This is a genomic window from Pseudomonas sp. 3B-A001-10F, assembly GCF_056313565.1.
Window position 1 is genome coordinate 1 of the sequence record NZ_JBQYFW010000029.1, and the last position, 56,740, is coordinate 56,740.

A 56,740-nucleotide genomic window follows, 5' to 3' on the forward strand; every position below is an offset into this window, starting at 1 on the left:
GAACTCAGCAGTGAAACGATGCATCGCCGATGGTAGTGTGGGGTTTCCCCATGTGAGAGTAGGTCATCGTCAAGATTAAATTCCGAAACCCCAATTGCGAAAGCAGTTGGGGTTTTGTTTTGCCCGCGGGAAAGTTTTTTACTCGCGACAGCGAACAAATTTGCACAGTTATTTTCGAATCAGAACACTAGAATAGCCCCACCTTATTCGGAGCCAGAGCCTTTATGTCAGAGTCGGTTGACGCCCCCGGGCTGTCAGATTTACCGCTGGAAGACTTGGTGGCCTGTCACGAGTGCGACCTGCTGATGCGTAAGCCAACGCTTGCCCATGGCGAGAAAGCGCTCTGCCCACGCTGCGGTTACGAGTTGTATGCCCACCGCCATAACGTGGTGCAGCGCAGCCTCGCCCTGGTGATTGCAGCATTATTGCTGTACATCCCGGCAAACTTTTTACCGATCATGCAACTCAATATCCTCGGACAGTCTTCGCAGGATACGGTCTGGAGCGGCGTGCTCGGCCTGTTCAACACGGACATGCAGGGTGTTTCGATTGTCGTATTTCTGTGCAGCATGGCCATTCCGCTGTTGAAGTTGCTGTGCCAGTTATTCGTCTTGCTAACGATCCGCTTCGATGTCGGTCGCAGTTACGGCTTGTTGCTTTACCGTATTTATCACCACCTCAAAGACTGGGGAATGCTCGAGGTCTACCTCATGGGCGTACTGGTGGCGATCGTCAAACTGGCGGACATGGCGGCCATCACCGTCGGTCTCGGCCTGGCGTGTTTCATTAGCTTGTTATTAGTGCAGGTATGGCTGGAGGTGGTGATGTCACCGCATCAGATCTGGCAGGCGCTATCAGGGGAAGATGCTCATGCGGGCGATTGATGCGGGCATTCTGGTCTGTACCGAATGTCATGAGTTGAACAGGCAGGAAGCGGACACCGACGAGCAAACCTGCACCCGCTGTGGTGCATTGGTCCACGCTCGCAGGCCAAATAGCCTCACCCGCACCTGGGCACTGCTGATCACGGCAGCGATCATCTATATTCCGGCCAACGTCTTACCAATCATGACTGTCAGTTCTTTGGGTCAGGGTGATCCGAGCACTATCATGTCCGGCGTGATCCAGTTGGTGCAGCACGGCATGATTCCGATTGCTGCGGTGGTGTTTATCGCCAGTATTCTGGTGCCGACCTTCAAACTGGTGGGCATCGCGCTGCTGCTGTTTTCGGTGCAACGACGTCAGCCGCTGTCCGCCCGTCAGCGCATCTGGATGTACCGTTTTATCGAGTTTATTGGCCGCTGGTCGATGCTCGATATTTTTGTGATCGCCATTCTCGTGGCGGTCGTCAACTTCGGCCGGCTTGCCAGTGTCGAAGCCAATCTTGGCGCCATCGCCTTCGCCAGTGTGGTGATTCTGACGATGCTCGCCGCAGTAACTTTCGATCCCCGACTGATTTGGGATAACACGGAGTCGGACGACGACCATGACTGATTTGCCCGTAGCGAAAACCCGACCGGCCTCGAACTGGTCTGCCATTTGGGTACTGCCTCTGATCGCGTTGATCATCGGCGGCTGGCTCGGCTGGCGTGCCTACTCCGAAACCGGTATCGAGATCCAGATCCGCTTCGAGAGTGGCGAAGGTATTCAGGCCAACAAGACCGAGGTCATGTACAAAGGCATGCCGGTCGGGAAGGTCAAGGCGCTCAAGCTCGACGACGAAGGCAACTCCAAAGGCGTGATCGCCACCGTCGAGATGAACAAAGACGTCGAGCAATACCTCAAGACCAGCACGCGTTTCTGGCTGGTCAAGCCGAGCGTGACCCTGGCCGGCATCACCGGTCTGGAAACCCTGGTCTCCGGTAACTACGTGGCTATCAGCCCTGGCGAAGGCGAACCTGTGCGCAAGTTCAAGGCGCTGGCCGAAGAGCCGCCGCTGTCGGACGCCAAACCCGGCCTGCATCTGACCATCAAGGCCGATCGTCTCGGTTCGCTGAACCGTGGCAGTCCGGTGTTCTACAAACAGATCAAGGTTGGCCAGATCAAAAGCTACGTGCTTTCGGAAGATCAAAGCACCGTTGAGCTCAAAGTCTTCATTGAGCCGACCTACGCCAAACTGGTGCGTAAACACACGCGTTTCTGGAACGCCAGCGGCATCAGCATCGACGCCAACCTGTCCGGGGTGAAAGTGCGCAGCGAATCGCTGGCCAGCATTGTCGCGGGCGGTATTGCCTTCGCCACGCCGGAGAACCGCAAGGATAGCCCGCCGACCGATCCAAGCCTGCCGTTCCGTCTCTACGAAGATTTCGATGCTGCTGCGGCCGGGATCCGGGTGAAGGTCAAACTCAGCGACTTCGAAGGCCTGCAGGCTGGCCGCACGCCGGTGATGTACAAAGGCATTCAGGTCGGCAACCTGAAAGCATTGAAGGTCGACCCCGATCTGAACAGCGCCACTGCCGAGCTGACTCTTGATCCGTTGGCCGAAGACTATCTGGTCGACGGCACCCAGTTCTGGGTAGTCAAACCGTCGATTTCTCTGGCCGGTATCACCGGGCTGGAAGCGCTGGTGAAAGGTAACTACATCGCTGTGCGCCCGGGTGACAAGGGCGCTGCGCCGAAACGCGAGTTTGAGGCTCGGCCGAAGGCGCCGCCGCTGGATCTGCGTTCGCCGGGGCTGCACCTGGTGTTGTTCACCGATGTCCTTGGCTCCATCGATGTTGGCAGTCCGATTCTGTACAAGCAGGTCAAGGTCGGTTCGGTGCAGAGCTACCAGTTCTCCAAGACCCGCAAGCAACTGGTCATCGGTGTTCACATCGAGAAGGAATACGAAAACCTGGTCAATGCGTCGACGCGCTTCTGGAATGTCAGCGGCATCACGCTGACCGGCGGACTGACCGGCGGCATTCAAGTGAAGAGCGAATCGCTGCAGACCCTGATGGCCGGTGGCATCGCTTTTGAAACACCGCAGGCCAAGGCGCCGTTGCAGAAGCGTATTCCACGTTTCCGCCTGTTCGCCAACCATGATGAGGCGAATCAGAAAGGCGCGGTGGTGACGATCAAAGTCGATCGCGCTGATGGTCTGCGCAGTGGCACCCCGGTGCGCTTCAAGGGACTGGATGTCGGCAAGATCGAAAGTGTCGATCTGACCGATGATCTGCAATCGGTGATCCTCACGGCGCGGATTACCGAAGTGCCGGAGAAGATCGCGCGGGTCGGCAGCCAATTCTGGGTGGTCAAACCTGAGCTGGGCCTGATCAAGACAGAAAATCTGGAAACCCTGGTGACCGGAAAATACATAGAAGTGCAACCGGCGGCGAAGAATCTGGGGCCGCAGAAGAACTTCGTGGCCCTGGCCAATGCGCCGGAAGTGACCAAGCAAGAGGCGGGTCTGAGTCTGGTCTTGAGCGCGGCCCGTCGTGGTTCGCTGAAACCGGGTGTGCCAGTGACTTACCGTGAAATTACCGTGGGTAAAGTCACCGGTTATGAACTGGGTCAGACCGCTGATCGAGTGTTGGTGCACATTCTGATCGAGCCGAAATACGCGCCGTTGGTGCGCAGCGGGAGCCGGTTCTGGAACACCAGTGGTGTCGGGTTTGATATCGGTTTGTTCAATGGACTGACAGTGCGCACCGAGTCGCTGGAGACGGCGATTCAGGGTGGCATCGCCTTCGCCACGCCGGACGGTGAGCGCATGGGCAATCCGGCGCGCCCTGAGCAGACGTTCCCGTTGTTCGACAAGTTTGAGGATGAGTGGCTGACGTGGGCGCCGAAGATTTCCCTCGGTAAGTAACCCGAAGTTGATGTGGCGTCTATTAAGACGCCTTCGCGAGCAAGTCGAATCGTCGCACCGTCGCTCCCACATTTGGAATGCGTTTCATGTGGGAGCGAGCTTGCTCGCGAAGAGGCCCTTTAATTCAACACAAACCCCAAACCATAAAAAAGGGCCGCGATCCCAGCAGATCGCGGCCCTTTTTTTGCCTTCAGTTAATGCCGATCAAACCGCATCCAGCTCCGGTTCATCCGCTTCAACATTCAGCGTTGCCTTGACCACATCATGGCGACGGATGTACTTCCAGTCCGCCTCATCGATGTAGATGCCCGCCGGGCCGCTGCCGCCTTCCAGGTCGATCGCGACACTGGCGCAGACCTGCGGCTTCACACTCGCCAGAATCGGCACGAAACCCAGTTGCAGGCTGGTTTCCAGCAGTGCGGCCTGGTTCTTCTCGTCGATGTCCGCCGCCTCATCGAGGTAATACGGCAGACGTACGCGACCGGCCTGATCGCGGTCCATCAAGTGCAGTAACAAATACATGTTGGTCAGCGCTTTGATGGTCATGGTCGTGCCGTTGGACGCCGCGCCATCGATGTCGGTGTGGATCACTGGCTGGCCGTTGACCTTGGTGATCTCGAAGGCCAGTTCGAACAAGTCCTTGAGGCCGAGTTGGTTGTGGTTTGCCGCCACCAGCCGTGCCAGGTATTCCTTGGCCTCTTCGTTCTTGTTGTCCTGCTCGGCACTTTGGCTCAGATCGAACACCGACAGGGTTTCGCCTTCTTCGTACTGACCGGCGCTGTGGATGATCTGGTCGATGTGCTTGAGCGCTTCCTTGTTCGGCGCGAGAACGATGCGGAAGCTCTGCAGGTTGGAGACCTGACGCTTGTTGATCTCGCGGTTGAACAGCGCCAGTTGATGCTCGAGGCTGTCGTAGTCGCTGCGAATGTTGCGCAGGGTCCGGGCGATGTCGGTGACCGCCGCGCGACGGGCCTTGCCCAGGGTCAGCGCCTCATCGGTACGGTGCGCGTAAGCGTTGATCAGCAACGACAGACGGCGCTCCATGTCGTCTTCGCTGTCGAACTTGGCCACGCCTTTCAGACGCACTTGCGCGTACAGCGCTTCGATCTGACCGTCGGCGCGAAGCAAGCCTTGCCAGCTGTCCTGATAGTCGTTGAGCAGTGGCAACAGGTTGTCCATCGAATCGTCGACCGGATCCATGAACGGCGTACCGAACGGCAGATCCGCCGGCAGCAGCTGACGACGGCGCAGGGCGTCGTCGAGGGTGCGTTGCTTGGCTTCCATGTCGGCGATCTGCCGGCCGACCAGTTGCAGCTTGGCCGACAGTTGCTGGACGCGCTCGGTGAACGCATCGCTGGAACGCTTGAGTTCGTCCTGGGCGCCTTCCATCTGGGCCAGTTGCTCGAGCTTGTCGCCTTCCTCGGCACTCAGAGTCTGGGTGCGGCGGAAATCTTCCAGCGCCTTCTGCGCGTCCAGCACTTGCTGGTACAGCGCTTCGGTCTGGGTTTTGCTCGCGGCGCGGTCGGCGGCTACAGCCTGTTGAGTCTTGAGTTGCTTGAGCTCTTTTTCCAGACGCTCTTTCTGATCGCGCAGCGCGGCACGGTCAGCCAAGGCTTGCAGCGCCGGCGGCTCGATGTGCGAGATGTCGATCGACAGGCCAGGCACTTCAAAACGCTCGCCTTTGAAGCCATCGAGAATCAGCTCAACGGATTTGACCCACTCGCCATCGTCGTCGAGGGTAATGCCGTGTTCGCCCAGCGGCAGACTGAACAGCGCGCTGTTGAACAGGCGCATCAAACGCTCGACGTCCTGCTGCGAGAACTCTTCGCGCAGGCGGGCGTAGCTGTTGTTGTCGGCGTGATCGAGTTGCTGTTTCACCGACTTCAGGCGTTTTTCCAGATCGCGTACGCGCTCTTCCAGATCTTCAGCGCTGAACTGACGGGATTGCGCCAAGGCACCGGCCAGTTCGTCGTGCGCGTCTTTGGCCGCGAGCAATTGTTGCTCGAGCACTTTGACGTCATCGACCAGGGCGAAGCGATTCTTCAGTACCGACAATTCGCCGAGCCAGCGCTGGATGCCGGAAATTTCCCGCTCCAGACGCATCAGTTCCTGAGTGCCGCCGCGCTGATCGTTTTGCAGACTGTCCTGCTCGCCACGGTAGTGATCGGCCTGGATGGTCAGCTCTTCTTTGCGCGCACTGGCGTAGTCCGACCAGGTGCCGAGCAACGAGTCGAGCAGCGGCGACAGGCGATGCAGTTTGCCGCGCAGTATGTCGCGCTGTTTCACGCCGTTGGCCAAGGCCTCAACCAGCGGGCCGGCCGCGACCAGCGAGTTGTAGTCCTGTTCCATGCGCCGCACATCGCGGAAGGCTTCTTCACACGCGGCGATGTAATCGACGCTACCGGAACGCAGGCTGTGCTCGAAGGCATCGAGGAACAACTGCTTCAACTTGGCCGCGGTGATTTCGCGCATGTGCAGCAGGTTGATGAACAGCGCGCGGAAGGTCTTCAGGCTCTGTTCGCTGGTGGAGCGCAGCGGGATCAGCGTCAGGTCGAGCGGGATCGACGTGTGACCGCCAACCAGCAAACGACGCAGCTCGTCCGGCTTGAGTTCGTAGGCTTTCAGGCCTTCTTTCTCAAGGTTGCTGAACAGCTCTTTCTGGCGCAGGCAGGTGTCGTTCTTCTGGTAATGCGCCAGGTCGAGTTTGCCGGCATAGGCAAAGAACTGGTGACCGAAACCACCGCCCGGGCCGCGCCCGACCACGCCGATCACGTGCGGGCCGTGCGGCAGGTTCACTTCGACAAGGATGTAGCTGGTGTCGGAAGCGAAGTAGAAGCGCCGCGATTGTTCGAGGCTGTACTTGCCGAAACTCATGTCCGACATGCGCGCCAGAATCGGGAATTGCAGGGCGTTGATCGACGCCGATTTACCGAGGTTGTTCGCGCCGTAAACCGACAGCGGTTCTTCCAGCGGGAACAGGCCGAGGCTGTAACCGGCGGTGTTCAAAAGGGCAAAGCGGCGGATGCCGTAGCGTTCCTGGCTCATGCGTCGGACTCCTGTTCTTCGGCAATGGCGCGGGCCAGTGCGTCTTCTTCGCTTTCCTCTTCAAACTCTGAAAGATCGAGCGGATCGTCGGTTTCGAGGAATTTGGCTTCCGCCGCTTCGTCGACCAGCACCGGTGCCGGCAGCGGCAATACGCTGTGCACGCTGGCCGCCAGATCGCGGTCCTGCTGTACCGACAGGCACACGTCGAGGAAACGGTGCATTGGCGGCAGGAAGCGATAAACGCCGTTTTCTTCGCTGGCAAAACCGAGTTGAGTCATGCGGCGCATGATCTTTTCTTCGAGCTCTTCAACGGTCTGCACCTCGGCCTGAATGAACAGGTCGCGGTACTTCTCCAGCAGCGATGGCAGTTCTTCACGGCCGAGGCTGCCGCCATCGAGCACGGCGATCGGGTCGCGGCCCTGATCGGCCAGATGCTCGACGAGGATAAAGGTGAACAGCGCCAGACGCTGCGCAGTCTTGTTTACCGCCGCAGCGGCCATGTCCGGCACGAAGTAGTAGAAACCACGGGTATCGCAGACCAGTTCAAAGCCCAGCGCCTTGAACAGCGTGCGGTACTGATCCTGGAAGTTCGACAGTTGCGCGTACAGCTCCGGGTCGCGGCGGCTGACGTGGTAACCCTTGAACAGCTCGCGGAAGATCGGCGCGAGTTGCGACAGTTCGGAAAGATCAAGATGCATTGGGGATGCTCGCAGAATTCTCGGCGGCGCTGTCGCTGGCCGAGAGCAGGGCGAAGGAGCGCAGGCTGACCTGGTGCTCGTGAGTGTGGTATTCGCGGCGTTCCAGACGCTCACGCTTGAAGCGCTTTTCCCGCGACAGGCGCGAGAACCAGTAGAGCAATTCGTCAGTGGCGCCGTCCGGCTCCTGCTCCAGCAACCAGGTCATAAGATCCGGCATCGGCAGGGCTTCTTCGCAACGGTCGACCATCTCGCGCACAGTGCGTGGCGCGCGTGGGGCTTCGCCTTTCTGGGTCTTGTGCGCCTTGGGGAAACGCGCCGGTTTCGGCTCGAAACGCGCCAAGGCGTACACGTAAGCTTCCACCTGACTAGCGCTGCCGAGGAAGGTGCTTTGCGGGCGGGTGAACAGCGGCATCGCCGCTTGCGGCACGGCATCGATGCCTTTACGGCGAATCGCTGCCAAAGCCAAAGCAGCACCACGGGTCACGGCGTTGTGCCGGCGCGCTTCTTCACGCAGCGGCAGCAGCAGTTCGCGGGCGTGACGCAACGTCAGTTGGGCGCTGGTCTGCATCTCGAGGATGCGTGCGTGGGTGCGCAGCAGCATGTCGTCATCGACCAGATGGCCGAGGCGCTGCTGTTCGCTGAGCATTTTCAGCAACACGGTTTCGACTTTGCGCACGCCTTGTTCGAAGGCGCCATCGGCGTTCACCAGGTCGATCATTGGCTCGACGTATTCGTCCCACGTCGCCAGTACTTCGGCATAACGCTGACGCAATGGAATCTGCCGATCGCTGGTCTTCGCCCGCTCGGCGACGGCGACCAGGGCCTGTTCGTCGTTGTCGAGCTTCTTCAATACGTCGCGCACGCGCATGTCGAGCAGGCGCAACTGGCGGGCGAGGTCGTGGCCATCGCGGACTTCGAATGCGTCCTGGATGTAACCGGCCAGACGTTCGAGGTGGCGCAGATAGGCTTCGATTTCCAGGCACAGGCCCAGTCGGTGCTCGCGACGCAGATAAGCGAGGAAATCGTGGATCTGTGCGTTCAGCTCGAAACGGTTCGGGCTTTTCGCCACCGGAATCAGGATATCGAGGCGAATCCACACGTCGAGCAGGCTGGTGATGTCCTGCGGCGTGCTGTCCAGTTGTTGGGCGGCCAGTTGCGAGCGCAGTTCGTTGAGGCTCAATGTGCCTTGGTCGAAGTGCTCACACAGTGGCTCAAGCAGTGCCCAGTGTTCAGCGAGGGCGCGCAAGACGCGCTTGGGTTCGATCATCGGAATGCCCGGCTGGTTGGCAATGAAAAGCGGCGATTGTACTGCATCACGAAGGATGCGATTCACTCTCGGGACAGGCTGTCGCATTCTTTGTATAAAGAGCGTGGGTAAAGCGCCTCGTGAAAGAGTATCGATCTACAACGGGCGATCTTGAACGAAGGGCGGTAGAATCAGCGCACTTCAGTTATCCACAAGTGGCCGACCCTTGCTAATCGAGTCCCGCCGCCGCGCCTATTTGAACGCCATGCAGGTGGTCAACTGGCTGCCGCGCACCGAATTGCCCTTCGCCGCACCGTCGCGGCCCGAGCTGCTGGACATGCCCGAGCCCGAGGTAGAGGCCCCGGTGGCGCCTGCACCGCAGGTCGAAACGCCCGCGCAGCCTGCCGTTCGTCCGGCCGAACGACCAAAGATCGAAGTGCCACGCCCTTCGTTGGCCAGCACCCGGACCAATGCCAAGCCGGTGGAAGAGGCCGACGACACGCCAGTCGTCGCCAAACCGGCGCCCGTGCCGCCACCACGCTTCGCTCTGCAATTGCTGCGCGCCGGGCGTTGCCTGCTGCTGGTCGAGTTACCCACAGGCGAACCGTTTCAGAGTCGCGATCCGGCGTATTTGCTGCTGAAAGACATGCTGCGTGCCGCCGGTCTGCCGGATGCGCCGCAAATTGTCGGCGAGCCGGTACGCTGGCCGTGGCTCAATCGCGGCACCATGGATCAGGGTCCGGAAGCGGCGCGTGACTTTGTGCAGGGTTTCCTTTCCGTGCAAATGGAAGCCGCACCGTGCGCCTGCCTGTGGCTGATTGGCCTGCCGGCGGTGCGTTTTGCCGGCGAAGCGGACGCCGAAGCGTTCAATCGTGAGTTGCAGATCGAAGGTCTGGGCTCGGCCTGGGCCATTCCCGGTCTGGAATTGTTAATGGAAGAGCCACAGCGCAAGGCCGCTGTGTGGCAAGCCATGCGTCGGCTGATGGCGCGCTGGAAAGAATCGAATGAGTGACGCTGTATCGTTCCGCCCGATGACCGAGGCGGATCTGGAAACCGTGCTGAAAATCGAGTACGCCGCTTACAGCCACCCGTGGACCCGGGGGATTTTTCTTGATGGGCTGGGCAAGTACCAGATCTGGCTGATGTTCGAGGGTGAGCAGCAGGTTGGCCACGGGGTGGTGCAGATCATTCTCGATGAGGCGCACCTGCTCAACATTACCGTCAAACCGGAGAGTCAGGGGCGCGGGCTGGGGCTGACGTTGCTTGAGCATCTGATGTCGCGGGCCTATGCGGCTTCTGCGCGAGAATGTTTTCTGGAAGTGCGTGACAGCAATACGGGCGCGTTCAAGTTGTATGAACGTTATGGCTTCAACGAGATTGGCCGGCGTCGGGATTATTATCCGGCGGTGGGTGGGCGTGAAGATGCCGTGGTCATGGCCTGCACCCTGGTTGACTGATCCTGCTTAAAAGCTTCGTCGGAACGCCGCCCGGAGCAAGCTCGCTCCCACAGTGGATTTGATTCGCACACAAATTTTGTGATCAAACCAAAAACCTGTGGGAGCGAGCCTGCTCGCGAAAGCGTCCTGTCAGGCACTGATGATCAACGGTTACCATCCAGCGGATCGCGCCGCGCCAGCTCCGCCTCATCCAGCCCATTGCCACCGCCAATGTCATCTTCATCGACGATGCTCAGATCCCAATCGGCCTGATTGCCTTCCCCGGCCTCTTCGGCATCCCGCGCGCCATCTTCATGGATCAGCGTTTCTGGACTGAGGTCATCGTCGGTGGGTTCATGGTCAGCGGTCGATGCGCCGGTAAACCCGGCTTCACGCACCCGTTCGTTCGGCATCAACTGCTCACGTTCACGCTCGGGGATTTCATCACCGATTTTCGCACTGGGTTCGTCTTCATCGAAATCCAGCTCATGCACCGAACCCATGCGGTCTTCGTTATCATCGATGGGCTCCGGTTGCACCGCATCGTAAGGGCGTCGTGAATCAGTCATGGCAATTCCTCATACTGTGGGCCTTACTTAGGTGGACTCACCGGGCACACGAGAATTCCAATGAAATCACTTGCGGTGACGGCGTGACCCCGACGGGTGGTCGTCTGTCATACCAGCGCATCTTTCTTGAGGCCTTACAGCATGCATGACTTACAAGACCTGATTGATAACAACGAGCGTTGGGCTGACGCGATCACCAAGGAAGACCCGGATTTCTTCGCCAAGTTGGCGCGCCAGCAAACGCCGGAATATCTGTGGATCGGCTGTTCCGACGCACGTGTACCGGCCAACGAGATCGTCGGCATGCTGCCGGGTGATCTGTTCGTGCACCGCAACGTTGCCAACGTGGTGCTGCACACCGACCTCAATTGCCTGTCGGTGATCCAGTACGCGGTCGATGTGCTCAAGGTTAAACACATTCTCGTCACCGGCCACTACGGCTGCGGCGGTGTACGCGCCTCGATGCAGGATCGCCAGTTCGGTCTGATCGACGGCTGGTTGCGTTCGATCCGCGATCTGTACTACGAAAAACGTGAAGAACTGGCCAAGTTACCGACCGAAGAAGAGCAGGTTGATCGCATGTGCGAACTCAACGTGATCCAGCAAGTGGCCAACGTCGCCCACACCAGCATCATCCAGAACGCCTGGCATCGCGGGCAGAGCCTGTCGATCCACGGTTGCATCTACGGCATCAAGGACGGTCGCTGGAAAAGCCTGAACACCACCATCAGTGGTTTCGAGCAATTGCCGCCGCAATACCGTTTGCGTCCGGTTGGCGCGTTGTAAACGGCCTTTCAGCGCAAACCCGAGTGCCGCCAGCGCTGTAAAAAGTGCTGGCCCTCGATGCTGGGCGGTTCGTCGTAACCGGTGATCCACCCTCGACAGCGTTTGGCTCCGCAGCCGCAGGCAAACTGATGCAGCAGTTTGTCTTCGGTGGCGGCGTAGTCCATGGTCAGCCGCTCCCCCCTGTGGATATCTTTCAACGCCCACAACCACAGCTCGCTCATGTCGAGAAACACATTGGGGTCGCAGGCGTGTTCGATCAAACCGCAAAAGCGCGGATCGTAAATGTGGATGCCCGTCAGCATCTGTCGGGTCTGTCGGCAGCGATAGGGCAGAAGTTGCCCTGACACCCGGCACATCCGATGGCTTTGCAGAAACTCACGCCGCGCCGCGACCCCCATAGGGCTGGCGTGCGCATCGTGGATGATTTCGAAGTCGGCACTGGCGGGAAATCCCAGTCGCACGGGAAGACCGGCGAAGGGGTAAATGCCCTCTGTGTCGCGTGGCGCCGATTGCGCCATGGCGTGGATATTCATAACAGTCCTTGCCGCAAAGGTTTTGCGACTTCCTGGGGTTGACGTCCTGTCAGTGCTGCAGCACTTCTGTTTGGATCCAATCTTGTCGTATTAGGTATAGCTGGTCTACTGTCAGATCTGACAGGCGAGTTAGACGCTTTCCCGCGTCAGCATTGGCTGACACGGGAGCGCTTCAAGCGATTACAGGTGCGGGGCGGGAACGGCGGTGGCAGGCAGCGGTGCCTGCAACTGCTTCAGTTGGGCCTTGATCGGAGTGGTTGCGCACTTGGCGACAGCCTGTTCCGGGGTCAGGTTGCGGATCGAGGTGTAGAACAACTCACAGGTTTTGACCTTCTGCGTCACCTGCCACGTCTGCGTGCAACTGTTGAGTGTGGCCTGTGCATCGCTGCCTGGTTTGCTGCCCATGCCCGCCTGCCAGCAGGCCGCGCTCAAATCCTGGCCCATGACTTTCAGACCTGCAGCATCAGCCTTGGCCTGTGCATCGTCGCCGGTGTAGCTTTTCGGGTCAGCGGCGTACCAGATATAACTCGGGTGGTTGGAACCCAGCACCGGCACTTTCACGCCTTCGCTTGGGCTGATCGTCGCCAGGCCCAAGACATTCACGGTTGGCCCGTATTGCTGCTTGATCCAGTTACGCACCGGCGCGCCGAACGCGACCATCGGCAGCGTCGTGCCGCTGGCGGTCTGGCTGAACTGTTTGACCAGGGTGGTCTGGTAGTCCTTGAAGTAGTCATACACGCCTTCCAGATCACTGCCAGCATTGGACGGCGCAGCGATCGGGGCGATATCGATGATGGTTTGATAGGCCGGCGTCTGCTCGGCAGGAATGCCATTGTCAGTCAGCAGCGTCGCCCAACGATCGGTGGTGTTCGAACGCAAATAGTCCTGCGCTTGGGTCAGCGAGTAATCTGGCGGGAAGTGCAGCAACTCGACACTTTTACGGTTTTCCAAAGCCATGCCCAGCGGCAGGAACAGGTACCAGCTGTAGACCCATTTGCCATCGGCATTGAGCTTGCTCGCGCCGGTGTAGGCCAGATCTCCCGCGTCCAGCAGCGCCGACAGCGGTTTGTCGTAATCCTTTGGCACGCCGGTGATCTCGGCGTAGAGCTGGCCGTTATCGGTTTTTACCAACACCTTGGCATCGGCATAACCATCGCGTTGCACGCTCTGGCTCAGGTAATGGGCGACGGTCTGTTCCAGCGTCCAGTTGCGGAAGCAGATTACGCTGCAATTGTTGGGGTAAGCGAACAGGCGGGTAACGCGTTCGGTGCTGCCCAGTTTCAGATCGACATCGGCGTGGGCGGCCGCGCTCAGCGTCAGCGCGGCAAGTGAGAGTCCTGCGAGTTTGAACATGCTCAGATCCTTTTCAGCGTGGGTTCCCCGCGTGTCGGGGGCGCCTCATAGTGGATCAGCCGCGTTTGACAGAGAAGCCGTCATTGGCAGATTTTTGCGCAAACTCGCAGGGCTGGTTTTCAGGCCGGAAAATGCAGGGCGTTGGTCAAATCGCCCATGGGTTGCTGACCCCGGGCAATCATCGCTTCGTCGCGTTGTTTGAGACCGTTGAGCGTTTCCAACTGGAAGACACGGGTGATCAACCGCAGGATCGATGCCGTGTCGTAGACCGTATGATCCACCGTGCCCCTGCGTGCAAACGGCGACACCACCAGCGCCGGTACTCGTGAGCCCGGCCCCCAGCGGTCGCCCTTGGGCGGCGCGACGTGATCCCACCAGCCGCCGTTCTCGTCGACCGTGACGATCACCACCATGTTTTGCCATTGCGGACTTTCACGCAGCACCTTCAGCGCACGCACGATGTGCCGATCCCCGGACGCCACGTCGGCATAACCGGCGTGCATGTTCAGGTTGCCTTGCGGTTTGTAGAAGCTCACCGCCGGCAACTTGCCCGCTTCGGCATCGGCGAAGAATTTGTTGCTGCTCGACTCATCGCCCAGGCCAGCGTCGCGCAGGCGTTTATTGCGCTCGTCGGGGTTCTCCGGGCCTTGTTGCTTGAAGTAGTTGAACGGCTGATGGTGATACTGGAAGTTGGGGATTTTCGGAATGCCGCCGGAATCCTTGTACTGATCCAGCGTCGCCTGCCACGCGCCGGCATACCACGCCCAGTCAATGTGCTTTTTCGATAGCTTGTCGCCGATGTGTTCGTGGGTCTGCGGCACCATCACGTTGGGCAGATCCGCTTTGGAATACGCCGGGCGCTCAGGGTCGCGAATCCACGTCGGCCAGTAGGGCGGGGCGAGGGTGTTGACGCCGAAGCCGTCCGGGGTCAGTGCGCTCGGGCCGAACTGCGGCGGGCCACTCATGGCGCTGGCCGGCGATTGCTCAAGCGGCTTGAGGCGCGGGTCGCTCGGATCATCGCTTTGCAGCGCGGCGATCTGCGATTTGGCCACTGAATTGGCCGCGTCAGGATAGAACGGCGCGGTGGCGCTGATCAGGTATTGGTGGTTGAGGAACGAGCCTCCGAAAGCGCCCTGGAAGAAGTTGTCGCACAGCACGAATTCCTGAGCGACATCCCACAGGCGCAGGGAATAGCGGCTCTGGGCGTAGTGGCCCATGGTCAAGCCACCGGAGTCGGCCCAGGCGACGAAGCCATCGTTCTTGCCGCCATTGATCTGCATTTGGTTCTGATAGAACACGTGCCACAAGTCGCGGGTCACCAGACCGAACGGCAAGTCCTCGCCGTTCGGTCCTTTGAGGGCGAACGGTGCGTTGGGCAGGTTTTCCTGAAACTGCGTGGCGTTGGGGTAAGTCACGCCATCAAGGGTTTGCGGGCCGATCTGCAGCACACCGCCCCAGACCGGAGGCAGGGTTTGCAGCAGCGAGCCGTCGCGATCACGTTGTTGATAGTTGCCGGGCTTGAGCGCGGCCAGCGGCTTTTCGACACCGGGGAAATCACCGAACAGGTTATTGAAACTGCGGTTCTCGGCGTAGATCACCACCACGGTTTTCACCTGATCGCGCAGGGCTTTGTCCAGCTCGGCGGGCGTCAGCGGGTGCTCGGTCGGTTTGCCCGGTTGATCGCTGGCGCTGCCACACCCGGTCAGTGTGGCACCGACACCGAGCACCGCGACGCCGCCGAGGAAGCGGCGGCGACTGGTGTCGGTGGGGTGATTGGATTCAGGTGCGTCAGTGCCGTCTGTGTCGTCTTTCATCGTTCAGCCCGTTTTGCTTAATTGTTTCAGTATGTTTCGGGCGGACGCTAGCAAGGCAATGTGACGGTTGGGTGACAGAGCGTTTTGTCGTTGCGCTCCTAGCCGGGCATGAGCTGGGTGAGCGAATAGCCGAGCCTGCTCGCCGCTGTTACGGCGGTCATGATCACCAGAAACAGCAATTGCAGCGGACTGAAGTGCGCCCAATGCAATGCGGTCAGCCAAGGGTGGCGGCTGCTCAGTTCCGGATCAAGCGAACCGATACGGCGTTTGTGCACCAGCCCGATCAGGAGCGTGCCTACATAAGTGAGCGCGCCCAGCGGCCCGAGCATCAGCGAAAACAACAGTAGCATCACCACCTGCGGAACCCCGTGGCGTATCACCAGCCAGCGCGTGTCAGGGTTCCATTTGCGCGGAATCAGTCCCTCGGTGAGCCACAGATCCGGCACGATCACGTGGGCCGTGAGCACCACCCACCAACTCAATGCAAAGCGAAAAAACCATACCGGTACGCAGGCAAAGATCATCGGAATGAAGATGAGATTGGCGGCATCCCTTTTCTCAATACCCAGATAGAACAGGCACAGCGCCAAGGCAATTGCCGCCCATACCCGTACCCAGGTCTCGGCGGCGATGGGCCGTGGAAAGAACCGTCGCCAGTAAAAAACGTCGGCATAGGGCAAACGTGCGAGCAGCTCGGGGAAGCGCCAAGTAAGCTTTTCCGACAAGTCATGGCAGGCCTGCCATTCATTCTGGCCAAAGCCATCAATGATCTTCTTCTGCTGCAGGGGCTTGAGCGGATTGATCAACAGATGCGCGGCCTGAACGTCGGCCGCCCACGTGCGGTCACTTTCCGCCTTGCCCCGCAGATTGTCATAGAAGCTTTCCTGATCGCAGCGTTCGATCAGTCTGTCCCAAAGCCAGTTCGGTTGCGGGTGCAGGCCTTTGTTGTGATCCCAGCCGAACAGTTGGCCGATGCGGTCGAACAGCGGCACGCTCCACTCGCTGTCATTGAGCAAGTGCAGCAGGGTTTGCTGCCATTCTTCGCGGCGATCGAAAACCTGCAGCCACGGTTGGGCGCTGTAGCGTTTGAGCACGTTGAGGAATTCGCGCTCGCTCTGGCTTTCCAGCAGCGCTTGCAGGGTGTTTCGGTAATCGGCCATCAGGCTCTCAGCGAGCCCGTCACGCTGACGATCATTCATCAGCACGTCTTGCCACGGCCCCAACTATCCCAGTTGCTCGACGGCCCAGTGCAGCACTGGGCTGCGCAGATGTGGCTGGTCAAAACACCGTTGCAGCAACAGCCTTTCGAACGCCTTGGCGCAGCCTTGCTGTTGCGCCTGATCCCAACGCTCGCCGAGATTTTCTGGCGATAGCCCTTCAAGCAGTTGCCGCGCGGCCTGCGCTTCAAGCACATACGCTTCTGTGTCCGGGGCCGCCGTCAGAGGCTCGACACGCAAAGCATCATCCTTCGCCGGCGGCGCAAAAGGCTTCGGGGCTGCCGGGTTGACGGGCGGAAAGTCGAGATCGGCAAAATCCCACGCGGTGTTTTGCGGGTGGCTGCGGTTGTTTGCCAGCGCAGCATCGAGTGCCAGTGCGGCAAAGGCGCTGGAAGCCGTGGCCACGGCGACGTCTTCTTCGTCCGCAGGCTCAGCGTTTTCAAGGCGCCACCGGGCAATCGCCAACGCTTGTTCGTAGGCTTCGCGCAAACGCTGGAAACCCTCGGCATCCTCATCGGGGCGGAAGGTTTTCAGCAGACGCGCATAGGCGCGTTTAATGTCGCGGGCTTCAGCGTCATCGTGCAGGTGCAGCACCGACCAGCAATCCATGGCCAGGCTCCTTATTGCCACGGGGTGCGGTCAAGTTCGCTCAGGCGTCGGCTCAAGTCGGTGCGCACTTCGCGGATCTGGCGCTCGTCCTGAGAGTCGAGCGCGATCTGGAATTGCTTGGCCCAATCGCCCATCAGATCACGCATATCGCCCAGGCTTTCCTGATAGAGGCGCTCCAGACGTGCAGTCAGTAGCGTGTTGACCTGCTGCTCGCGCGGATGAATCTTCAGCTGTGCCAAGTTCTGCAGGCGTTGCTGGATCTCCTCGGGCGAGAGCACGCCCGGGTTGTTCTCGATGACCAGCGAATGCTGTTGCCCAGTCAGGGGGATTTTCACCTGGGCTTCGAGCAAACCGTTGTTGTCGTAGGTGAAACGCACATCGAGAGCGACTTCGCCGGCCTTGCGTTTCGGCACCTTGATGTCCAGTTCGCCGAGTGCCACGTTGTCTTTGACCAGGCGGCTTTCGCCCTGAAAGATGCGCACGACTACCTGTTCCTGATTGTCGTGCAGCGTGTACACGGTTTTCACCCGACTGACCGGGACGATGCTGTTGCGCTCGATGATCGGCAGGTAGTGGCCGCTCTCATAGTTGCGGCCGACCTGTGTGGAGGTCTCGATGCCCAGGGTGTAGGAGCAGACATCGGTCAGCACCACCTCTTCCAGCGCTGCAGCGCGAGCCTTGAGTGCCGCTTGAATCGCCGCGCCCTGTGCCACGACCTGATCCGGGTCGAGGGTGATCGACGGGAAGCGGCCGAACAGCCCAGCAGCGAGTTTGCGCACCAGCGGCATGCGCGTGGTGCCGCCGACCAACAGAATTTCGTCCAGATCGCTGACGCGGATGCGCGCATCGCGCAGCGCCCGTTCAATCGGCGCGCGCAGGCGTTCGAGCAGCGGCATGTAAAGCGTCGCCAACTGTTGTTGGGTGATGGTGTGCGTCCACTGCCGCTCACCGAGTTGCAGGCGGAATTCGGCACTGTCGTCCTGACCCAGCGCCTTGCGCACGCGCTCGGCCTCGCGACGCAGCGGCTGGATGACGCTGCTGCGCTCCGGGAAGTCTGCGGCGGAACGGTGATGGCTGATGAAGTGCTCAAGCAGCACGGTGTCGAAGTCTTCACCGCCGAGGAAGTTGTCACCGGCGCTGGCGCGCACTTCCATGACCCCTTCGAACAGCTCCAGAATCGACACGTCGAACGTGCCGCCACCGAGGTCGAAAACCAGGAACGAAGTTTCCTTGTCGCGTTGGTGCAGTCCATAGGCGAGGGCAGCGGCGGTTGGTTCGTTGATCAGCTTCTCGACCTTCAGCCCGGCCAGTTCGCCGGCGATGCGCGTGGCTTTGCGTTGAGCGTCGCTGAAGTAGGCCGGGACGCTGATCACGGCTTCGGTGACGGTTTCGCCATAGGCGCGTTCAACGTCTTCTTTCAGACTCTTGAGCACCAGCGCGGACAGCTCTTCCGGGCGAAACGCCTTGTCGGCCAGATACGTTTGCGTGGCGCTGCCCATGTGGCGCTTGAACAGCGACGCGGTCAGGCGCGGATGCGTGTGCAGACGCTCGCGCGCCGCCTGACCCACCAGAATCCGGCCCTGATCATCCAGGCCGACAACGCTCGGTGTCAGGAACTGACCCAGGGCATTGGGCACCAACTCGGTGGCATCGCCACGCCAGACGGCGACCAGGCTGTTGGTGGTTCCCAGGTCAATCCCTACGATCATTGCAACGAACTCCCTTTGCGCTTGGTAAAAAATGGAAACATTTATGGGCGCGCAGAATATTACCGAGGGAGCGATGCGGTAAAGCAGGATGATGGCTCTGAGCCATTATTTGCGACAGGCAGCCCGACACAGGGCTGTTTCAGGAGAAAAATGTGGGGCGCGGCCATCATGACTGCGCCCCGCTATGGGTTAAGGCATCACTGGCGGCGTATACGCCAGTGTCGTTCCCAACGCCCACAGCAACAGCAGCACCAGCGGCGTGTGCACCAGCAATTGCACAAAGGAGAATCCGATCAGATCTCGCGCTTTCAGCCCGAGTACGCCGAGCAGCGGCAGCATGTAGAACGGGTTGATCAGGTTCGGCAGCGCTTCGGCCGCGTTGTAGATCTGCACTGCCCAGCCGAGGTGGTACTGCAGATCATTGGCGACCTGCATCACGTACGGCGCCTCGATAATCCACTTGCCGCCACCGGATGGAATGAAGAAACCGAGAATCGCCGAGTACACGCCCATCAACAGTGCATAAGTGTCGTGGGAGGCGATGCTGACGAAGAACGTTGAGATGTGGTGCGCCAGGGTTTGCGCGTCCGTGCCTTTGACCGTGGTCATCAGCGCGGCGATCGAGCCGTACAGCGGGAACTGGATCAACACGCCGGTGGTGGTCGGCACGGCGCGGGCGACGGCATCGAGGAAACTGCGCGGCCGCCAGTGCAGCAAGGCGCCGAGCATGATGAACAGGAAGTTATAGGTGTTCAGCCCGGAAATCGCGGTGATCGCCGGTTTGGTTGAAAACTCATGGAACAGCCATCCCGCCGCCAACAGTACCAGCACGATGATCAGCAGCGGGCTGTGTTCCAGCCATTCACCCGGACGGGTACGCGGTTGCAGCGGTGGCAGGTTGAAGGCCGGGTCGATGCCACAGGCCTTGGCGTCGCGCGCTGAGTTCGGCCCGGGGGCGGTGGCGTAAGCGATGATGATCGAGATCACGATCAGCGCCAGCAACATCACGCCGGACTGCCAGAGGAAAATCGTTTCAGTGAATGGAATCACCCCGGTGATCGACAGGATCGACGGCGGCAGGCTGGCGGGGTTGGCCTGCAACTGCGCAGCCGACGACGACAACCCCAACGCCCACACTGCGCCAAGGCCCAGATAAGCCGCAGCACCGGCGGCGCGGTAATCCATTTTCAGATCAGTGCGGCGGGCGAGCGCGCGCACCAGCAAACCGCCGAACACCAGCGACAGGCCCCAGTTGAGCAGGGACGCGACCGTCGAGATCAACGCCACCCAAGCCACGGCGGAACGGCCGTTTTTTGGGATCCGCGCCAGGCGATCGATCAGTTTCACGGCGGGCGGCGAGCTGGCGACCACGTAGCCGCCGATCACCACGAAGGCCATCTGCATGGTGAATGGGATCAGGCTCCAGAAGCCGTCACCGAAGGCCATCGCCGCATCGGTGGGTTTGGCGCCCATGGCCAGCGTGGCGACTGCCACGATGATCACCGCCAGCGCGGCGAATACCCAGGAATCGGGGAACCAGCGTTCGGCAAAGCTTGAACAGCGCAGGGCAAAGCGTGCGGAGCGGCTATCTTCGATATCAACGGCCACAGGAAGTACCTCGGATTTTTTATGGTTATTTTTGATCCGGCAGGCGAAACGCAGATCTCCTGTAGGAGTGAGCCTGCTCGCGATGGCATCGGCACGTTCAACATGGAGGTGACAGACACACCGCTATCGCGAGCAGGCTCACTCCTACAAGGTTCCCGGCTCGGCTCGAGGTCGGTGGGTTTCACCTGGCAGGACAGGCTTCAACAGTAAATCAAGCGAAGACGATTTGTGAGCAGGTTTTGCAAAACCGGGACTATGGTCTAACGGGTTGTCCATCCGCGCATTTGCGTAGACCATGGGCGCCTTGGTTTTTTGCCTGCCAGAGTTCTTTGCCATGACCGCCCAATCCACGGCCAAACCCTTGCCGTTCAGCCGCTCCGACTACAAGACCCTCGGCCTTGCGGCCCTTGGCGGGGCGCTGGAGATTTACGATTTCATCATTTTCGTATTTTTCGCCCTGACCCTCAGTCAGTTGTTTTTCCCGCCGGAAATGCCTGAGTGGCTGCGTCTGCTGCAAAGCTTCGGAATCTTTGTCACCGGCTACCTGGCGCGGCCGCTGGGCGGGATCCTGATGGCGCATTTCGCCGACAGACTCGGGCGCAAGAAAGTCTTCAGCCTGAGCATCCTGATGATGGCGCTGCCGTGCCTGCTGATCGGGATCATGCCGACCTATGCCCAGATCGGTTATTTCGCGCCGCTGCTGTTGCTGGCGCTGCGCATCCTGCAGGGCGCGGCGGTTGGCGGGGAGGTGCCGAGCGCGTGGGTGTTTGTCGCCGAGCACGCACCGGCCGGCCATCGTGGTTACGCGTTGGGCTTTTTGCAGGCCGGGCTGACCTTCGGTTATCTGATCGGCGCGTTGACTGCGACGTTCCTCGCGCAAGTCTTCACCCCGGCGGAAATCCTCGATTACGCCTGGCGCTATCCGTTCCTGCTCGGTGGTGTGTTCGGCGTGATCGGCGTTTACCTGCGCCGCTGGTTGAGCGAAACCCCGGTGTTCATGGCCATGGAAGCGCAGCGTGAGGCGCGGGTCGAGCTGCCGCTGCGCACGGTGTTGCGCGAGCATCGACTGGCCATGCTGCCGGCGATGTTGCTGACTTGCGTGCTGACTTCGGCGGTGGTGGTGTTCGTCGTCATCACCCCGACCATGATGCAGAAAACCTTCGGCATGACCGCCAGCCACACCTTCGCCCTCAGCGCGTTGGGCATCGTCTTCCTCAATATCGGCTGTGTGATTGCCGGTCTGTTGGTTGATCGCCTCGGTGCGTGGCGCACGGTCATGCTCTACAGTCTGCTGCTGCCATTGGGTATCGGTGTGCTTTATGGCTGCCTGATCAGCGGTGGCGAGTGGATTGGCATTGCGTATGCCATTGCTGGTCTGGCGTGCGGTGTCGTCGGCGCCGTGCCATCGGTGATGGTCGGCTTGTTCCCCGCGCGTATCCGCGTGTCCGGCATTTCCTTCACCTACAACATTGCCTACGCGGCGTGGGCGAGCACCACACCGCTGTTGCTGATCGGCCTGATGCCATGGAGTCCGTGGATCTGTGTGATGTTCTGCGCGGTGATGGGCGTTGTGGGGCTATTGACGGCAGCGTATTTTGGCTCGCGAATGCCGCGCACAGGACAATGTCAGGTGGCCGGAGCTGCCTGACAGCGTGCGCTCGAACTATTTTTGACCGGCGGGTCGCAAACGCTCTTCAGAAAAGCTTTTCAAGGCCGATGGCTAGGCTGTATCCCGCTTTCTATCCTGCCCATCGGTACTTTCCCATGTTCAACAAACGCCTGAAGCAAGAGCTGACCGCTCTTCGTGAAGAACTCTCCAGCCTTGTGCAGGTGAAGGAAAGCCTGGAAAGCGAGATGCTGGTGCTGTGTCTGGAACCTGACGGGCGCATTCAATCGGTCAACCAGAACTTCCTTACCGAGATGCTCTACAAGAGCCAGGACCTGATCGGTCGAGCGATTGAAGATATCGTCCCGGCCCACGTAAAGACCGACGAATTCCATCACCGCTTCAAAAACGCCATGACCCGCGGCGAGCATTTCGCCGGTGCCGTGCGCCTGTTGCGCGGCAATGGTGAGGAGGCGTGGCTGCGTTCGATCGTGCAACCGGTGCGTTCTTCGGACGGGCGGATCAAGCACATTTCGCTTTACGCCAGCGACCTGACCCGCACCATCGAAGCCTCGCGTGAACACGAAAACCTGATCGGTGCGCTGGTGCGTTCGACGGCGGTAATCGAGTTCGACCTCAACGGTAATGTGCTCAACGCCAACGATCGCTTTCTCAGCGGCATGGGTTACAGCCTGGCGCAGATCAAGGGCAAACATCACCGCATGTTTTGCACGCCGGAGGAATACAACAGCACCGAGTACCAGAACTTCTGGCGACGTCTGAACAACGGCGAATTCGTCGCTGAACGCTTCAAACGTGTCGACAGTCATGGTCGTACGGTCTGGCTGGAGGCGTCCTATAACCCGGTGGTCGATGCCAACGACAAACTCTACAAAGTGGTGAAGTTCGCCACGGTGATCACCGATCAGGTCAACCGCGAACAAGCCGTAGCCGACGCGGCGAGCATTGCCTACAGCACCTCGCAGCAAACCGACAGCACGGCCCAGCGCGGTACCACGGTGGTGACTGAAGCGGTCAACGTAATGCGAGATCTGTCGCGACACATGCAAGCCGCCGGTGAAGGTATCGAAGCACTCAACGAGCAGTCGCAGGTGATCGGTACCATCGTCAAAACCATCAGCGGCATTGCCGAACAGACCAACCTGCTGGCGCTCAATGCTGCCATCGAAGCGGCCCGTGCCGGCGAGCAGGGCCGTGGTTTTGCGGTGGTGGCCGACGAGGTGCGCCAACTGGCCTCGCGCACCAGTCAGGCGACCGAAGAGATCGTCACCGTGGTGCGGCAGAACCAGGAAATGGCGCGCAATGCGGTGGCGCTGATGACCGACGGCAAGCTCCAGGCTGAACAGGGCCTGGCGCTGGCGGCAGAGGCGGGCACGGTGATTGTCGAGATTCAGGACGGTGCGCAGAAAGTCGTGAATGCTGTCGGCCAGTTTGCCAACCAACTCTCCCACTGACCTGCACTAAACCCTGTAGGAGTGAGCCTGCTCGCGATCACGGTCTGACATTCAACATTTGTGCTGACTGATACACCGCTATCGCGAGCAGGCTCACTCCTACAAATTTACGTTGGCGCTACAATCGGCTCCTTTTCCCCCGGAGCAGATCCCATGAGCGATTCCCACCGCCGCCCGGTGCCCCTGAACAAAGCCTACCGTTTGCTCAACCACGGGCCGACCGTGCTGGTCAGCGCCGCTCACGACGGTCAGCGCAACATCATGGCTGCCGCTTGGGCGATGCCGCTGGATTTCGAACCACCGAAAGTCGCCGTCGTCCTCGATAAATCCACCTGGACCCGCCAGTTGCTCGAAGCGTCCGGCACCTTCGTGCTCAACGTCCCGTGCGTCAATCAGGCCGACATCGTGCAAACCGTTGGCAATACGTCGGGCCTGGAGATCACTCAAACCCAAGGGCAGGACAAGTTTCAGGCGTACGGCTTGCAGACGTTTGCCGGCGAACAAGTCCAAGCCCCTCTGCTCGACGGCTGCGTGGCCTGGCTTGAATGCCGTTTGCTGCCGGAGCCGCGCAACCACGAGCAATACGACCTGTTCCTCGCCGAAGTCATCGCCGCCCACGCCGATGAACGCGTGTTCAGCGACGGGCGCTGGCATTTCGAAGGGCATGACGGCTTGCGCACCTTGCACCACGTGGCGGGCGGGCATTTCCTGAAGATTGGTGATGCGGTGGATGGCAAGACGCTAGCGGTCTGAATGGCGGCTGATGGCAAAACATTGCCGGATGTTGCAAGGTAGAGGGCATCGTCGAACCGATCAGGCGCATGCCCCATGGATCTTTCCCTTTCAAGTTATCTGGCGCCGCTGTTGTCGTTGGCCCTGTTATGGACGGTGGCCGTGGTCACGCCCGGCCCGAATTTCTTCAACATCGCGCAACTGGCGGTCAGCCGTTCCCGCCGCCACGGTGTCGTCGCGGCACTCGGCGTGGCCAGCGGGACCGTGGTGTGGGGGCTGGCGGGTGGCCTGGGCATTCAGTCACTGTTCAGTGCCGCGCCGACGCTGTACCTGAGCTTCAAGATTGCCGGTGGCTGTTACCTGATCTACCTCGGGCTCAAACAGTTCAAGCGCAAGGCGCCGTTCGTCCCGGGCACGCTCGATACCTCGGAGCAAACGTTGCTCGGTGCTTACGGGCGCGGCTTTTTGGGCAACATGACCAATCCCAAGTCGGCATTGTTTGTCGCGACCATTTTCGCCACCGCCATGCCGGCTCACATCCCGCCACTGTTGCTGGCCTTGGCGGTGTTGACCATGGCGACGTTGTCGTTCAGTTGGTATTGCTGCGTGGCGCTGTTCTTTGCCAGTCGGCGAATCGCCGGTGTGTATGAGCGGTCAAGGCAATGGCTGGATCGGCTCGCGGGTGGATGCTATCTGTTGTTTGGTGCGCATCTGGTGGCGAATCGCTGAGCCATAGATTTTGGATGGGAAAGCTGTGTGGCCTCGTAGGCTTCGATAAGGCTGATCATGATGTCGAAGTGATCGCCTTCAGCAGTGCCCGGTACTGGCTCGTTGTCGAAAAGTGCAGACACGTTCTTAAGCGCCGCACGATAGTCGTCTTCGTTATGAATCGGGCGTACTTTCATGGATTACTCCACTTCAAAGGAGTCCGCCTAATAGGGCAAAAAGGGACACCAGGTTTATTCCGGGCAACGCCAGGAAATAAGAATCCGATGCCTGCACGGCATCGGATTTTTTATGCATTGCGAAAACTACGTAACCGGCTGAACGTTATCCAGCGCCTGATTCACCGTCAGCTCACTCAGCATGACGATTTGCGCGATACCCAGCGCGGTCTTGCGGTGCGCGGTATCCAGCACAGCGGCGAAATTGTTGAGCATCTCGGTGACCGAACCCAGGGACTCACTGGCATTGGCCAGCAGCGATTCGGTGTCGTAAACCGGGTTGGCGAGGTACATCGGTTCAGCTACGCGAGTGGACGCCATGATGTGAATGGTCGGTTTGAGGTAGTGGTCGAGGGCGCGGTCGGCCGCTTCGTTGAGTTTTTTGCTGTCGATGGTTGCGTACGGGGATGTTGGGTCGGTGTCTGTTTCGGGGGGATTGGGTGTTGGTTTTTTCATGGTGTTCTCCGATCAGGATTGGAGCTGGCCGATTCGGTTTCCGAACGAATAGGTGGCAGCTGTACGCAGGTTGGAAACCCGGGGAACGGAGAACCCGGTTGACCCGAAGGTCTCCCGCGCACAGCCGCCATAACGGAGTGCACACCATGAAGGTGCGCAAGGATACGTTATGAAAGGCGCTTGTGCGCTCGGTTCTACTCGGGGTTTCCAATCCCGGTCACTGAATTGGCAGCGACGAGTACAGGCTAGAGAGCTGACGTCCGACGGACAACCTGAAAACCTTGTGGGACGGTTCTCTGTTTACCTCGCAGTTTTTAAACATCCCGATTTGAAATACGCAGTGTGCTAAGCAAAAGGCCTACCTCCCGGTAAGCCTTTTTTGTTTGCGTCCTAGCCTCAATCCCCCAACGCTTCGCCTTCACGCCGTGGATCCGCGCCCCCCTCCAACGACGCTTTCCCCTGCGCATCCTTGACCCGCACAATGGCCTGGGTGCCGCTGGTCATGTCGATTTCATTCACCGTGTGCCCTCTGTCCTTGAGCGCCTGAATCAGCGCCGGGCTGAACTGGCCTTGTTCCAGTTCGGTCGGGCCATTGCGGCTGCCGAAGTTGGGCAGGCTGATGGCGCTTTGCGGGTCGAGGTTCCAGTCGAGCAGGCCGACGGTGGTTTTCGCCACGTATTCGATGATTTGCGAACCGCCGGGCGAGCCGACCGTGGCGACGAATTCACCGCTGTGGCGATCGAAGATCAGCGTTGGCGCCATCGACGAGCGCGGGCGTTTGCCCGGTTCGACGCGGTTGGCGACTTTCTGCCCGTTCTCTTCGGGGATGAACGAGAAGTCGGTCATCTGGTTGTTCAGCAGAAAACCCTGAACCATCAGGTGCGAGCCGAACGCGGCTTCGATGGTGGTGGTCATCGACACAGCGCCGCCGAGGTCATCCACCGCGACCACTTGCGAGGTGGAGATGCGCAGCGGCGAACGGTCCGGGGCGTAGGCAACCTGCACACCCGGTGGCGTGCCCGGTTTGGCGCTGCCCATGCTGCGTTCGCCGATCAGGCTGGCGCGGCTGGCCAGATAACCCGAGTCGACCAGGCCTTTGACCGGCACCGGCACGAAGTCGGTGTCGGCGACGTATTGCGCGCGGTCGGCGTAAGCCAGACGTTCGGCCTCGGCGATCAAATGCACGGCCTGCGGATCCGGTTCAATGCCGGCCGGTTTGTCGGTTTTCAGCGGTTTGAGCGGTGTCAGCGAAAGACGTGGATCGCGGGTTTCCAGCGCCTGCAACGTGCCGAGAATCTGCGCCACGGCGATCCCGCCCGACGATGGCGGCGGCATGCCGCAGACCTGCCAGCGTTTGTAATCGGTGCACAGCGGTGCACGTTCCTTGGCCCGATAGCGCTGCAGATCGTTCAGCGAGAGGCTGCCGGGGTTGGCGTGGCCTTGCACCTTGGCAACGATTTCTTCGGCGATCGGGCCTTTGTACAGTGCGTCCGCACCTTCGTTGGCGATGCGTTTGAGCACGGCGGCCAATGCCGGGTTTTGCAGGCGCGTGCCGACGGCTTTGACGCTGCCATCGGTGTTGAGGAAGTACTTGGCCATATCCGGCGACTGGCGGATGACTGGGTCTGATTCCAGCAGCGAGTGCAATCGCGGGGAGATCGCAAAGCCTTGCTCGGACAGTTTGATCGCCGGTTCAAACAGCTTCGCCCACGGCAGGCGACCGTGTTGTTTATGTGCCATCTCCAGCGCGCGCAACACGCCCGGTGTACCGACCGAGCGACCGCCGATCTGCGCCTGCGGGAACGACATCGGCTGACCATCGGCACGCAAGAACAGCTTCTCGGTCGCGCCGGCCGGTGCGGTTTCGCGGCCGTCATACGTGCGCACTTGTTTACCGTCCCACAATACGATCATCGCGCCGCCGCCGATCCCGGATGATTGTGGCTCAACCAGCGTCAGCACCGCCTGCATCGCAATCGCCGCATCAATCGCCGTACCGCCCTGACGCAGCATCTCCCGACCGGCCTCGGCGGCCAGTGGATTGGCAGCGGCGGCCATGTGTTTACTGGCGTGGCGGGTTTGCAGATCGGTGCGGAAACCGGACGCGGCTTCCGGTGCCAGCGGCAAGGTCGAGGAGGGCGGGGCGTTGCACGCGGTGAGGGTCAGGGCGCTGATGATCAGCGTCAGGGCAGGCAGGCGAAAGCGGCTCAAGGGCAAGGCTGAAAACACGCGGGCTCTCCGTCCGTGGGATAAAAGTCTCAGGGACTTTATCGACCGCTCGGTCGCGACGCAAACCGATGGGCATTTTTGTCTTTCTTTTCGGGGCGGATGTTCGCTAGGGTCAACCGCAAATCCGTTGAGCTGCACTGAGCACCTGTGGGAGCGAGCTTGCTCGCGAATGCGCAGTGTCAGTTGGCAGAAATGTTGAATGTACAACCGCTTTCGCGAGCAAGCTCGCTCCCACAATTACAAGATCAACAAGAGGATGATATGCACAGCGAGTTCCCCTCCGAGTCCAGCTACCACGATCAACGCGAACAGTTCATCGCCGCCGCTAACGCCGCCGGTGCCACGCTCACCTCGTACGCCCATCCACGCTGCGGTCCGTTTGGCGAACCCCTGAGCACCGACGTCGCCGTGCTCGGCAATCCGCAGGCCAAACGTCGGCTGGTAACGCTCAGCGGCACGCACGGAGTCGAGGGCTATTACGGCTCGGATTGTCAGATCGATTGGTTGAAGGCATTCGTATCGGGCTCGCTGCCCAAGGATGTCGCGGTGGTGATGGTGCACCTGATCAACCCATGGGGCACCGCATGGCTGCGTCGGGTCAACGAAGACAACATCGACCTTAACCGTAATCACCTCGATTTCACCGGGCCGCTACCGGATAACCGCGCGTACGCGGCACTGCATGAAATCTACGCCTGCACCGATTTGCACGGCCCCGAACGCCAACGCGCAGATGCCTTGCTCGATGCGCAAATCAACGAACACGGCTGGCCGGCAGTGATGTCGATTGTCGAGGGCGGTCAGCACAGCCATCCCGACGGACTGTTTTACGGTGGCCGCGCGCCGAGCTGGTCGAATCGCACGTTGCATCAAATCATCGACGCGCATCTGGCGGGTGCGGAAACCGTGATGTGCTTCGACCTGCACACCGGCGCCGGCGAGTACGGTCATCCGATGTTGCTGACCATCACCCAGGCGCCTTACCCGGCACTCGCGCAGGCCCAGGCAATTTATGGCTCATGGCTTTACACGCTGCACACCGGCGCCGACACCTTGAGCGAAACGGGTGTGGCGGCGACGGCTACGGGGTACACCTCGCAGGCGTTGCTCAATGCCTTGCCGGATGTTCAGTTGATGCCGTTCGTGATCGAATGCGGAACGTATCCGGGGCCGGCTGTGCATCGGCATTTACGTGATGACCATTGGCTGCATTTGCATGGTGATCCGCTGGATGCGGTAGGGCGTGAGATCAAACTGAATCTGCTCGAGCAGTTCTATCCGGCTGATCCGGATTGGCGGGCGATGGTCGGTTTGCGCACTCGACAAATCTGGGCGAAAGGGTTGTCGGCGTTGGCTTGCTGAAAAGGCATTTCGCGCCTGTAGTACCTCGCCCCCGACCTAGCGGTTGCTCCACATTTCTCCTACAAACCTTTCAGGTCGACAACTTACGTGCCTTTACCTGAGGATATTTTCTGTTGTTTTTTCCAGGATGGATTTCAGATGAAAGGGATGAGTCCGTTGCCATTCAACTCTATTTTCAGTCGGCCATTGTCATGAGTATTTCCAATGAGGATCGCGATTTTCTGGTGGCGATGGGCAGTCGCATTGCTCACTTACGCACAGTGCACGAGATCACACAGACTCGGTTTGCACGGGCCTTAGGTCTTTCCCGGCAAACCTTTCAGGGCTATGAGGAGGGTACGCGCAGCATGCCGGTCACGACACTGGTGAAATTGGCATTTGCGCTTCGCGTGCCTGTTGAAGACCTGCTCGGGGTTCCCTCGTACACGGAGACGCCCAGACGCAGCTTGACCTCGACGTGGTATCGACGGCTGCAGTCCATCAATGAACTTTCGAAGGTCCAGCAGAAGGTCATTGCGCAGATGCTTGACGCACTAATCGCACAGGCAGCGACCAAAACGAGCGACGAAGAAAGAGAAATTTGAAGTAACCCAAAGAACGCGGAACCAAGGTGCGCGAACACCCTGGCCCCGCTAACCACAAAGCAGCTTAAAAGGAGCTGAGCCATGGCTAAAACCAATCATACGACATCAACCCCCATCACTGAACGCCGGCTGAAAATCGCCGCTGATTTTTACCCGGTCCACACCAAGGAAAAAACCTACAGCCCCGCCAAACCCGTACCCTGGATCAGACTGCGCGGCCTGTGGTTACGGCAGGCAGGATTCGAGGTGAACGAGAACGTCAAAGTGCGTGTGATGAAAGGCTGTCTGGTGATTACAGCGGAATAGATGAATCGTCCGAGTAAAGCCGCAACGCTATTTGCGTAGGAAAAAACGCCGCTAACCCTCAAGGGATAGCGGCGTTTTTTCTCAAATAGCGCTTTTGATTATTTTGAATTTTATGGCGGGCGAGGCCGGTATTACCTGGCTAAAAGCCTGGTTGTGAGGAAGGCATTATCTTGAATGTGATATTGGCTTATGTGAAAAAAGCGAAGTGCAAACTGTAAGAAAGTCTGACTGATGAGCGACTGCGAACCCATTGATCGGTGGTAGCGCATCGCTACACCTCCAGCGCAAACCGTGATTCGGAGAGGTCGGTAACCGGACGGGAGATTATTGCAGGCATAAAAAAACGGCCTACCTTTCGGTAAGCCGTTTTTAGTACTTGGTGGCTACACAGGGACTTGAACCCCGGACCCCAGCATTATGAATGCTATGCTCTAACCAACTGAGCTATGTAGCCAAGTGGCGCGCATTATTCCCCTGAAATGGAAAAGCGTCAAGCGTAAATTTAAAAATTTTTTCTACGCTTTCAACCGTTTATCAAAATCACTGACTCAGCAGCGGTGAAGGGCAGCGTTGGAACCAGCGGCTGGCCTGTTCATACGCGTGCGCCAATTGCAGGACAGCGAAGTCGGCCTGGTGCTTGCCGATGATCTGTAGCCCCATCGGCAAACCCTTCGCATTGAATCCCGCCTGGACATTGGCGACCGGGCAGCCCGACAGCGTGCCGGCGATGACCACCTCCATCCAGCGGTGATACGTGTCCATCGCCACGCCTTCGATAGACGTTGGCCACGGCTGGGTTTTATCGAACGGGAACACTTGGGCGCTGGGCAGCAGCAAGTAATCGTACTTTTCGAACAGCCGAGAAATCGCCCGATACCAATCGCTGCGCACCACCGAGGCGGCAAACACTTGACTGGCCGACAGCTTCAAGCCGTTTTCCACTTCCCAGATCGCCTCCGGTTTCAGCAACGCGCGTTTCTGCGGATCGGCATACGTCGCGCCCAGCGACCCCGCGACCATCCAGTGCCGCAACGTCCGCCAACTGCTCCACAGCCGCTCAGGCGCGAAATCCGGCTGAACGGACTCAACGTGGCAGCCGAAGCTTTCAAAGTCGGCAAAGGTCTTCTCACACAGCGACAGAACGCCGTTCTCCATCGGCAGATACCCGTTGAAGTCGCCCAGCCAACCCAACCGCGTGCCTTTGAAGTCACGCCCCAACGGCGCCGCAAACGCCTCACCGGATTCAGCGATGGACAACGGCGCCCGCGCATCGCCGCCAGCCTGCACCGACAATAGCAACGCCGCATCCTTCACGCTGCGCGCCATCGGCCCCTCATAACCGAGCTGATCAAAAAACAGATCCGCGCTGTCATCGAACGGCACACGCCCCTGCGACGGGCGAAACCCAAAGATGTTGTTGAACGCCGCCGGATTACGCAGCGAACCCATCATGTCGCTGCCATCCGCCACCGGCACCAGATGCATCGCCAGTGCCGCCGCCGCGCCGCCACTGCTGCCGCCCGCAGTTTTGCTCGAGTCATACGCGCAAGCGGTGGCGCCAAACAACGGGTTGTAACTTTGCGAGCCGAGGCCGAATTCCGGGGTGTTGGTCTTGCCGATGATGATCGCGCCGGCCGCCTTGATCCGCTCGACCATGATGCCGTCGCGCTCAGGCACAAAATCCTTGTACAGCGGCGACCCCAGCGTGGTGCGAATACCTTGGGTCAGCGACAGATCCTTGATCGCGTGAGGCAAGCCATGCATCCAGCCACGGTACTCGCCGCGCGCCAGTTCGGCATCGCGCTCATTGGCCTGAGCCAGCAGATGTTCCGGCGATTGCAGGCTGATCAGCGCATTGACCAACGGATTGAAACGTTCGATATGGGCAAGATAAGTCTGCATCACTTCCCGGCAGGACACCTGGCGCAGGCGGATGCGGTCGGCGAGCGCGTGGGCCTGCAACAGGACCAGTTCGCTGATGTTATTAGAGTTCATTGCAAGCGGCCTTTCAGACGGCTGGAAAAGCGCCCCGCCAGTGCGACGGGGCGGTAAAGATCAACGCATCAGGTTGGTCCAGAGACGGTCGGCGAGGCGGATCGCGCCTTCGCCGCAGGTCTTGCTGAACACCACGTTAGTGCCCTCGGGAATGTGCAATTCCGGCGCGTCCTTGAGCGCCGCGTCGAGGAACGGTTCGACGCCTTTGATCGGGCTCTGGTGCTTGAGGAAGTTCTGCGTCATCGCCGAGTTTTCCGGCTGACTGAGGAAGGCGATAAACGCCTTGGCATTCGCCGGGTTTTTACTGCCGGTAGGAATGACCATGTTGTCGACCCAGGCCAGTACGCCTTCTTTCGGATAGAGGTATTTCAGCGTCGGTTTCATCTCGCGGGCACGCATCGACGAACCGCCCCAGAACATCGACATGTCGATTTCACCGGAGGCAAGGTTCTCGCGAATCGAGCCGGCCTTGGAGCTGTAGGTTTTCACGAACGGCTTCTGTGCCTTGAGCAAAGTCAGCACTTGCTGCATCTGTTTCGGGTCTTCGCTGCACAGCGGAATGTTCAGATAGAGGCTGGCCATGTCGACCATGTCGCTGACCGAGTCGAACATGTTGATGCGCCCCTGCAATTCGGCTGGCGGCTCATACAAAACCTTGTAACTGTCAGCCGGGCCTTTGTAGCGCGCGGAGTCCAACACGACGCTGGTGGTGCCCCAAATGAACGGCACCGAATACGCGCCCTCCGGGTCCCAACTCGGTTTTTTCAAGTTATCCACAACGCTGGCGTAGTAGGGTTCCTTGACCGGGTCGAAGCGTTCCAGCAGGTTTTCCTTGATCAGGATCGGCACGAATTGGTGCGACGGAATCGCCACGTCATAACCGGCGCCGCCCTGTTTCAGTTTCGCCAGCAGCGTCTCGTTGGAATCGTAGGAATCAACGGTGACTTCGATGCCGGTCTGTTTCTGGAACTTGGCGAGAATCTCCGGCGAAAAATAGCCGCTCCAGCTCACCACATTGAGTTTCTCGGCGGCCTGAACACTGCCCATCATCGCCAGCGGCACAGTCAGAAACAACGAAGTGCCAACGCTTTTTATCCACTTGCTCATGCTATTTCCCCACAGGTCGTAGAAGGTTCAGGCGTTCTTTTTGCCCAACAGGTAAGAGAGGCTGACGAACAGCACCGAGACGCCGAGGATCAGCGTCGACACGGCGTTGACGTCGGGTGTCACGCCCATCCGTAGCAGGCCGAAAATGAAGATCGGCAGGGTCGTGGTGCCGGCCTGCGAGACCATCATCGAGATCACGAAGTTATCCAGCGAGACGATGAAGGCCAGCATCAGCCCGGAGAAAATCCCCGGCATCAGCAGCGGTAGAGTGACCTTGCGAAAAGTCCGCCACGGGCCGGCGTAGAGGTCGGCGGAGGCTTGTTCCAGCGACAGGTCCATGTCGTTCAGTCGTGCCCGAATCGGCAGGTAGGCGAAGGGAATGCAGAACACCGTGTGCGCGATGATCAGGTTGCCGTAGCCCAGCGACAGACCGATGGTGGAGAACAATGCGAGCGTCGCCACACCGACGACAATTTCCGGCAACACCAGTGGCAACATGATCGCGCCCATCGACAAGTGCAGGCCCTTGAACTTGGCTCCGCGTGAGGTACCGAGGGCGGCGAGGGTGGCAATCGCCGTGGCGATCATGCTTGCGCAGACGGCGATCAACAGGCTGTTGCCAGCGGCCTGGCGCAGGGCCTGATTGGCGAACGCGGCGCGATACCAATCGAGGCTGAATCCGGTCCACACCGTCGCCGATTGGTTGGCGTTGAACGAGAACACCACCAGCACCACGATCGGCGCATACAGGTACAGATAGAATAGAAAACTGAAGCCGCCGAAACCGGGGAAGTCCTGCACGCCCAGCCCTTTGCGTTTGAATAGGCCGATCATCACGCACCTCCTTTGGTGATGCGCTGACGCTCGGCGCGCAAGGCATACACGGTCAGCACCAGCATCACGGCGGCCATCAGCACCAGCGACAACGCCGCACCAAACGGCCAGTTACGCGCATCGCTGAACTGGCGGAAGATCAGGTTGCCGAGCATCATTCGCGTGCCGCCACCGAGCAGTTCCGGGGCGATCATCGCGCCCAGGCACGGTACAAAAGTGAGGATCGCGCCGGCGAGAATTCCCGGTTTGGCGATGGGCAATACCACTTTGCGCAAGGTGCGTATGCGTCCGGCGTAGAGATCCTGCGCGGCTTCGAGCAGGCGGATGTCCATCTTTTCCAGCGTCGCGTAAATCGGCAACACCACGAACGGCGCGTAGGTGTAAACCAACCCCAGCAGCACCGCGCCGTCGGTGTACAACAGCTGCAACGGTTCATGGATAACGCCCATGCCCATCAGGCTGTTGTTGATCACCCCGGTGTTGCGCAGCAGCAGAATCCACGCGTAAGTGCGGATCAGCAGGTTGGCCCAGAACGGCACGGTGATCAGAAAGATCAGCAAGCCACGGCGATGCGCCGGTTGCATGGCCAGCCACACCGCCACCGGAAAACCGATCAACAACGTGATGATGGTGGTCAACCCGGCAATGCCGATCGAGCGCAGGGCGATGATCAAATACGAGTCGGCAAACGCGAGGCTGTCGTCCAGTTGCCGCTCGAACAGCAGTGAGGTATAGGCGTCGCTGCTGAAGACTTTGTTGACCCCGCCGTAGGGGTTGGCCTCCATCAGCGAATAGCCGATGACGATCAGAATCGGCACCAGCAGAAACAGGCCGATGGCGATCAGCGCCGGGCTGACCCCGAGGAAACTCTGGAAAGCCTTGCGGCGTTCCAGCGTGTTGGCAATCGGTAAGGCGTGCATGGCAATTCCTCCGGCTCAATCGTGCAGGACGCTGGCGCTTCCACGGTCGAACAACAGACCGGCCTGAGAGCCCACGGCAAAGCGCAGGCTCTGGTCGACGCAATTGGGCGTACGCACGGTTAGGCGCGAACCGTCGCTGAGGCTGACCTGATATTGCAGATCGGTGCCGAGATAGATCTGCGCTTCGATCCGGCACGGCAGCGCGTTGTCCGTTGCGGCTGCCACCAAGTGCAGGCGCTCGGGACGTACCGACAAGGTGACGTTGGCGCCGACCTGCACATCGCTGCACTGTTGCCCGGGCAGCGGATGACCTGCCGGGCCGGCGAACCACGCCTGACCGTCTTCCACACGGGTGACGGTGCCTTCGATGAAATTGGTTTCGCCAATGAAGTCGGCGACGAAGCGATTGCGCGGCCGTTCGTAGATGTCTTCCGGCCGACCGACCTGCTGCACTTCGCCTTCGGACAACACGGCGATGCGGTCGGACATGGTCAGCGCTTCTTCCTGGTCGTGGGTGACGAAGATGAAGGTAATGCCGGTCTTGGCCTGGATGGTTTTCAGCTCTTCGCGCATCGCCTGACGCAGCTTGAGGTCGAGTGCCGACAACGGTTCATCGAGCAGCAGCACTTTCGGATGCGGTGCCAAAGCGCGGGCGAGGGCGACACGTTGCTGCTGACCGCCAGACAGTTGCGCCGGTTTGCGATTGGCGAAGCGCTCCATCTGCACCAGCGCCAACATCTCGCGCACGCGCTCGGCGATTTGCGCCTTGCTGAGGACTTTGCCCATTGGGTGCGATTCGAGGCCGAAGGCCAGATTCTCGGCGATGGTCATGTGCGGGAACAGCGCGTAATGCTGGAACACCGTGTTGACCGGACGCTGGAACGGCGGGCGATCAGCGATGTTTTCGCCGTAGAGCAGGATCTCGCCTTCGGTGGGAAATTCGAAACCGGCGATCATCCGCAGCAGCGTGGTCTTGCCGCAGCCGGAAGGGCCGAGAAGGGTGAAGAATTCGTTGTCGCGGATGTCCAGGTCGATGCTTTTCAGCGCCACCGGACCGGTCTGCGGATCACCGTAAACCTTGCGCACCGAGCGGATCGAGACCGCCAGCGTTTGCAGCGAATGCAGGGCATTCATGCGTTACCTCCGATTCCCCCATCGCCTGCGACTCGCTTTGCAAAGCGTTGCCGTCGGGCCATGGATATTATTTTTTTGGGCAGGATCGAGATTGCGTTCGGGTGTGAAACCAGCTGTTTTTTGTTCTGCTGTGGCTCGATTATCAGCCAGGGGTTGCGCGGCGCGACACTTCAATTTAAACATGGCAGGTGTTAGTAAATTTAACAGCCGAAGGTGCCAGGAATCATGCCCGACCACCGTTTGCCGCCGCTCAACGCGGTGCGCGCCTTTGATGCCGCTGCCCGTTTGGGCAGCTATGTCGAAGCCTCGAAAGCCCTGCACGTGACCCAGCCTGCGATTGGCCGCCACGTGAAATTGCTCGAGGACTGGCTGGGCATTCAATTGTTCGAGCGCACCTCGCGCGGAGTCAACCTGACGCCAGCGGGGGAGAAGTACCATCGCAAGATCAGCGCCGCTTTGCAGTTGATCATCGAGGCGGGCAAGGAAGCTCGGCCGAAAGATACCGAGCGCTGGCTGCGGATCATGGTGGTGCCGGGTTTCGCCAAGCGCTGGTTGATGCCTCGGATCGAAGCGCTGCGGCATTTGCGCCCGGGATTGAAACTGGCGATCGAGCCGAACTCGACCTTCACCGAAGTGGATGGCAAAAGCGCCGATCTGGGCATCGTCTACGGCCTCGACGGGCAGTATGCCGACTCACGGGAGGCGCTGATCTGCCCGCGGGTTTTTCCGATCTGCACGCCGGCGTATCTGGCCAGCATCGCACCGATCAACAGCCCGGCCGATCTGGTCAGCCACGAACTGATCCACGTCGACGACGGCGAATGGTGGAATCTGTGGTTCGCCGCCCATGACCTCGATATCCACCTCAATTCCGACATGCTTTACGTCAACAATGACCACGCGCTGTCGGTCGCCGAAAGCGGGCAGGGCATCGCGCTGGCCAACGAGGTGCTGGTGCGGCATGAACTGGCCAGCGGCAAACTGGTGCGCGCGGTCGACGCTCAGGTGAAGCTTGAGAGTTATCGGGTGCTGACGCCGTCCGCCGAACTCTCGGCGGATGTGGCGTGGTTTATTCAATGGCTCAAGGCTGAACTGGAAGCGGACTTCCCCGAGGCTGTGATCAACTGAGGCGGAAGCGTGCGGTGTTGTCACTCAGCGCTTTGCTACCCTGGCTCAGGGTGTCTGCGGCAAGATTCACCGCGCGTGCGCCTTCGAGCAGACGCACGGCCGCCTGATCGACCTGCTGGATATTGCCGCTGACTTCGTCGGCGGTGCTCGCCTGTTCCTCAACCGCCGTGGCGATCTGCGCCAACGTGTCGGTGACGCTCTGTACGGCGCTGGCGATTTCTCCTAAACGCTCACCGAGACCGGTGACCGAATCGGCATCGGTTTGCGCCTGACCGCACGCGGCTTCCATCAAACTCACGGCTTCGTTGACCGTCGCGCGCAGGCTGTCGACCGTGCCGGCGATTTGCGCGGTGGACGACTGCGTGCGTTGCGACAGGCTGCGCACCTCGTCGGCTACTACGGCAAAGCCGCGACCCTGCTCTCCCGCGCGTGCCGCTTCGATGGCTGCGTTAAGCGCCAGCAGGTTGGTCTGTTCGGCGACACCGCGAATCGTGTCGACGACCAATTGAATCTGCTGGCCTTGCTCGCTGACCCGGCCCAACGCCGCGGCCGTTTCATTCAAACGCTGATTGAGCTGTTGAATACTCGCGGTGGTGCGCTGGCTGTCGCGGCTGCTGTCGGCGGCGATGCGCCGGGTGTGTTGGGCGCTGCCAGAGGCCTGCTCGCAACTCTGCGCCACGCCTTGCGACGTTGCGGCCAACTGCGTGGCAGCTGCGGCGATCTGGCTGATCTGCAACTGCTGCGCCTCGACTTCGCCGAGAGCGCCGCTGGAGTGTTCGTTGAGGCTGCGCACGGCATGGCTCAGTTGCGAGGTTTCGTGATCGACACCGAGCATGCTCGCCCGCAGTTGCACCACGGCAACGTTGAGTGCGGTGCTGATCGCTGCCAGCTCATCGCGGCCCTCCACCGGTACTTGGAGACTGAGGTTGCCATCGCGCAGGGCTTCGGCGAGCAGGGTGATGCCGCTGGCGCTGCGGCGGATCGAGGCTTGCAGGCAGACAAACAGGTACAACGCCGCGAGCAGCAGGCAGCCGAAGATCGCCGCGACGATGATGAACTGGCGGATCGCTGAGCTGTGGTAAGCGTCAAGTCGCTGATCCAGTGACACCAGCGATTGCTGGCGCAGTGCGGCTAGGTCGGTCAGCAGCGCATCGAGGCTGCGTTCGAACTCTTCGGGTTTGAGATTGATAGAGCCGCCGAACACGCCGTCGTCCAACACCTTCAGACCGCTGTCGAGGTTTTTGAGGCTGTCGTGGTATTGGCTGGCCCAGCTCTGCTGATCTTTCGGCAAGCGTGCTTCGAGCAGCGTGGCGGTTTTGACCAATTGCTCGCGGGCATCGCCGATACGGCTGCGCAAGTCGCGCAACTGCAAACGGCTTTGCAGGGTGAATTGGCCGGAGACGACCGAGGCCTGGCCGACGGCGGCAAGGCGTCCAACGCGTTCGATCAGGTCCGGGGCGTGTTGCGTGGAGATCTGCGTGAGCAGATAAGTTTCCAGCCACGGTGCGAGCGTCAGGCGATTGTCCATGACGATCTGCTCGCGCAACGCTTGCAGGGCGCTGAGGGCGCTGGTGAAACGGTCGTAGCCGTCCGGCCACCAACCGACACCGCTGAGGCTTTTCGAGTCCAGGCCGTTGAGCGCGGTTTGCAGCGCTTGATAGCGGGTGAGTGTTTCCCCCTCGGCGCCTTCATTTTTCAGCGCAGCGCCTAAATCGGTGGTGGCTTGCAGAACCGCCGGTTGCACCGCGTCGAATGCGCCCATGGCGGCGAGGGTGGCCGGCGTCGGTTGGCGATTGGTTTCCGTGGCGCGCCAGCGCGCGGCGCGGTCACGTTGGGCGGCGAGCAGGTTGTCCAGCGCATCCAGCGCGAGCAACTGACGCACGCCGGCACGTTCGCCGGAAATCAGATTGAGTTTGTCGCGATAGTCCTGGCCAATCATCAACAGGCTGCCGGCCAACGGCAGAATGAACAGCAGAAACAACAACTGGAATTTACCTGCGAAGCCAAACCGCCCCAGCAATTTGATCCCCGGTGAAAGGAAAGCCTGCATGCCCCATGACTCCTCTGGACACCACGCACCAATGGCGTGCATCGCGGTCGTGCGACGTTGATGTTGTGCCCTGCTAAAAGGCCTCGAAAGTTCACTCTCGCCCGCTCTGTAGGCCGGCTCTGTAGCGAAACTTCCCATTGTCGGTCGCCTTTGTAAGGCGCCCGCGTTCAAGGGATGAAACAAGGCAAGATTCAGACCATGGCGTTGCGCTATCACTTTGCAGTCGACGACCAGTCAGTTAGTTAGCTGGCTAAGGGGATGGCGCTGGCGCACCGAAAAATGGCACATTGACGCACCTGCCTGCGTGCACCCATCTGCTGTCCGGAAACTTTCATGGCTATCAGCAACGTTCAGACCGCCGCTGCCTCGGCGCCCGCTGCTCCGCAAAGCAGTCCATTGGTGATGCGTATCATCGGCGCGGTGGCGCTGGCGCATTTGATCAACGACCTGATCCAGTCGGTATTGCCGTCGATCTACCCGATGCTCAAGGCCAATTACGGCCTGACCTTTACTCAGGTCGGCCTGATTACTCTGACCTTTCAGCTGACCGCATCTTTGTTGCAGCCGTGGGTCGGTTATCACACCGATCGGCATCCGAAACCCTGGCTGTTGCCGGCCGGTTCGATTTGCACGTTGATTGGCATCGTGATGATGTCGATGGTCGGCAGTTTCCCGTTGATTCTGCTGGCGGCGGCGCTGATCGGTATCGGTTCATCGACGTTCCACCCGGAAGCCTCGCGGATTGCGCGGCTGGCTTCGGGCGGACGCTTTGGTCTGGCGCAATCGACCTTCCAGGTCGGCGGTAACGCCGGTTCCGCGTTCGGTCCGTTGCTGGCGGCGGCGATCATCATTCCGTTCGGTCAGGCCAACGTGGCGTGGTTCGGCCTGTTCGCGGTGTTTGCGTTATTCGTGCTGTACCGCATCAGTCGCTGGTACGCCCATCACTTGAACCTGTTCAAGCTCAAGGCCGGTCAGGCAGCGACTCACGGGCTGTCGAAGGGCAGGGTGACCAGTGCGTTGGTGGTGCTGGGGTTGTTGGTGTTCTCCAAGTATTTCTACATGGCCAGCCTGACCAGCTATTTCACCTTTTACCTGATCGAGAAGTTCGACCTGTCGGTGGCCAGTTCGCAACTGCACCTGTTCCTGTTCTTGGGCGCGGTGGCGGCGGGGACGTTCTTCGGTGGGCCGATCGGCGACAAGATCGGGCGTAAGGCGGTGATCTGGTTCTCGATCCTCGGTGTGGCGCCGTTCACGTTGCTGATGCCTCACGTCGATCTGTTCTGGACCACTGTTCTCAGTGTGGTGATCGGCTTCATTCTGGCCTCGGCGTTCTCGGCGATTGTGGTTTATGCGCAGGAACTGGTGCCGGGCAATGTCGGGATGATTGCCGGAATCTTCTTCGGACTGATGTTTGGTTTCGGCGGGATTGGCGCGGCGCTGCTCGGCCATCTGGCGGATATTCACGGGATCGAGTACGTGTATTTCCTCTGCTCTTTCCTGCCGTTGTTTGGCGTGTTGGCAATCTTCTTGCCGCGTACCAAAAAGGCCTGATTCACGCATTTCCCATTGTAGGAGTGAGCCTGCTCGCGATAGCGGTGTGTCAGTCAGCACATCTGTAGCTGATAGAACGCTATCGCGAGCAGGCTCACTCCTACAGGGGGAATGTGTTGAGGCATAAATTTCAGGCACAAAAAAGCCGCGTATCAAACGCGGCTTTTTCTTGGGCGTAACGCTTACACGTTGAAGCGGAAGTGCATCACGTCGCCGTCCTTGACGATGTAATCCTTGCCTTCCAGACGCCATTTACCGGCCTCTTTGGTGCCGGCTTCGCCCTTGTACTGGATGAAGTCGTTGTAGGCGATGACTTCGGCACGGATGAAGCCTTTCTCGAAGTCGGTGTGGATCACGCCGGCAGCCTGAGGTGCGGTGGCACCGACTTTGACGGTCCAGGCGCGGACTTCTTCGACACCGGCGGTGAAGTAGGTCTGCAGGTGCAGCATTTCGTAACCGGCGCGGATCACGCGGTTCAGGCCAGGTTCTTCCAGGCCCAGGGCCTCGAGGAACATGTCCTTCTCTTCGCCGTCATCGAGCTCGGCGATTTCAGCTTCGATCTTGTTGCAGACCGGAACGACCATGGCGCCTTCTTCTTCGGCGATGGCGCGAACCACGTCCAGGTGCGGGTTGTTCTCGAAACCGTCTTCAGCAACGTTGGCGATGTACATGACCGGTTTGGTGGTCAGCAGGTGGAAGCCCTTGATCACGGCCTTTTCGTCAGCGCTCATGTTCTTCATCAGGCTGCGCGCCGGTTTGGCTTCGGTGAAGTGCGCGATCAGTTGCTCAAGCAATGCTTTCTGAACGACTGCATCCTTGTCACCGCCCTTGGCGTTGCGCGCAACTTTCTGCAGTTGCTTCTCGCAGCTGTCGAGGTCGGCGAAGATCAGTTCCAGGTCGATGATTTCGATGTCGCGTTTCGGGTCGACGCTGTTGGAAACGTGGATCACGTTTTCGTCTTCGAAGCAGCGCACCACGTGAGCGATGGCGTCGGTCTCGCGGATGTTGGCGAGGAACTTGTTGCCCAGGCCTTCACCCTTCGAGGCGCCGGCAACCAGGCCTGCGATGTCTACGAATTCCATGGTGGTCGGCAGGATGCGCTTCGGATTGACGATGGCCGCCAGTGCTTCCAGACGCGGATCCGGCATCGGCACGATGCCGCTGTTCGGCTCGATGGTGCAGAAGGGGAAGTTCTCGGCCGCGATACCGGATTTGGTCAGGGCGTTGAACAGGGTGGACTTGCCGACGTTAGGCAGGCCGACGATGCCGCAATTGAATCCCATGGTGTTTCCCCTCGGAGTAGAGTCAGGCCTTCTGGCTGTGCAGGTTTTTCATCGCGCGGTTCCATTCACCGGCGAGGATATCCGGCAGCACGCCGAGGGCAAAGTCGATGCTGGCATCGAGTTTTTCCTGTTCGGCGCGTGGCGCACGACCCAGGACGAAATTTGAAACCATACTGGCGACGCCCGGGTGGCCAATGCCAAGCCGCAGGCGGTAGAACGTATTCTGATTACCCAGTTGCGCAATGATGTCGCGCAACCCGTTGTGACCGCCATGGCCGCCGCCCTGCTTGAGCTTGGCAACGCCCGGAGGCAAGTCGAGTTCGTCATGCGCCACCAGAATTTCTTCAGGCTTGATGCGGAAGAAACCGGCGAGTGCCGCCACGGCCTGGCCGCTGCGGTTCATGTAAGTGGTGGGGATCAGCAGACGAACATCCTGACCCTGATGCGAATAGCGCCCGGTCAGGCCAAAATATTTGCGATCGGCCACAAGATTCACATTCTGTGCGTGGGCGATGCGCTCAACAAAAAGGGCCCCTGCGTTATGCCGGGTCTGGTCGTATTCGGCGCCTGGATTTCCCAGGCCAACGATCAGTTTGATGGCAGTCACGATAGGGGCCCTTCCTTTGAGTGGTGAGTAACATCGCCGTGATCAGGAAAAGCGGCGAAAGTGGACGAAAAATGCTCATTTACCATGGATGTAAACTCCGCGTTCTCGCCCGCTTTCTCGCTACGTTCCAGTCCGCGATGTTACTTGCTCACTCAGGCTAAACAGAGTGAATTACTCTGCTGCGCCTTCTTCGGTAGCTTCTGGAGCAACGCGTGGAGCGTGTACGTTTGCAACAGCTTTGTCGTCACCGTGAGCCAGTGCAACGAACTCAACGCCTTTAGGGGCTTTGATGTCGGACAGGTGGACGATTGCGCCGATTTCCAGAGCCGACAGGTCGACTTCGATGAACTCAGGCAGATCTTTCGGCAGGCAAGTTACTTCGATTTCGTTCAGGACGTGCGAGATCTCGCCGCCTTTCTTGATCGGAGCTTCTTCACCAACAAAGTGCACAGGCACGATAGCGGTCAGTTTCTGACCGGCTACGACGCGTACGAAGTCAGCGTGCAGAACGTGACCCTTGGACGGGTGACGTTGCAGAGCTTTGATGATGACGTTCTGCTTTTTGCCGCCAACGTTCAGTTCGATAACGTGGCTGTAGGCAGCTTCGTTTTCGAGCAGTTTGGCAACTTCTTTGGCCAGCATGCTGATGGATTCAGGGGCTTTTTCGCCACCGTAAACAACAGCTGGAACCAGAGCGGCGAGACGACGCAGGCGGCGGCTCGCACCTTTCCCCAGGTCGGAACGCACTTCAGCATTCAGAGTAAAATCGTTCATTTTGTATCTCCAAAATAGCCATGACCGAGTGGCGTTTGCGACCAGCGCCGAACACGGTATGGGCAAAAAAGCCCCGCCCCGGCAGGAATGCCGGGGCGGGGCGCTTTTCGTCAACGAGACATTTCGAGAAGGGCAGGGCCCTTAACGGAACATCGCGCTGATCGATTCTTCATTGCTGATGCGGCGAACCGCTTCGGCAACAACCGGTGCGATATCCAGTTGACGGATACGTGCACAGGCTTGTGCTGCAGCGGACAGCGGGATGGTGTTAGTCACCACCAGCTCGTCCAGCACGGAATTTTCGATATTCTCGATGGCCCGACCCGACAGCACAGGGTGTGTGCAGTAGGCAAAGACCTTGGCTGCGCCATGCTCTTTCAGGGCCTTGGCCGCGTGGCACAGAGTGCCGGCGGTATCGACCATGTCATCGACCAGAATGCAGGTACGCCCTTCGACATCACCGATGATATGCATCACTTCAGAGTGATTGGCTTTCTCACGGCGTTTGTCGATGATCCCGAGGTCCACGCCCAGGGATTTGGCAACAGCACGTGCACGCACGACGCCGCCAATGTCCGGGGACACGATCATCAGGTTTTCGAAGCGCTGATCTTCAATGTCATCCACCAGAACCGGGGAGCCGTAGATGTTATCTACCGGAATATCGAAGAAACCCTGAATCTGGTCAGCATGCAGATCAACCGTGAGAACACGGTCGATGCCGACTACGGTGAGCATGTCAGCAACGACTTTCGCGCTGATAGCCACACGTGCGGAACGCGGACGGCGATCCTGACGGGCATAACCAAAATAAGGAATAACAGCAGTGATACGAGTAGCCGAGGAGCGGCGGAAGGCATCAGCCATCACTACCAGTTCCATCAGGTTATCGTTGGTCGGGGCGCAAGTCGGCTGAATAATGAAAACGTCTTTACCGCGAACGTTTTCATTGATCTCGGCAGTAATTTCGCCGTCGGAGAACTTACCGACAGAGATGTCACCGAGAGGGATATGCAGCTGACGTACAACACGCCGAGCCAGATCGGGGTTAGCATTCCCCGTAAAGACCATCATCTTGGACACGCGCAGTACCTAGAGGCTGAGGGTAACCTGGATGAGTATAGAAAATGGCAGGGGCGGCTGGATTCGAACCAACGCATGGCAGGATCAAAACCTGCTGCCTTACCGCTTGGCGACGCCCCTGTATCTGTTGCATCAAGTGCCGTGCACTTGGTTCCTTTAGAGCAGACTTTGCAGCTTGCGGTGCAACATCGAAACGTTGCTGCCTTTGGCTACAAACCCTGTAAGGGTCTCTGTCAGAAGGGCCGAGACTTTATCAGCTTCAGCTTTGCTTGGGAAGCCCCCAAACACACAACTTCCAGTTCCGGTGAGTTTTGCTTCGGTAAATTTACCTAACAAATCCAATGCGTTACGTACTTCTGGATAACGCCTTGCAACCACCGGCAAGCAGTCATTTCGACTGTTTCCCTCGGGAACGGGGCGCACTTTAATGGGCGGCGTGTTACGTGTCAACAAAGGATCGGAAAAAATTTCTGCCGTACTTACAGAGACTTGCGGCACGAGCACCAGATACCACGGTTCTTCGGGATCCACGGGGGTGAGTTTCTCGCCCACGCCCTCGGCAAACGCCGCGTGGCCACGGACGAAAACCGGTACGTCGGCCCCCAGCGAAAGGCCCGGTGCGGCCAGGCGATCTTCATCCCAGCCCAACTGCCACAAATGATTCAGGCCGAGCAAAGTCGTCGCCGCGTTCGAGCTGCCGCCACCAATTCCGCCGCCCATGGGCAGGACTTTATCAATCCAGATATCGATGCCGAGCGTGCAACCGGACTGTTGCTGGAGCATTTTTGCTGCACGCACGATCAGGTTGCTGTCATGCGGCACGCCGGCGAACTCGGTGTGCAGTTGAATCACACCGTCATCACGCACGGCAAAAGTGATTTCATCGCCGTAATCGACAAACTGAAACAGCGTCTGCAATTCGTGATAGCCGTCTTCACGGCGACCGAGAATGTGCAGCATCAGGTTGAGTTTGGCCGGCGACGGCAGGGTCAGGCGTGCAGCGGTCATGGGTTACTGCCCCAACTTGCGCGGTTGCCAGGTCTTGATCACCAGCGTCACGTCGAGGTCAGTGCCGTGCAGTTTGATGCGCTCGGGCAACCAGTAACCGTTTTGTTCGGTGTAAGCGGTGTATTCGACCTTCCAGCCATCCTGTTCCAGGTTGGCCAGACGGCTGTCGGCGTCCAGGTTCAGGCGACTTTTGCTGTCTGGAGCGGGCAGGCCACGCACCCACCAGGCCAGATTCGACACCGGCAGTTTCCAGCCAAGCTGTTCTTCGAGCAGGGCTTCAGGGGACTGCGATTCGTACCGCCCCTGATTGGCGACTTCCAGCGACACTTTGCCTGGACGCCCAGTCAGGCGTGCGGCGCCACGACCCAGCGGGCCGGACAAACGAATGTCGTAGTAATCCTGACGTTGCAGCCAGAACAGCGTGCCGCTACCGGAATCTTTCGGTGCGCGGATGCCAATCTTGCCGTCGATCTGCCAGCCATCAAGGCCGGTCAGCTGTTGTTTGTTAGCGGCCCATTGAGCCGGACTGCCGTGGCCCTCGACCGATTCGCGGGTACCAAAACCCGAGCAGCCGGCGAGCAGGGCGATGAAGCTGAAAACAATAACGTGGCGCAAAAACATGGGTTAAAGAGTCTCGGATCCGGTCAGGCGCTTGATGGTGCTGCGCAGAATGGTGCTGTCGGGCTGATCCTTGAGGAATTTGCCCCAGATTTGTTTGGCTTCACGCTGGTTGCCCTTGGTCCACAACACTTCACCGAGGTGCGCAGCGACTTCGTGATCAGGGAAGCGCTCCAGCGCCTGACGCAGATATTTCTCGGCGTCATCCAGATTGCCCATGCGGTAATTCACCCAGCCGAGGCTGTCGAGTACGGCTGGGTCTTCCGGATTGATCTGGTGCGCCTGCTCGATCAGCGCTTTCGCTTCAGCGTAGCGTGTGGTGCGGTCGGACAAGGTGTAGCCGAGCGCGTTAAGCGCCATGGCGTTGTCCGGATCGCGCTTGATGATCAGGCGCAGGTCTTTTTCCATCTGCGCCAGGTCATTGCGTTTTTCCGCGAGCATCGCCCGGGTGTAGAGCAGATTCAGGTCGTCCGGGTATTGCTGCAAGGCGTGTTGCAATACTTTCCAGGCCTTGTCGTCCTGTTTGTTGGCCGACAGGGTTTCCGATTCGATCAGATAGAGCTGAATCGCGTAATCCGGTTGCTCGTCGCGCTGGGCGGCGAGTTTGCTCTGCGCTTCAGCGGTCTTGCCGTTGTTCATCAGAATATCGGCCTGACGCAATTGCGCCGGCAGATAATCATTGCCCGGGCCAACCTGGGCGTATTCGATAAGGGCACCTTGCGGGTCGTTGCGCTCTTCAGCGATGCGACCGAGGTTCAGGTGCGCCGAATCGACGTGACTTTCGCGGGCGATCAAATCTTCCAGATAACCCTTGGCCTCGTCCCAGGCCTTGGCTTCCAGGCAGACCAGAGCCAGCGAGTAACGCAGTTCGTCGTCTTCCGGGTATTGCTGAACCAGACTGGAAAACTCGGCCTTGGCGTCGTCCATGCGGTCTTGCTCAACCAGCATGCGCGCGTAAGTCAGGCGCAGGCGTTTGTCGTCCGGGTACTTCTTGATGCTTTTTTGCAGCAGGGGCAGGGCTTCGTCGCCACGGTTCAGCAATTGCAGCAGGCGCGCGCGCAGCAGAATCGGGGCGATCTCGCCTTCTTCCGGCGGGTGGTCTTCGAGCAATGCCAGAGCGGCTTTGTTGTCGCCGTCCTGTTGCAACAACAGGGCCTTGCCGAAAATCAGCTGGCTGTTGTTCGGATGGCGCTGCAACAAACGGTCGAAACTTTTCATCAGGCCGTTACGGGTTTCCTGATCGGTATCGGCGGCCGACAGCGCGAGGAAGTCGAAATGGGTATCGCCCTTGCCCTGCAGGACTTTCTCCATATAGACCATCGAGTCGTCATAACGCCCGGCGCGCGCCAGTTGCACGGCGGCGGCGCGTTGCGCTTCGAGGTCGTCCGGGGCGTTTTTCGCCCAGATCAGCGCGGTATCGAGGGCCGGTTGATCAGCGCCCAGATATTCGGCGATACGGAACGCACGCTCGGAGACGCCCGGATCCTGGGTGTTGATGGCCTGGGTCACGTAGTTATCCAGGGCAATGTCGAAACGATTGCGCTGGCCGGCGAGTTCGGCGCTCAACAGGCTGAAAACGGTTTCCTCGCTGAACGAGCTGTAAACCTTGGGCTTTTCAGGCGCAGGCGTGGTGTCTTCGACCGACGGCGTACCGTCCGGCGAAACGGGCGCCAAGGCCTGGCAGCCGCTGAGGAAGACAAAAGCGAGGAGCAACGCGGAAGATCTATTCATATAGGAAGAGGACGACTAACCTGCGGTCGGATCATCATGACACAAGCCTTCGGCCAAACATAACCGAGACTCAATTGTGCCCATTATAGGGGCTGACGATTGGGACAATAGTCAGCGGTAGTTGTTCTGAATCTTTCGAAGTAGGACAATTGCCGGCTTCACGTCACCATCAGCGACCTTGAATGGCCTTCCTTGCACTCGGTATCAACCACAAGACTGCTTCAGTAGACGTCCGCGAGCGCGTGGCTTTTACTCCTGAACAGCTGGTGGAGGCCTTGCAGCAGCTCTGCCGACTGACCGACAGCCGCGAAGCTGCGATCCTCTCCACCTGCAATCGCAGTGAGCTTTATATAGAACAGGATCAGCTTTCGGCCGATATCGTGCTGCGCTGGCTGGCCGACTATCACCATTTAAGCCTCGATGAGCTGCGCGCGAGTGCTTATGTGCATGAAGATGATGCGGCAGTTCGTCACATGATGCGCGTCGCCTCCGGGCTCGACTCGCTGGTGCTGGGCGAGCCGCAAATTCTCGGTCAAATGAAATCGGCCTACGCCGTGGCCCGCGAGGCCGGCACCATCGGGCCGCTGCTGGGGCGGCTGTTTCAGGCAACCTTCAATGCCGCCAAACAGGTACGCACCGACACCGCCATCGGTGAAAATCCGGTATCGGTGGCGTTTGCCGCCGTCAGCCTGGCCAAGCAGATTTTCAGTGATTTGCAGCGCAGTCAGGCTCTGTTGATCGGCGCCGGCGAGACCATCACTTTGGTCGCCCGCCATTTGCACGAGCTGGGGGTCAAGCGCATCGTCGTTGCCAACCGCACGCTGGAACGGGCCAGTCTGCTGGCCGAGCAGTTCGGTGCTCACGCGGTGTTGCTCTCGGACATCCCGGCCGAACTGGTGCGCAGCGATATCGTCATCAGTTCAACCGCCAGTCAGTTGCCGATTCTTGGCAAGGGCGCGGTGGAAAGCGCATTGAAACTGCGCAAGCACAAACCGATCTTTATGGTCGACATCGCCGTTCCCCGGGATATCGAGCCGGAAGTCGGCGAGTTGGACGACGTTTACCTCTACAGCGTTGACGATCTCCACGAAGTGGTCGCCGAAAACCTCAAGAGCCGCCAAGGCGCAGCGCAAGCCGCCGAAGAGATGGTCTCGGTCGGCGCTGACGATTTCATGGTGCGCCTGCGCGAACTGGCGGCGGTCGACGTGCTCAAGGCCTATCGTCAACAAAGCGAACGCCTGCGCGACGAGGAGCTGCAAAAAGCCCTGCGCCTGCTGGCCAATGGCGGCAACGCCGAAGACGTGCTCGGGCAACTGGCCCGTGGCCTGACCAATAAACTGTTGCATGCGCCCAGTGTGCAACTGAAAAAGCTTTCTGCCGAAGGCCGCCTCGATGCGCTGGCCATGGCCCAGGAACTCTTTGCCCTTGAGGGCTCACCGGATAGCTTTTCGGATAAAAAACCGCAATGAAAGCGTCACTGCTCAACAAGCTGGATGTCCTCCAGGACCGTTTCGAGGAACTGACCGCGCTGCTCGGCGACGGCGAAGTCATTGCCGATCAGGCCAAATTCCGTGCTTATTCCAAGGAATACGCCGAACTTGAGCCGGTGGTACAAGGCTATAAAAAGCTGCTCAGCGTACAAAGCGATCTTGAAGGCGCACAGGCGCTGCTCAAGGACAGCGACCCGGACATGCGTGAAATGGCCGTGGAAGAAGTCCGCGAAGCCAAGGAATTGCTGATCACCTTGGAAGCCGACCTGCAACGCATGTTGCTGCCCAAGGATCCCAACGACGGCCGTAACGTCTTTCTCGAAATCCGTGCCGGCACCGGTGGCGACGAGGCCGCGATCTTCTCCGGCGACCTGTTCCGCATGTACTCGCGTTACGCCGAGCGTCGCGGCTGGCGTGTCGAGATCCTGTCGGAAAACGAAGGCGAACACGGTGGCTATAAAGAAGTCATCGCCCGCATCGAAGGCGACAACGTTTACGGCAAGCTGAAATTCGAATCCGGCGCGCACCGCGTACAGCGTGTACCCGCCACCGAATCCCAGGGCCGTATCCACACCTCGGCCTGCACCGTGGCGGTATTGCCCGAGCCGGACGAGCGCGAAGCCATCGAGATCAACCCGGCGGATTTGCGCGTCGATACGTTCCGCTCCTCCGGGGCCGGCGGTCAGCACGTTAACACCACCGACTCGGCGATCCGCATCACGCACATACCGACCGGCACCGTCGTCGAGTGTCAGGAAGAACGTTCCCAGCACAAGAACCGCGCTCGGGCGATGGCCTGGCTGTCGGCCAAACTCAACGATCAGCAAACCGCAGCGGCGGCCAACGCGATCGCCAGCGAGCGTAAATTGCTGGTTGGCTCGGGCGACCGTTCCGAGCGAATTCGTACCTACAACTTTGCTCAGGGCCGGGTCACTGACCATCGCGTCAACCTGACCCTGTACTCCCTTGACGAAATTCTTGCCGGTGGCGTTGAAGCGGTGATCGAGCCATTGCTGGCCGAATACCAGGCTGACCAACTCGCAGCGATAGGTGAATAAATGACCATCATTGCCAGCCTGTTGCGTGCCGCTGAATTGCCGGATTCACCGACTGCGCGTCTGGATGCCGAGTTGCTCCTTGCCGCTGCACTGGGCAAATCGCGCAGTTTTCTGCACACCTGGCCCGAGCGCATCGTGCCGAGTGAAGCAGCACTGACTTTTGCCGAGTACTTGCAACGCCGCCGTAGCGGTGAGCCGGTGGCTTATATTCTCGGGCAGCAGGGTTTCTGGAAACTCGATCTTGAAGTCGCGCCGCACACGCTGATCCCGCGTCCTGACACTGAATTGCTGGTGGAAGCGGCGCTGGAGTTGCTCCCCGCGACGCCGGCCAAAGTGCTCGACCTCGGCACTGGCAGTGGCGCAATTGCGTTGGCCTTGGCCAGCGAACGCCCAGCGTGGAAAGTCACTGCCGTGGATCGTGTGCTGGAAGCTGTCGCACTTGCCGAACGCAATCGTCAGCGTCTGCATTTGAACAACGCCACGGTGCTGAGCAGTCATTGGTTCAGCGCGCTGGAAGGTCAGCGTTTCCAGTTGATCATCAGCAATCCGCCGTACATCGCTGCGGCCGATCCGCATCTGGTCGAGGGCGATGTGCGCTTCGAACCGGCCAGTGCGCTGGTTGCCGGTGAGGATGGACTCGACGATCTGCGTTTGATCGTCGCGCAGGCTCCGGAACATCTGGAGGCGGCTGGCTGGCTGATGCTCGAACACGGCTATGATCAAGCCGAAGCCGTGCGCGATCTGCTGCTCACGCGCGGTTTTGAAGAAGTCCACAGCCGCACTGATCTGGGCGGCCATCAACGCATCAGTCTGGGGCGCCTGCCGTGCTGAATGATCAGGAATTGCTGCGCTACAGCCGGCAGATTCTGCTGCAACACATCGACATCGACGGGCAACTGAAGCTCAAGGGCAGTCGCGTGTTGATCGTCGGCCTCGGCGGTCTCGGCGCTCCGGTGGCGTTGTATCTCGCGGCGGCGGGTGTCGGTGAGCTGCACCTGGCGGATTTCGATACGGTCGATCTGACCAACCTGCAACGCCAGATCATTCATGACACCGACAGCGTCGGCATGAGCAAGGTCGACTCGGCGCTCAAGCGTCTGGGCGCGATCAATCCTGAGATCCAACTGATCGCTCATCGTCAGGCACTGGACGAGGATTCTCTCTCTGCTGCTGTGGCGGCGGTGGATCTGGTGCTCGACTGTTCCGATAATTTTTCCACCCGCGAAGCGGTCAATGCTGCGTGTGTGGCGGCGTGCAAACCTTTGGTCAGCGGCGCGGCGATTCGGCTGGAAGGGCAGTTGTCGGTGTTCGACCCGCGTCGTGCCGAGAGTCCGTGTTACCACTGTTTATACGGGCACGGCAGCGAAGCCGAACTGACTTGCAGCGAAGCCGGTGTGGTCGGGCCGCTGGTCGGTCTGGTCGGCAGCCTGCAAGCACTGGAAGCCTTGAAGGTCTTGGTCGGTTTCGGTGAGCCGCTGGTGGGCCGTTTGCTGTTGATCGATGCCCTCGGTTCGCGTTTCCGTGAGTTGCGCGTCAAGCGTGACCCAGGCTGCAGCGTCTGTGGTCCGCGCCATGCGTGAAGCGCCGATCGGCGTGTTCGACTCCGGTGTCGGCGGCTTGTCGGTGCTGGCGGAAATCCAGCGTTTGCTACCCAATGAAACGTTGCTCTATGTCGCCGATTGCGGGCACATTCCCTACGGTGAGAAAACCCCGGATTTCATCCGTCAGCGTTGCAGCGTGATGGCCGGGTTTTTCCGCGAGCAAGGCGCCAAGGCCTTGGTCATCGCGTGCAATACCGCGACGGTCGCGGGTGTCGCCGATCTACGCCGTGATTTCCCTGACTGGCCGCTTGTCGGCATGGAGCCTGCGGTCAAACCTGCCGCTGCCGCGACCCGCAGCGGAGTGGTCGGCGTGCTCGCCACCACCGGCACGTTGCAGAGCGCCAAGTTCGCCGCACTGCTTGATCGCTTTGCCACCGACGTGCGCGTGATTACTCAGCCATGTCCCGGTCTGGTCGAGCTGATTGAAAGCGGCGATCTGCACAGCGCCGAGTTGCGCCAGTTGCTGCAAGGGTATGTCGAGCCACTGTTGGCCAGCGGTTGCGACACGATCATTTTGGGCTGCACCCACTATCCCTTTCTCAAGCCGATGCTCAAGTCGATGATCCCCGCGGACATTAGCCTGATCGATACTGGCGCTGCTGTGGCGCGGCAACTTCAGCGGCTTTTGGCGGAGCGCGATTTGCTCGCTGTCGGCCCGAACCAACCGGTCAGATTCTGGACCAGCGCCGATCCTGAGTACTTCAAAAACATCCTGCCACTGCTCGGACAAAACGCTGGCGAAGTGCAAAACTTCGACTTGTAAAAAAATTGTGAAATAACTAAAAAATCAGCTGAACTTCTAAGCAGGCGCCAGCTTCTATAGCGAAGAGTTATCTAGAAAACCAAACGATCGTTCCGGAAAAGGAAGTTTCAACGTGAAGCGACTATTCTGCTTGGCCGCGATTGCGGCCGCACTGATGGGGCAAAGTATTACTGCACAAGCGGCAGGTGTTGAGTTTGCGGTGGGGGCCACCAGCGACTCGACCATGACGTACCGCCTGGGCATGAATTTCGACTGGGACAAGAGCTGGCTGCAAAGTGATGTCGGTCGTCTGACCGGTTACTGGAGCGGGGCTTACACCTACTGGGAAGGCGACAAGACCTCCAGTAACAACAGTCTGTCGTTCTCGCCGGTATTTGTTTACGAGTTTGCCGGTCAATCGGTCAAACCGTATGTGGAGGCGGGGATTGGTGTCGCGGCTTTCTCCAATTCCAAGTACGAATCGAACAATCTCGGCGGCTCTTTCCAGTTCGAAGACCGCTTCGGTTTTGGTCTGCGTTTCAATGGCGGACATGAAGTCGGGATTCGTGCGACGCACTATTCCAACGCCGGTCTGGCCAGCGACAACGACGGGGTAGAAAGTTACTCGCTGCATTACACGATGCCGCTCTAACGGCTAAACGCTTGACCCCTGTGGGAGCGAGCCTGCTCGCGAAAGCTGTTTCATGTTCAACGAAGATGTTGAATGAAAGACCGCTATCGCGAACAGGCTCATTCCTACATTTGTTTTGGGGTGTTCTTGTGATCAGCGGTAGGCAGTCGTGATGCCTTTGCGTTCTTCAATGCACTCCGGCGCGCCCATCTCGAACTCGCGGCAAATCAGCGGACGCTTTTCGTAAATCGTGCACATCATCGTGTCGCGATCCAGCGCCGCGCACCAGCCGTCATCCAGACGCAGCATCACTTCGCCGCCCCATTCATCAGTATCGATAAAGCGATCAGGCACGCCAGTGTCGGTGATCAGCATCACTTCGAGCTGGCAACAACACGCCGCGCAGGTCGAGCAAGTGACCGCCGGTTCAGTGATTTGTTGGTGGGGAATGGTCTTCATGGTCGGCAGTGTAAGGCAGTGACCGATACGCGTGTGAACGGTCTGACAGACGCTCAGTGCGCCAGCCGCCGAGCCATCCCATGCAGCAACGGAAACAACAACGCCCAGAGCAGGCCGATGCCGATCAGTGTCGGCAGTTCGCCATAGGGAAATTGCACCCCGGCCAGGCGCCCGCCAGCGTAATACGACAGCGCGCCGCCGACAGCGCCGAGTAAGCTCGCCAGCCACCAGGGCCGCGCGCTCCAGGCCAGGCAATGGCGCAAGGTGGTCGCCAACAATGCCCAGAGCAACATCAGCCACAACGGAATTAGCGGCGACTGATCCTGAAACGCGAACACCCCGGCACCACGCAACACACTGTCGACAGCGGTGCCGACAATCACCACGCTGAGGATCAAACGCCCCTCAGCCGCCCAACTGCTGATCCAGCACAGATGGATCACCAGCACCGCCAGCGCGACCAGCAACCACAGGCTGTTGCCGCCGAGCACGCAGGTCAGCCAGCCGATCTGGAACAGTACGGCATTGGCGACACGCTCAAGCATCGAAGCGTCCGAGCAGCGGCGCAGTCATGGCGGCGGGTTTGGCCAATAGCAACTGCGCGGTGCCGATGGTGCGTTCGAGGAAACCGCCCTCGCAGTAACACAGGTAAAACTCCCACAGCCGCAGGAAATAATCGTCATAGCCCAGTTCGCTCAAGCGGCCATGGGCGCGGCGAAAGTTCTCGTGCCACAGGCGCAGGGTGCGGGCGTAGTGCAGGCCGAAATCTTCCATGTGCAACAGGTTCATGTCGGTGTCGCGGCCGACCACTTCGAGCATTTTCTGCACGCAGGGCAGGGCGCCGCCGGGGAAGATGTAGCGCTGGATGAAATCGACGCCGCGCTTGGCCTGTTCGTAACGCTGCTCGCGGATGGTGATCGCCTGGATCAACATCAGGCCGTTGCTCTTGAGCAACTGCGCGCACTGTTTGAAGTAGGTCGGCAGGAAGCGGTGGCCGACGGCTTCGATCATCTCGATCGACACCAGTTTGTCGTATTCGCCGGTCAGGTCGCGGTAGTCCTTGAGCAACAGCGTGACGCGATCCTGTAAACCCAGTTGTTCGATGCGTTGCGCGGTAAACGCGTACTGCTCTTTCGACAGGGTCGTGGTGGTTACGCGGCAGCCGTAATGTTGCGCGGCATACAGCGCCATACTGCCCCAGCCGGTGCCGATCTCCAGCAAATGGTCGCTGGGTTGCAGCGCGAGCTTCTGACAGATCCGCTCCAGTTTGTTCAGTTGTGCCTGTTCGAGGCTGTCTTCCGGGGTCAGGAACTGCGCCGCCGAATACATCATGGTCGGGTCGAGAAACTGCTCGAACAGATCGTTGCCAAGGTCGTAGTGCGCGGCGATGTTCTTCTGCGAACCCTTGCGCGTGTTGCGGTTGAGCCAGTGCAGACCTTGCACCAACGGCCGGCTGAGGCGGGCCAGACCACCCTCCATGGCATCGAGCACGTCGAGGTTGCTGACGAACACGCGGACGACGGCCGTCAGATCCGGCGAACTCCAATAGCCGTGGATAAAGGCCTCGCCGGCACCAATCGAACCGTTCCCGGCAACCATGCCCCAGACGGCCGGATCGAGCACATGGATTTCCCCGAGCAAAGCACTGCCCGGGGTACCGAACATCAGGCGTTCGCCGTCCTCGACCACCAACAGTTGGCCGTTTTTCAACTGAGCCAATTGGCGCAGCACGCCACGGCGCAGCAGCGACCCGGTCAAACCGTTGGTGCTGAGCCGACTGACCGACAGACTAGAGGATTTCATGGCGGTGCTCCTTGGGAGGCACGGTGGCGGTTTGAAAACTGCCGTCGGCAGTCTGATGAGCAAAAATCGGTGCGCGTTTGAGCAGCAGTCGCAGCGCTTGCCAGTAAATGGCCAGGGCGGTTTTCGCGGTCATCCACGGAAAGCGCCGCAGGTAACGATGCAGGCTGCGCCGGTCGAGGCTTTCGCGTTGCAGATTGAGCGTCGCGTCGAACAGTTTGTGCTCGCCCTGCCAGTCAGCCATGTGCACGCCGAGTTTTTGCGCGGCGGGGCTGAAGCTCATGCGGTATTCGAGATCGCGCGGCAGAAACGGCGAAACGTGAAAGGCTTTGGCCACGGCAAAATGCTGATGGAAATCCTGCAGATTGACCGGCGGGCGCGCCGGCAACACATAGTGATAGCGCTCGCCCCACGGCGTGTTGGTGACTTCACAGACGATCGCCGCCAGTTGCCCGTCCGCCTCATGGCAGTAAAAGAAACTCACCGGGTTGAACGACAGCCCCCAACTGCGCGCCTGGGTCAGCAGGCAGATCGAGCCTTGCGGTTCGTGGCCGATGGCGATGCCGACCTGCTGGCGTACGGCATCGATCAGGCGTATGCCACGGCCGGTAAAGGTCTTCAGGTAGTCAGTCTCGCGAAATGAAAACGGCGCAAAGCGACTGCGTCCGGCCAGCGGCGACAGTGCAAGCACGGCGTCCTGTTCGCTGAGATCGAGGTAGAGCAAGCCGATCCGGTAACGGAATTCATGGCGGCGCGGCGAAAAACGCCGATGGCCGATCCAGCCGCTATACAGGGCGCTGTTCATAAGCTTTCCCCGAACGCGGCGGCCACGCGCAAGGCGCTGACCACACCGTCCTCATGGAAACCGTTGGCCCAATAGGCGCCGCAATAATGTGTGTGCTGCGCGCCATCCAGTTCGCCCCAGCGCTGCTGCGCGGTCACGGCCGCGAGGCTGAACTGCGGGTGGGCGTAGGTGTAGCGGGCGAGTACTTTGTCGGGGCTGATGCCGGCACTCTGATTGAGGCTGAC

Annotated in this window: 49 protein-coding genes, 2 tRNA genes, 1 rRNA gene and 4 pseudogenes (1 of these 56 cut by a window edge); 23 read left to right on the forward strand and 33 right to left on the reverse strand. The window is 59.7% G+C overall.

Annotated features, from left to right (window positions below; all coding sequences use genetic code 11):
* From rrf to AC0ZWN_RS22245, 4 genes are all read left to right on the forward strand, one after another.
* Positions 1-75: ribosomal RNA gene (gene rrf / locus AC0ZWN_RS22230) — 5S ribosomal RNA — on the forward strand; the annotation flags it as partial.
* 149 nt (positions 76-224) lie between these two features.
* A complete protein-coding gene (locus AC0ZWN_RS22235) occupies positions 225-884 on the forward strand; it encodes a paraquat-inducible protein A (RefSeq protein WP_038360851.1) in 660 nt (219 codons plus the stop codon).
* Positions 871-1,494 (forward strand): paraquat-inducible protein A, encoded by a 624-nt coding sequence (locus AC0ZWN_RS22240; protein ID WP_095050584.1) that lies wholly within the window; start codon positions 871-873, stop codon positions 1,492-1,494. The genes AC0ZWN_RS22235 and AC0ZWN_RS22240 overlap by 14 nt, the downstream gene beginning before the upstream one ends.
* Positions 1,487-3,790 carry a PqiB family protein gene (locus tag AC0ZWN_RS22245; RefSeq protein ID WP_476336520.1) on the forward strand — a complete coding sequence of 768 codons (2,304 nt, stop codon included), beginning with the start codon at positions 1,487-1,489 and terminating at the stop codon, positions 3,788-3,790. The genes AC0ZWN_RS22240 and AC0ZWN_RS22245 overlap by 8 nt, the downstream gene beginning before the upstream one ends.
* 204 nt (positions 3,791-3,994) lie before the next feature.
* On the opposite strand, the gene mksF is transcribed toward AC0ZWN_RS22245, so the two are convergent.
* Genes mksF through mksB form a run of 3 tightly spaced genes read right to left on the reverse strand, consistent with a single transcriptional unit; the run spans position 3,995 to position 8,800 of the window.
* Positions 3,995-6,835 (reverse strand): Mks condensin complex protein MksF, encoded by a 2,841-nt coding sequence (gene mksF / locus AC0ZWN_RS22250; RefSeq protein ID WP_095050586.1) that lies wholly within the window; start codon positions 6,833-6,835, stop codon positions 3,995-3,997.
* Positions 6,832-7,533 (reverse strand): Mks condensin complex protein MksE, encoded by a 702-nt coding sequence (gene mksE, locus AC0ZWN_RS22255; protein WP_476336523.1) that lies wholly within the window; start codon positions 7,531-7,533, stop codon positions 6,832-6,834. Before mksE ends, mksF begins: the two co-directional genes overlap by 4 nt.
* On the reverse strand, positions 7,523-8,800 hold the full coding sequence (mksB, locus tag AC0ZWN_RS22260) for an Mks condensin complex protein MksB (protein ID WP_007912967.1): 1,278 nt from the start codon (positions 8,798-8,800) through the stop codon (positions 7,523-7,525). The genes mksE and mksB overlap by 11 nt, the downstream gene beginning before the upstream one ends.
* A gap of 244 nt (positions 8,801-9,044) precedes the next feature.
* Here mksB and AC0ZWN_RS22265 point away from each other — a divergent pair, with 244 nt between their 5' ends.
* Positions 9,045-9,791, forward strand: coding sequence for an energy transducer TonB (locus AC0ZWN_RS22265; protein ID WP_476336588.1), 747 nt, complete (start codon positions 9,045-9,047; stop codon positions 9,789-9,791).
* The gene (gene rimI, locus AC0ZWN_RS22270; protein WP_476336525.1) at positions 9,784-10,236 is read left to right on the forward strand and encodes a ribosomal protein S18-alanine N-acetyltransferase; all 453 of its coding nucleotides are present in this window, start codon (positions 9,784-9,786) and stop codon (positions 10,234-10,236) included. The genes AC0ZWN_RS22265 and rimI overlap by 8 nt, the downstream gene beginning before the upstream one ends.
* Before the next feature lie 143 nt (positions 10,237-10,379).
* Here the strand turns inward: rimI and AC0ZWN_RS22275 are convergent, their stop codons facing one another.
* Entirely contained in the window at positions 10,380-10,784 is a 405-nt protein-coding gene (locus AC0ZWN_RS22275) for a serine kinase/phosphatase (RefSeq protein ID WP_108592408.1), read from the reverse strand.
* Positions 10,785-10,925: 141 nt separating this feature from the next.
* Here AC0ZWN_RS22275 and can point away from each other — a divergent pair, with 141 nt between their 5' ends.
* Complete coding sequence (gene can / locus AC0ZWN_RS22280; protein WP_007912954.1) at positions 10,926-11,570, forward strand: carbonate dehydratase; 645 nt, start codon at positions 10,926-10,928, stop codon at positions 11,568-11,570.
* An 8-nt stretch (positions 11,571-11,578) separates the two neighbouring features.
* Here the strand turns inward: can and AC0ZWN_RS22285 are convergent, their stop codons facing one another.
* The 6 genes and pseudogenes from AC0ZWN_RS22285 to AC0ZWN_RS22310 all read right to left on the reverse strand — a co-directional run bounded on the left by AC0ZWN_RS22285 (position 11,579) and on the right by AC0ZWN_RS22310 (position 20,413).
* A complete protein-coding gene (locus AC0ZWN_RS22285) occupies positions 11,579-12,103 on the reverse strand; it encodes an SET domain-containing protein-lysine N-methyltransferase (protein ID WP_095125804.1) in 525 nt (174 codons plus the stop codon).
* Positions 12,104-12,283: 180 nt separating this feature from the next.
* The gene (locus AC0ZWN_RS22290) at positions 12,284-13,456 is read right to left on the reverse strand and encodes a hypothetical protein (RefSeq protein ID WP_476336528.1); all 1,173 of its coding nucleotides are present in this window, start codon (positions 13,454-13,456) and stop codon (positions 12,284-12,286) included.
* A 119-nt stretch (positions 13,457-13,575) separates the two neighbouring features.
* Positions 13,576-15,270, reverse strand: coding sequence for an acid phosphatase (locus tag AC0ZWN_RS22295; protein ID WP_476336530.1), 1,695 nt, complete (start codon positions 15,268-15,270; stop codon positions 13,576-13,578).
* A gap of 98 nt (positions 15,271-15,368) precedes the next feature.
* A pseudogene (locus tag AC0ZWN_RS22300) lies at positions 15,369-17,096 on the reverse strand (J domain-containing protein).
* Between the two features lie 11 nt (positions 17,097-17,107).
* On the reverse strand, positions 17,108-18,805 hold the full coding sequence (locus AC0ZWN_RS22305) for a molecular chaperone HscC (protein ID WP_476336532.1): 1,698 nt from the start codon (positions 18,803-18,805) through the stop codon (positions 17,108-17,110).
* 189 nt (positions 18,806-18,994) lie between these two features.
* Positions 18,995-20,413 (reverse strand): short-chain fatty acid transporter, encoded by a 1,419-nt coding sequence (locus AC0ZWN_RS22310; protein ID WP_476336534.1) that lies wholly within the window; start codon positions 20,411-20,413, stop codon positions 18,995-18,997.
* A gap of 334 nt (positions 20,414-20,747) precedes the next feature.
* On the opposite strand from AC0ZWN_RS22310, the gene AC0ZWN_RS22315 reads away from it, so the two are divergent.
* The 5 genes and pseudogenes from AC0ZWN_RS22315 (at position 20,748) to AC0ZWN_RS22335 (ending at position 24,955) form a co-directional block, all read left to right on the forward strand.
* Positions 20,748-22,061 (forward strand): MFS transporter, encoded by a 1,314-nt coding sequence (locus tag AC0ZWN_RS22315; protein ID WP_093441570.1) that lies wholly within the window; start codon positions 20,748-20,750, stop codon positions 22,059-22,061.
* Positions 22,062-22,267: 206 nt separating this feature from the next.
* Positions 22,268-22,954 (forward strand): annotated as a pseudogene (locus AC0ZWN_RS22320) (PAS domain-containing protein); the annotation flags it as partial.
* A gap of 102 nt (positions 22,955-23,056) precedes the next feature.
* A pseudogene (locus tag AC0ZWN_RS22325) lies at positions 23,057-23,494 on the forward strand (methyl-accepting chemotaxis protein); the annotation flags it as partial.
* A gap of 153 nt (positions 23,495-23,647) precedes the next feature.
* Positions 23,648-24,247, forward strand: coding sequence for a flavin reductase family protein (locus AC0ZWN_RS22330; protein WP_449123438.1), 600 nt, complete (start codon positions 23,648-23,650; stop codon positions 24,245-24,247).
* Positions 24,248-24,322: 75 nt separating this feature from the next.
* Complete coding sequence (locus tag AC0ZWN_RS22335; protein WP_460096923.1) at positions 24,323-24,955, forward strand: LysE family translocator; 633 nt, start codon at positions 24,323-24,325, stop codon at positions 24,953-24,955.
* A 23-nt stretch (positions 24,956-24,978) separates the two neighbouring features.
* Here AC0ZWN_RS22335 and AC0ZWN_RS22340 read toward each other — a convergent pair.
* From AC0ZWN_RS22340 to ggt, 3 genes and pseudogenes are all read right to left on the reverse strand, one after another.
* Positions 24,979-25,131, reverse strand: a pseudogene (locus tag AC0ZWN_RS22340) (transcriptional regulator); the annotation flags it as partial.
* 126 nt (positions 25,132-25,257) lie between these two features.
* Complete coding sequence (locus tag AC0ZWN_RS22345; protein WP_476336537.1) at positions 25,258-25,626, reverse strand: DUF6124 family protein; 369 nt, start codon at positions 25,624-25,626, stop codon at positions 25,258-25,260.
* A gap of 396 nt (positions 25,627-26,022) precedes the next feature.
* Positions 26,023-27,855 (reverse strand): gamma-glutamyltransferase, encoded by a 1,833-nt coding sequence (gene ggt / locus AC0ZWN_RS22350; RefSeq protein ID WP_476336539.1) that lies wholly within the window; start codon positions 27,853-27,855, stop codon positions 26,023-26,025.
* Between the two features lie 261 nt (positions 27,856-28,116).
* Here ggt and AC0ZWN_RS22355 point away from each other — a divergent pair, with 261 nt between their 5' ends.
* The 3 genes from AC0ZWN_RS22355 (at position 28,117) to AC0ZWN_RS22365 (ending at position 30,107) form a co-directional block, all read left to right on the forward strand.
* Entirely contained in the window at positions 28,117-29,217 is a 1,101-nt protein-coding gene (locus tag AC0ZWN_RS22355; RefSeq protein WP_476336541.1) for a DUF2817 domain-containing protein, read from the forward strand.
* 113 nt (positions 29,218-29,330) lie between these two features.
* Positions 29,331-29,801, forward strand: a complete 471-nt coding sequence (locus AC0ZWN_RS22360; protein ID WP_476336543.1) for a helix-turn-helix domain-containing protein — start codon at positions 29,331-29,333, stop codon at positions 29,799-29,801.
* Between the two features lie 81 nt (positions 29,802-29,882).
* Positions 29,883-30,107, forward strand: a complete 225-nt coding sequence (locus AC0ZWN_RS22365; RefSeq protein ID WP_039761255.1) for a SymE family type I addiction module toxin — start codon at positions 29,883-29,885, stop codon at positions 30,105-30,107.
* A 377-nt stretch (positions 30,108-30,484) separates the two neighbouring features.
* On the opposite strand, the gene AC0ZWN_RS22370 is transcribed toward AC0ZWN_RS22365, so the two are convergent.
* The 6 genes from AC0ZWN_RS22370 to AC0ZWN_RS22395 all read right to left on the reverse strand — a co-directional run bounded on the left by AC0ZWN_RS22370 (position 30,485) and on the right by AC0ZWN_RS22395 (position 36,097).
* Positions 30,485-30,561 (reverse strand) — tRNA-Met (locus AC0ZWN_RS22370).
* A gap of 86 nt (positions 30,562-30,647) precedes the next feature.
* Positions 30,648-32,102: an amidase gene (locus tag AC0ZWN_RS22375; RefSeq protein ID WP_476336545.1), complete on the reverse strand. Its 1,455-nt coding sequence runs from the start codon at positions 32,100-32,102 to the stop codon at positions 30,648-30,650.
* A gap of 60 nt (positions 32,103-32,162) precedes the next feature.
* Positions 32,163-33,209, reverse strand: coding sequence for an ABC transporter substrate-binding protein (locus tag AC0ZWN_RS22380; protein WP_093441473.1), 1,047 nt, complete (start codon positions 33,207-33,209; stop codon positions 32,163-32,165).
* Positions 33,210-33,236: 27 nt separating this feature from the next.
* Entirely contained in the window at positions 33,237-34,043 is an 807-nt protein-coding gene (locus AC0ZWN_RS22385) for an ABC transporter permease (RefSeq protein WP_158960223.1), read from the reverse strand.
* Entirely contained in the window at positions 34,043-34,963 is a 921-nt protein-coding gene (locus AC0ZWN_RS22390; protein ID WP_476336548.1) for an ABC transporter permease, read from the reverse strand. The genes AC0ZWN_RS22385 and AC0ZWN_RS22390 overlap by 1 nt, the downstream gene beginning before the upstream one ends.
* A 15-nt stretch (positions 34,964-34,978) precedes the next feature.
* Entirely contained in the window at positions 34,979-36,097 is a 1,119-nt protein-coding gene (locus tag AC0ZWN_RS22395; protein ID WP_476336550.1) for an ABC transporter ATP-binding protein, read from the reverse strand.
* Positions 36,098-36,322: 225 nt separating this feature from the next.
* Between AC0ZWN_RS22395 and AC0ZWN_RS22400 the strand changes: the two genes are divergently transcribed.
* A complete protein-coding gene (locus AC0ZWN_RS22400) occupies positions 36,323-37,225 on the forward strand; it encodes a LysR substrate-binding domain-containing protein (protein WP_476336552.1) in 903 nt (300 codons plus the stop codon).
* On the opposite strand, the gene AC0ZWN_RS22405 is transcribed toward AC0ZWN_RS22400, so the two are convergent.
* A complete protein-coding gene (locus AC0ZWN_RS22405) occupies positions 37,218-39,275 on the reverse strand; it encodes a methyl-accepting chemotaxis protein (RefSeq protein WP_476336554.1) in 2,058 nt (685 codons plus the stop codon). The two genes, AC0ZWN_RS22400 and AC0ZWN_RS22405, sit on opposite strands and share 8 nt — an antisense overlap.
* Before the next feature lie 333 nt (positions 39,276-39,608).
* Here AC0ZWN_RS22405 and AC0ZWN_RS22410 point away from each other — a divergent pair, with 333 nt between their 5' ends.
* Positions 39,609-40,826 carry an MFS transporter gene (locus tag AC0ZWN_RS22410; RefSeq protein WP_476336556.1) on the forward strand — a complete coding sequence of 406 codons (1,218 nt, stop codon included), beginning with the start codon at positions 39,609-39,611 and terminating at the stop codon, positions 40,824-40,826.
* Positions 40,827-41,008: 182 nt separating this feature from the next.
* On the opposite strand, the gene ychF is transcribed toward AC0ZWN_RS22410, so the two are convergent.
* The 8 genes from ychF to AC0ZWN_RS22450 form a co-directional block, all read right to left on the reverse strand.
* On the reverse strand, positions 41,009-42,109 hold the full coding sequence (ychF, locus tag AC0ZWN_RS22415; protein ID WP_007912904.1) for a redox-regulated ATPase YchF: 1,101 nt from the start codon (positions 42,107-42,109) through the stop codon (positions 41,009-41,011).
* Between the two features lie 22 nt (positions 42,110-42,131).
* Complete coding sequence (gene pth / locus AC0ZWN_RS22420; protein ID WP_008079560.1) at positions 42,132-42,716, reverse strand: aminoacyl-tRNA hydrolase; 585 nt, start codon at positions 42,714-42,716, stop codon at positions 42,132-42,134.
* 171 nt (positions 42,717-42,887) lie between these two features.
* Positions 42,888-43,490 (reverse strand): 50S ribosomal protein L25/general stress protein Ctc, encoded by a 603-nt coding sequence (locus AC0ZWN_RS22425; RefSeq protein ID WP_093441442.1) that lies wholly within the window; start codon positions 43,488-43,490, stop codon positions 42,888-42,890.
* A gap of 141 nt (positions 43,491-43,631) precedes the next feature.
* Positions 43,632-44,573 carry a ribose-phosphate pyrophosphokinase gene (locus AC0ZWN_RS22430; RefSeq protein ID WP_003171603.1) on the reverse strand — a complete coding sequence of 314 codons (942 nt, stop codon included), beginning with the start codon at positions 44,571-44,573 and terminating at the stop codon, positions 43,632-43,634.
* 45 nt (positions 44,574-44,618) lie between these two features.
* Positions 44,619-44,693 (reverse strand) — tRNA-Gln (locus AC0ZWN_RS22435).
* 36 nt (positions 44,694-44,729) lie between these two features.
* On the reverse strand, positions 44,730-45,581 hold the full coding sequence (gene ispE / locus AC0ZWN_RS22440) for a 4-(cytidine 5'-diphospho)-2-C-methyl-D-erythritol kinase (protein ID WP_476336559.1): 852 nt from the start codon (positions 45,579-45,581) through the stop codon (positions 44,730-44,732).
* A 3-nt stretch (positions 45,582-45,584) separates the two neighbouring features.
* Positions 45,585-46,202: a lipoprotein insertase outer membrane protein LolB gene (gene lolB / locus AC0ZWN_RS22445; protein ID WP_016987219.1), complete on the reverse strand. Its 618-nt coding sequence runs from the start codon at positions 46,200-46,202 to the stop codon at positions 45,585-45,587.
* A gap of 3 nt (positions 46,203-46,205) precedes the next feature.
* On the reverse strand, positions 46,206-47,930 hold the full coding sequence (locus AC0ZWN_RS22450) for a tetratricopeptide repeat protein (protein WP_093441433.1): 1,725 nt from the start codon (positions 47,928-47,930) through the stop codon (positions 46,206-46,208).
* A gap of 182 nt (positions 47,931-48,112) precedes the next feature.
* Between AC0ZWN_RS22450 and hemA the strand changes: the two genes are divergently transcribed.
* The 6 genes from hemA (at position 48,113) to AC0ZWN_RS22480 (ending at position 53,473) form a co-directional block, all read left to right on the forward strand.
* Positions 48,113-49,399, forward strand: a complete 1,287-nt coding sequence (hemA, locus tag AC0ZWN_RS22455) for a glutamyl-tRNA reductase (protein ID WP_007951716.1) — start codon at positions 48,113-48,115, stop codon at positions 49,397-49,399.
* Entirely contained in the window at positions 49,396-50,478 is a 1,083-nt protein-coding gene (gene prfA, locus AC0ZWN_RS22460; protein ID WP_077574521.1) for a peptide chain release factor 1, read from the forward strand. Before hemA ends, prfA begins: the two co-directional genes overlap by 4 nt.
* Positions 50,479-51,309, forward strand: coding sequence for a peptide chain release factor N(5)-glutamine methyltransferase (gene prmC / locus AC0ZWN_RS22465; RefSeq protein WP_095050607.1), 831 nt, complete (start codon positions 50,479-50,481; stop codon positions 51,307-51,309).
* Positions 51,303-52,058, forward strand: a complete 756-nt coding sequence (locus AC0ZWN_RS22470) for a molybdopterin-synthase adenylyltransferase MoeB (protein ID WP_476336563.1) — start codon at positions 51,303-51,305, stop codon at positions 52,056-52,058. Before prmC ends, AC0ZWN_RS22470 begins: the two co-directional genes overlap by 7 nt.
* A complete protein-coding gene (gene murI / locus AC0ZWN_RS22475) occupies positions 52,051-52,842 on the forward strand; it encodes a glutamate racemase (protein WP_476336565.1) in 792 nt (263 codons plus the stop codon). Before AC0ZWN_RS22470 ends, murI begins: the two co-directional genes overlap by 8 nt.
* A gap of 112 nt (positions 52,843-52,954) precedes the next feature.
* Complete coding sequence (locus tag AC0ZWN_RS22480; protein WP_476336567.1) at positions 52,955-53,473, forward strand: acyloxyacyl hydrolase; 519 nt, start codon at positions 52,955-52,957, stop codon at positions 53,471-53,473.
* Between the two features lie 132 nt (positions 53,474-53,605).
* Here the strand turns inward: AC0ZWN_RS22480 and AC0ZWN_RS22485 are convergent, their stop codons facing one another.
* The 5 genes in view from AC0ZWN_RS22485 to AC0ZWN_RS22505 are tightly spaced (at most 53 nt apart) and all read right to left on the reverse strand, a layout consistent with a single transcriptional unit that may run on beyond the window.
* A complete protein-coding gene (locus tag AC0ZWN_RS22485) occupies positions 53,606-53,911 on the reverse strand; it encodes a YkgJ family cysteine cluster protein (protein ID WP_077574517.1) in 306 nt (101 codons plus the stop codon).
* 53 nt (positions 53,912-53,964) lie between these two features.
* Complete coding sequence (locus AC0ZWN_RS22490) at positions 53,965-54,456, reverse strand: DUF2878 domain-containing protein (protein ID WP_093441415.1); 492 nt, start codon at positions 54,454-54,456, stop codon at positions 53,965-53,967.
* Positions 54,449-55,714, reverse strand: a complete 1,266-nt coding sequence (locus tag AC0ZWN_RS22495) for an SAM-dependent methyltransferase (RefSeq protein ID WP_093441411.1) — start codon at positions 55,712-55,714, stop codon at positions 54,449-54,451. The genes AC0ZWN_RS22490 and AC0ZWN_RS22495 overlap by 8 nt, the downstream gene beginning before the upstream one ends.
* On the reverse strand, positions 55,701-56,516 hold the full coding sequence (locus tag AC0ZWN_RS22500) for a DUF1365 domain-containing protein (RefSeq protein WP_095125790.1): 816 nt from the start codon (positions 56,514-56,516) through the stop codon (positions 55,701-55,703). Before AC0ZWN_RS22500 ends, AC0ZWN_RS22495 begins: the two co-directional genes overlap by 14 nt.
* Positions 56,513-56,740, reverse strand: partial view of an NAD(P)/FAD-dependent oxidoreductase gene (locus AC0ZWN_RS22505; protein WP_476336570.1) — the final stretch only. 1,020 nt of this gene lie beyond the right edge of the window; the window shows 228 of its 1,248 coding nt (coding positions 1,021-1,248); its start codon lies beyond the right edge, outside the window — the gene reads right to left on this strand; its stop codon occupies positions 56,513-56,515. Before AC0ZWN_RS22505 ends, AC0ZWN_RS22500 begins: the two co-directional genes overlap by 4 nt.

Bases quoted from the DNA above. Each gene is read 5' to 3' on its own strand.
- AC0ZWN_RS22235 (WP_038360851.1), top strand. From the start codon at position 225: ATGTCAGAGTCGGTTGACGCCCCCGGGCTGTCAGATTTACCGCTGGAA.
- AC0ZWN_RS22240 (WP_095050584.1), top strand. From the start codon at position 871: ATGCGGGCGATTGATGCGGGCATTCTGGTCTGTACCGAATGTCATGAG.
- AC0ZWN_RS22245 (WP_476336520.1), top strand. From the start codon at position 1,487: ATGACTGATTTGCCCGTAGCGAAAACCCGACCGGCCTCGAACTGGTCT.
- mksF (WP_095050586.1), bottom strand. From the start codon at position 6,835: ATGAGCCAGGAACGCTACGGCATCCGCCGCTTTGCCCTTTTGAACACC.
- mksE (WP_476336523.1), bottom strand. From the start codon at position 7,533: ATGCATCTTGATCTTTCCGAACTGTCGCAACTCGCGCCGATCTTCCGC.
- mksB (WP_007912967.1), bottom strand. From the start codon at position 8,800: ATGATCGAACCCAAGCGCGTCTTGCGCGCCCTCGCTGAACACTGGGCA.
- AC0ZWN_RS22265 (WP_476336588.1), top strand. From the start codon at position 9,045: ATGCAGGTGGTCAACTGGCTGCCGCGCACCGAATTGCCCTTCGCCGCA.
- rimI (WP_476336525.1), top strand. From the start codon at position 9,784: ATGAGTGACGCTGTATCGTTCCGCCCGATGACCGAGGCGGATCTGGAA.
- AC0ZWN_RS22275 (WP_108592408.1), bottom strand. From the start codon at position 10,784: ATGACTGATTCACGACGCCCTTACGATGCGGTGCAACCGGAGCCCATC.
- can (WP_007912954.1), top strand. From the start codon at position 10,926: ATGCATGACTTACAAGACCTGATTGATAACAACGAGCGTTGGGCTGAC.
- AC0ZWN_RS22285 (WP_095125804.1), bottom strand. From the start codon at position 12,103: ATGAATATCCACGCCATGGCGCAATCGGCGCCACGCGACACAGAGGGC.
- AC0ZWN_RS22290 (WP_476336528.1), bottom strand. From the start codon at position 13,456: ATGTTCAAACTCGCAGGACTCTCACTTGCCGCGCTGACGCTGAGCGCG.
- AC0ZWN_RS22295 (WP_476336530.1), bottom strand. From the start codon at position 15,270: ATGAAAGACGACACAGACGGCACTGACGCACCTGAATCCAATCACCCC.
- AC0ZWN_RS22305 (WP_476336532.1), bottom strand. From the start codon at position 18,805: ATGATCGTAGGGATTGACCTGGGAACCACCAACAGCCTGGTCGCCGTC.
- AC0ZWN_RS22315 (WP_093441570.1), top strand. From the start codon at position 20,748: ATGACCGCCCAATCCACGGCCAAACCCTTGCCGTTCAGCCGCTCCGAC.
- AC0ZWN_RS22330 (WP_449123438.1), top strand. From the start codon at position 23,648: ATGAGCGATTCCCACCGCCGCCCGGTGCCCCTGAACAAAGCCTACCGT.
- AC0ZWN_RS22335 (WP_460096923.1), top strand. From the start codon at position 24,323: ATGGATCTTTCCCTTTCAAGTTATCTGGCGCCGCTGTTGTCGTTGGCC.
- AC0ZWN_RS22345 (WP_476336537.1), bottom strand. From the start codon at position 25,626: ATGAAAAAACCAACACCCAATCCCCCCGAAACAGACACCGACCCAACA.
- AC0ZWN_RS22355 (WP_476336541.1), top strand. From the start codon at position 28,117: ATGCACAGCGAGTTCCCCTCCGAGTCCAGCTACCACGATCAACGCGAA.
- AC0ZWN_RS22365 (WP_039761255.1), top strand. From the start codon at position 29,883: ATGGCTAAAACCAATCATACGACATCAACCCCCATCACTGAACGCCGG.
- AC0ZWN_RS22375 (WP_476336545.1), bottom strand. From the start codon at position 32,102: ATGAACTCTAATAACATCAGCGAACTGGTCCTGTTGCAGGCCCACGCG.
- AC0ZWN_RS22380 (WP_093441473.1), bottom strand. From the start codon at position 33,209: ATGAGCAAGTGGATAAAAAGCGTTGGCACTTCGTTGTTTCTGACTGTG.
- AC0ZWN_RS22385 (WP_158960223.1), bottom strand. From the start codon at position 34,043: ATGATCGGCCTATTCAAACGCAAAGGGCTGGGCGTGCAGGACTTCCCC.
- AC0ZWN_RS22390 (WP_476336548.1), bottom strand. From the start codon at position 34,963: ATGCACGCCTTACCGATTGCCAACACGCTGGAACGCCGCAAGGCTTTC.
- AC0ZWN_RS22395 (WP_476336550.1), bottom strand. From the start codon at position 36,097: ATGAATGCCCTGCATTCGCTGCAAACGCTGGCGGTCTCGATCCGCTCG.
- AC0ZWN_RS22400 (WP_476336552.1), top strand. From the start codon at position 36,323: ATGCCCGACCACCGTTTGCCGCCGCTCAACGCGGTGCGCGCCTTTGAT.
- AC0ZWN_RS22405 (WP_476336554.1), bottom strand. From the start codon at position 39,275: ATGCAGGCTTTCCTTTCACCGGGGATCAAATTGCTGGGGCGGTTTGGC.
- AC0ZWN_RS22410 (WP_476336556.1), top strand. From the start codon at position 39,609: ATGGCTATCAGCAACGTTCAGACCGCCGCTGCCTCGGCGCCCGCTGCT.
- ychF (WP_007912904.1), bottom strand. From the start codon at position 42,109: ATGGGATTCAATTGCGGCATCGTCGGCCTGCCTAACGTCGGCAAGTCC.
- AC0ZWN_RS22425 (WP_093441442.1), bottom strand. From the start codon at position 43,490: ATGAACGATTTTACTCTGAATGCTGAAGTGCGTTCCGACCTGGGGAAA.
- ispE (WP_476336559.1), bottom strand. From the start codon at position 45,581: ATGACCGCTGCACGCCTGACCCTGCCGTCGCCGGCCAAACTCAACCTG.
- lolB (WP_016987219.1), bottom strand. From the start codon at position 46,202: ATGTTTTTGCGCCACGTTATTGTTTTCAGCTTCATCGCCCTGCTCGCC.
- AC0ZWN_RS22450 (WP_093441433.1), bottom strand. From the start codon at position 47,930: ATGAATAGATCTTCCGCGTTGCTCCTCGCTTTTGTCTTCCTCAGCGGC.
- hemA (WP_007951716.1), top strand. From the start codon at position 48,113: ATGGCCTTCCTTGCACTCGGTATCAACCACAAGACTGCTTCAGTAGAC.
- prfA (WP_077574521.1), top strand. From the start codon at position 49,396: ATGAAAGCGTCACTGCTCAACAAGCTGGATGTCCTCCAGGACCGTTTC.
- prmC (WP_095050607.1), top strand. From the start codon at position 50,479: ATGACCATCATTGCCAGCCTGTTGCGTGCCGCTGAATTGCCGGATTCA.
- murI (WP_476336565.1), top strand. From the start codon at position 52,051: ATGCGTGAAGCGCCGATCGGCGTGTTCGACTCCGGTGTCGGCGGCTTG.
- AC0ZWN_RS22485 (WP_077574517.1), bottom strand. From the start codon at position 53,911: ATGAAGACCATTCCCCACCAACAAATCACTGAACCGGCGGTCACTTGC.
- AC0ZWN_RS22490 (WP_093441415.1), bottom strand. From the start codon at position 54,456: ATGCTTGAGCGTGTCGCCAATGCCGTACTGTTCCAGATCGGCTGGCTG.
- AC0ZWN_RS22495 (WP_093441411.1), bottom strand. From the start codon at position 55,714: ATGAAATCCTCTAGTCTGTCGGTCAGTCGGCTCAGCACCAACGGTTTG.
- AC0ZWN_RS22500 (WP_095125790.1), bottom strand. From the start codon at position 56,516: ATGAACAGCGCCCTGTATAGCGGCTGGATCGGCCATCGGCGTTTTTCG.